This window comes from Ensifer sp. GW101-20A05 (genome assembly GCF_059424735.1).
This window is the reverse complement of sequence record NZ_JBWKZT010000005.1, coordinates 230,471-286,021: the sequence shown is the minus strand read 5'-3', so window position 1 is coordinate 286,021 and position 55,551 is coordinate 230,471. Positions and strand designations below refer to the sequence as shown.

Genomic DNA, 55,551 nt, shown 5'->3' with positions numbered 1-55,551 from the left:
CCTGCCTAACGCCGGCAAGTCGACCTTCCTCGCCGCCTGCACCCGTGCGCGTCCGAAGATCGCCAACTACCCGTTCACGACGCTCCATCCCAATCTCGGCGTCGCGACCATCGACGGCAACGAGTTCATCATCGCCGATATCCCGGGTCTGATCGAAGGCGCGCATGAGGGTGTGGGCATCGGCGACCGCTTCCTCGGCCATGTCGAGCGCACCCGCGTTCTGCTGCATCTGGTTTCCGCCCAGGAAGAAGATGTCGCCAAGGCCTATAAGACGGTGAAGTACGAGCTCGAAGCCTATGGCGGCGGCCTCGAGGATAAGCCGCAGATCGTCGCGCTGTCGCAGATCGACGTGCTCGACGAGGACGAATTGAAGGTGAAGGCCAAGGCGCTGGCAAAGGCCTGTGGCGAACAGCCCCTTCTGCTTTCCGCCGCAGTCGGCAAGGGCATGACCGAGGCGCTGAGGGCGCTGCGCAGCGTCATCGTCGCCGCCAAGGCCGGCGAAGGCTTCGGCGAGGAGAACCTCTAAGATGACCAAGACCCGCAAGCCGCTTTTGAAGTATCGCCGGGTCGTCATCAAGATCGGGTCGGCATTGCTGGTCGACCGCGCCACCGGGTTGAAAAAAGCCTGGCTCGACGCGATGTGCACCGATGTCGCCAATCTCAAGGCTAACGGCGTCGAAGTGCTGGTCGTCTCATCGGGCGCGATCGCGCTTGGCCGCACGGTGCTCAACGTGCCGGCGGGCGCGCTCAAACTGGAAGAAAGCCAGGCGGCCGCCGCCGTCGGCCAGATCGCGCTGGCGCGCGCCTGGTCGGAGAGCCTCTCGACCGATGCGATCGTCGCTGGCCAGGTCCTGCTGACGCTCGGCGACACCGAGGAGCGCCGCCGTTATCTCAATGCCCGCGCCACCATCAACCAGCTGCTGAAGCTCGGTGCCGTGCCGATCATCAACGAGAACGACACGGTCGCAACGACCGAAATCCGCTATGGCGACAATGATCGCCTCGCCGCCCGCGTCGCCACCATGGTCGGCGCCGACCTCCTGGTGCTGCTCTCCGATATCGACGGGCTCTATACCGCCCCGCCGCATCTCGACCCGAATGCCCGCTTCCTCGAAACGATTGCCGAGATCACGCCGGAAATCGAGGCCATGGCCGGTGGTGCCGCGTCCGAGCTTTCGCGCGGCGGCATGCGCACCAAGATCGATGCCGGCAAGATCGCGACGACCGCCGGCTGCGCCATGATCATCGCCTCCGGCAAGCCCAACCATCCCCTTGCAGCAATCGAAGAAGGCGCCCGCTCCTCCTGGTTTGCCCCCTCGGGTTCACCGGTGACCGCGCGCAAGACCTGGATTGCCGGGCAATTGCTGCCCGCCGGAACACTCAGTGTCGACGCCGGTGCCGAAGAGGCGTTGCGCTCTGGCAAGAGCCTGCTGCCGGCCGGCGTTCGCGACGTCACCGGCAGCTTCAGCCGCGGCGATACCATCGCTATTCTCGGCACATCGGGCCGCGAGATCGCCCGAGGGCTTGCCGGCTACGACGCCGACGAGGCGCGCCAGATCGCCGGCAAAAAATCGGCCGAGATCGCCGCGATCCTCGGCTATGCCGGCCGCGCCGCCATGGTGCATCGCGACGATATGGTGATGACCGGAAAACGCGCCCAAGAAGGGGGCAGCCGGAAGGATGAGGTCCATGCTTGACGAGGTGAAGAACAAGGACGACGTCGAGAGCGTCATGCTGGAAATCGGCCGCAGGGCCAAGGCCGCCAGCCGACCGCTTGCTGTCGCCAGCGCCGAACGCAAGCACGCCGCCCTCATCGCCATGGCTGATGCGATCGTCGCGCGCATGGACGAGATTCTCGCCGCGAACGCGATCGACCTGGAAAACGCCCGCGAGACCGGCGTCGCCAGCGCCTTCATCGACCGCCTGACGCTCACCGAAGGCCGCATCCGCGACATGGCGAACGGCATCCGCGCCATCGCCGAGTTCAAGGACCCGGTCGGCGACGTGATTGCCGAATGGGACCGGCCGAACGGCCTACACATCGAGCGCGTGCGCACCCCGCTCGGCGTCATCGGCGTCATCTATGAAAGCCGGCCCAACGTGACGGCAGACGCCGGCGCGCTCTGCCTCAAGGCCGGCAATGCCGTGATCCTGCGCGGCGGCTCCGACAGTTTCCATTCCTCGGGCGCCATCCACGCCTGCCTCGTCGAGGGCCTCAGGGCCGCGGGCCTGCCCGAGCACGCGATCCAGATGGTGCCGGTCGCCGACCGCGCCGCCGTCGGCGCCATGCTTGCTGGTCTTGGCGGCGCAATCGACGTCATCGTGCCACGCGGCGGAAAGAGCCTGGTTGCCCGCGTCCAGAATGAAGCGCGCGTGCCGGTCTTTGCTCATCTCGAAGGTCTCTGCCACATCTATGTCGACGCTTCGGCCGACCTTGCCATGGCGGAAAAGATCGTCGTCAACGCCAAGATGCGCCGCACCGGCATCTGTGGCGCGGCCGAAACGCTGCTGATCGACCGCAACGACGCCGAGCGGCTGGTCAAGCCACTGTTGAGCGCCCTACTTGCGACCGGCTGCGAAGTGCGTGTGTCGGATGAGCTCGCAGGCACTATCGACGGCCTAAAGGCCGCGACCGACGAAGACTGGGCAACGGAATACCTCGACGCCATCATCTCGGTGAAGCTGGTCGACGGCATCTCGGGCGCCATCGAGCACATCGCCACCTGGTCGTCGGCCCATACGGAGGCCGTCATCGCCGAGGATGCTGCGGTGGTCGAGCGTTTCTTCTCGGAGATCGATTCCGCGATCCTCTTGCACAACGCCTCGACCCAGTTTGCCGATGGGGGCGAGTTCGGCATGGGCGGCGAGATCGGCATCGCGACGGGCAAGATGCACGCGCGCGGACCAGTCGGTGTCGAGCAACTGACCTCCTTCAAGTATCGGGTGCGTGGTGCTGGACAGGTCAGGCCCTGAAGTGACCGCGGGCAAGGTCAACGCCCGCTACCTGCGCATGCCCCATGTCGAGAGCGGCATGGTGGTCGGCCTCTTCGGTGGATCGTTCAATCCGCCGCACGAGGGCCATGTGCTCGTTGCCGATACGGCGATCCAGCGGTTGGGGCTCGACCAGCTCTGGTGGATGGTGACCCCCGGCAATCCGCTGAAAGACCACAACAACCTGGCGCCGCTCGCCGACCGCATCGCCTTGAGCGAGAAGATCGCACCCAACCCGCGCATCAAGGTGACCGCCTTCGAACAGGCACTAGGCCAAAGCTACACCGCCCGCACGCTGGAGACGGTGCGCGCCCGCAACCGCGATATCCGCTTCGTCTGGATCATGGGCGCCGACAACCTGAAGAGCATTCACCGCTGGCAGAACTGGCAGAAGATCGCCCGCACCTTCCCGATCGCCGTCATCGACCGGCCGGGCTCGACGCTCGCCTATCTCTCCTCGCGCATGGCCAGGACCTTCGACTATGCCCGCATCGACGAGGACGACGCCCGCCGTCTGGCCTATCACGCAGCCCCCGCCTGGACCTTCATCCATGGGCCGCGCTCATCGATGAGCTCGACCGCGCTTCGGGCGGCGAAGCCTACGTGAATTCCCATGATTCACTTCTCCTGTCTTGAAACCGCTACGGTTTGATGCCTACATTCACTAACGGTTCGATCTTTGTTCGAATCGATAGTGCCTGTTCTGTTCATGTGGAAAGGAAAGACCCTGACAACAGCACACGCCAAGGGATATGCGGTCTCCGCGTTCCCGCGCAGCACGGGATCTAGCGACGAAGCCGCTGTCCGTGCGCTTCAACTGGTCCTCGAAAGCCTAGAGGACTCGAAGGCAGAAGATATCGTCAGCATCAACATTGCCGGAAAATCGGCGCTGGGAGACTTCATGGTCGTTGTCTCCGGGCGATCGACGAGGCATGTGATGGCCATTGCCGATCACCTGACGACCGACCTGAAAGACGGGGGCTTTGGCAATGCCCGTGTCGAAGGTCTGGAAGGCGGTGACTGGGTGCTGATCGACACCGGCGATGTGATCGTTCACATCTTCCGGCCGGAGATCCGGGAGTTCTACAACATCGAGAGGATGTGGGCGGCTCCTGAGATCGAGGACGGCACCTTGCATTGAGACCGACCGGGTCGCCGCGCAGCTGAGTGCCGGACGAGCCGAGATGCGGTCATGCATGAATTTGAAGGGCTGGCGCCGCTCGCGGCGTTGTCAGCCGGAAGTTTGTTGCGACTGATCGTAACCTTTTGGGCTCGTTATCCGGACCAGGCGCGAACGACGCTGCAAGGCTCCATGGACGCGGCATAAGATTCTCCTTGAATCGATCCGATTTCAGGAACTATGCAGTGTGCGTTGCAGCGCAAGCGAGGACGGGTAAGGTCATGCGTATCGGACTTTTCGCAGTCGGCCGCCTCAAGGCGGGGCCGGAAAAGGATCTCGCGGCCCGTTATCTCGATCGCTTTTCCAAGGCCGGTCCGGCGATCGGTCTGGAACTTTCCCGCGTCGTCGAAGTCAACGAAAGCCGTGCGTCGAATGCCGACACGCGCAAGCGGGAAGAAGCCTCCCAGCTTGAGAAGGCGCTTGCCGAAGGCAGCCTGCTCGTGCTTCTCGACGAACGTGGCAAGGCGCTCGATTCCGAAGGCTTTGCATCGCTCCTCGGTACGTTCCGCGACAGCGGCAAGCGCGACCTGATGATTGCGATCGGCGGCGCCGACGGCCTCGACCCGAGCCTTCACGCCCGCGCCGATGCGGTGCTCAACCTTGGAAAGATGACCTGGCCGCACCAGCTCGTGCGTATTCTGATCGCCGAGCAGCTTTACCGCGCCGTCACCATTCTCTCCGGCCACCCCTATCATCGGGTCTAGGCGACGTGGGCCGTTTTCCGCGGGATCCTTCACCCGGCAACACGCACCGATAACGAGAATATGCTTGGTCGTGCGCGACAAATCAGATTAGGTTTTTTCTTCATATTTTTCGGATGGACGCACGCAAACCGATGACGCGCCGAGGCAGGACCAGCGCTTTCAGCATGGGAAGAGACGACGCAGGACGGCTTGCCCGTAAAGCGGCGGCCTTTGCGCTCGCGCTGGCGATCGGCCTGCCGGCCGGCGCCCAGGAGGTCACGCCGCCCGGCGCCTCGATGGCCGGCCAGGAACAGGGGCCACCCGATCCTGCCGCCGACCTCACCCTTCGCCGCAACAGCACGCGCAGCGAACTCGACGCGCTTTCGAAGACCATCACGCTGTCGCAGGAACGCGCCAACGCGCTGACCGAGACCATCGCCGAGATCGACAAGACCAACGAGACGCTGCGCGCTGCGATCGTCGATTCCGCCAAAAAACGCCAGGGCCTTGAGCAACAGATCGTCGACGGCGAAAAGAAACTGAGCGATCTGCGAACCAAGGAGGACGCCGTCCGAAAGTCCCTGCATTCGCGCCGCGGGGTACTTGCCGAAGTTCTCGCCGCGCTGCAGCGGATGGGACGCAACCCGCCGCCAGCGATCCTGGTGACGCCGGAGGATGCGCTGTCCTCGGTGCGAAGCGCCATTCTGCTCGGCGCCGTCGTACCCGGTCTTCGCAAGGAAACCGAAAACCTGGTGGCCGACCTCAAGGCATTGGCCGACATTCGCGCCGGCATCGACCGGCAGCGTGAAGAGCTGACCGCGACGATGACGGCCAATGTCGAAGAAGAGCGCCGCATGTCGATGCTGGTCGCCGAAAAGGAGAAGCTGCGCCAGTCGCGCGCCAGCGAGCTCGCCGCCGAGCAGCGCAAGGCGCAGGAACTTGCCAGCCAGGCCACCAATCTCCAGGGCCTGATCGGCTCGCTCGAAAGCCAGATCGCCTCTGTTCGAGAGGCCGCAGAAGCAGCCCGCGCCCAGGAGCAAGAGCGCCTGCGCATGAGCGAGGCCGAGCGCGAAGCGGCACGCGAGTTGGCCCGCAATGCCGTGCCCGACAAAAACCGCATTGCGCCAGCATACGTGTTTTCGGAGCTGAGGAATAAGCTTGCCTATCCGGCCGCGGGATCGCTTTTGCGAAAGTTTGGTGATGCCGATGGCACGGGGCACTCCCTGCAAGGGATCATGCTGGAAACCAATCCCGGCGCGCTGGTGACTGCGCCGTCAGATGGCTGGATCGTCTATGCAGGCAATTTCCGCAGTTATGGGCAGATGATCATTCTCAATCCTGGTGACGGCTACCATGTGGTGCTGTCCGGCATGGAGACGGTGAGCGTGCAGACCGGACAATTCGTCGTGGCGGGTGAACCGCTGGCGACGATGGGCGCAAAAAGAGTCGCAAGTGCTGCGGCCTTGGCGCTGGAAACGGACCGGCCGACGCTTTACATTGAATTCCGAAAAGACGGAAAACCGGTTGATTCCCGACCGTGGTGGACCGCAGCAGAGGTTGGAAAGGCGCGAAATGATACGTAGGGCTTCACTTGTTCTGGTCGGAGCGCTCATGGGCGCGACCGCGATGGGCGTGGTTTATTCGGCTGTCGTTCCGGCCGTCGCTGCCAACACCTCGACCTATCGCGAACTGGCAATTTTCGGCGACGTATTCGAACGCGTGCGCGCGCAATATGTGACGCCGCCGCAGGACGACAAGCTGATCGAGAACGCCATCAATGGCATGCTCTCCTCGCTTGATCCGCATTCGAGCTACATGAACTCGGCCGACGCCGAGGACATGCGCACCCAGACCCGCGGTGAGTTCGGCGGTCTCGGCATCGAAGTCACGATGGAAGACGACCTCGTCAAGGTGACGAGCCCGATCGACGACACGCCTGCGGCACGCGCCGGCGTGCTTGCCGGCGACTTCATTTCGAAGATTGACGGTGCGGACGTTCGTGGCCTGAAGCTCGAAGACGCCGTTGAAAAGATGCGCGGCGCCGTCGGCACCCCGATCAAGCTGACGATCCTGCGCAAGGGCGCGGACAAGCCGATCGAACTGACGATCGTTCGCGACGTCATCGCCGTTCGCGCCGTCAAGGTTCGCACCGAAGGCGACGTCGGCTACCTGCGCGTCATCTCCTTCACCGAGAAGACCTATGACGACCTGAAGAAGGGCATCGAGAAGATCAAGGCGGAAGTGCCGGCCGACAAGCTCAAGGGCTATGTGCTCGACCTGCGCCTCAATCCGGGTGGCCTGCTCGACCAGGCGATCAACGTCTCCGACGCCTTCCTGGAGCGTGGCGAGGTCGTTTCGACCCGCGGCCGCAACCCGGACGAAACCCGCCGCTTCAACGCGACGCCGGGCGACCTGACCGATGGCAAGCCGGTGATCGTGCTCGTCAACGGCGGCTCGGCTTCCGCTTCGGAAATCGTCGCCGGCGCCCTGCAGGATCTGAAGCGCGCAACCGTTCTCGGCACGCGCTCCTTCGGCAAGGGTTCGGTCCAGACGATCATCCCGCTCGGAGAAGCCGGTGCACTGCGTCTGACGACGGCGCTCTACTACACGCCGTCGGGCAAATCGATCCAGGGCACGGGTATCTCGCCCGACATCAAGGTCGAACAGCCACTACCGCCGGAACTGCTCGGCAAGGTCGAGGCTCAGGGCGAATCCGACCTGCGCGGTCACATCCAGGGTCAGAGCGAGACCGACGAAGGTTCGGGCTCGGTCGCCTATGTGCCGCCGGAAACGAAGGACGACCTGCAGCTCAACTACGCACTCGACCTGTTGCGTGGCAAGAAGACGGATCCGACCTTCCCGGCCAACCCGGAACAGGCGCAGCTCAAGAAGTAAGCCTGCAGGGTATGCAATTGAGAGCGCCGCGTGTTCGAAAGAACACGCGGCGCTCTGCATTTCAGTAAGGCGCATCCTCCGCCCAAGGCAGATGCACTGGTCAACGCGACACCGCTAAATTATAGGGGTACAGGCGCTGTCGCGGCCACTGATTCTCAGGCCACCGGCGCGCTAAGGGAAGAACAGGCGAAGCGTCTCAGCGCCGCCTCGCACTGCAGCGCCGCGCGTCCTGCTCGATGCGCAAAGGTCGCTGCAGCACTTTGAATTGCTGCGTGTTTTGTCCTGTGATCGACTATGATCTTAGGCGGGCGTGCAGAAGCGGCAACATCGCACAGATCGACCGAGGCTCCGTTTGGGAACTGATCTCAATGCCCCCCTGGGCCAGAACCGGCGGGTAAAGCCAGCGGCGAAGCGCAATCCCCGACGCATGCTCGGGTTCTCTTTACTCGGCCTCTGTATTGCGACGGTTGTCGGACTGTCGCTGTGGGGCACCCTTGCGCCTGATGGACTGAAGCGCGGTCAGACCGAAACAGCGGCGAACGAGAGCGCCAAGGGCACCGACGAGAAACCAGCGAAGGCAGAAAATGGCCAATCGGGCGCGGGCGGAACGATGAAGCCGGGGACCGCCTATTCCGGCGCCGACGTCGAACATACGCTCACCGATGACGGTTCCACCGTTACCACGTTTTCGCCGCGCGGCCGCGACGGCAAGGGCCCTGCCCTCATCAATGTCGGTCCGATCCGCGGCCAGGATCCGCGCATGGCGGCCATGCCCAATGACGATCTCCTGGAAGAGAGCCCCGCCGGGCGCCTGCCGATCACCGGTCCGGACGGGCTGCGCCCGATGGATCAATATGCGCGGCCCTGGTCCGGCGCGCGCGGCACCCGCATCGCGCTGGTCGTCGGCGGTCTCGGCCTCAGCCAGACCGGAACGCAGAGGGCGATCCGCGACCTGCCGGGCGAAGTGACGCTGGGCTTTGCTACCGCCGGAAACAGCCTGCAGCGCTGGATGCAGGAGGCACGCCGAAGCGGCCATGAGATCCTGCTGCAGGTGCCGATGGAGCCGTTCGACTATCCGGCCAATGATCCCGGTCCCAACGCCTTGCGCATCGGTCTCGGCGCCAAGAAGAACCTGACCGAACTGCACCGCAACCTCGCCGAGATCACCAATTATACCGGCATCATGAATTATCTCGGCGGCCGCTTCCTGTCGGATGCCGATGCGCTGGAGCCGGTCATGCGCGATCTCGGCAAGCGCGGCCTGCTGTTCCTCGACGACGGTACCTCGGCGCAATCGCTCTCGGGCAAGCTCGCCGATGCCTTCGATGTGCCGCATGGCTTTGCCGACCTGACACTCGACACGGAGCTCAGCCGCAGCGCGATCCTGAAGAAGCTCGACGAGCTCGAGCGCATTGCGCGCCGCAATGGCACCGCCATCGGCGTCGCCTCCGCCTTCGACGAAAGCGTCGGCGCGATTGCCTCCTGGATCGGCGAGGCACAGGGGCGCGGCATCGAGATCGTCGGCGTTTCCGCGCTCGTCAAGGATCCGCAACAGAACTAGGTTACAGCCATCCCGACAGGATGATTTGACGATTGTAAAGAAGAGGCAGCCGATGAGCAAAGACAAGGACAAACAACTCAGAGCGGAGGACCTTCCCTATCGTCCTTGCGTAGGGGTCATGGTGCTGAACCGCGCGGGTCTCGTCTGGGCTGGACATCGCATCGCCGTCGGCAATTCCGAATATGATGGCTCGCCGCAGCAATGGCAGATGCCGCAGGGCGGCATCGACAAGGGTGAGGATCCGCTGAAGGCCGCCTATCGCGAACTCTACGAAGAAACCGGCATGAGCACAGTGTCGCTGCTCGCCGAAGCGCCCGGCTGGATCAACTACGATCTGCCCGAGCACCTGATCGGCATCGGTCTCAAGGGCAAGTATCGCGGCCAGACACAACGCTGGTATGCCTTCCGCTTCGAGGGCGAGGAGAACGAAATCGCCATCAACCCGCCGCCGGGCGGGCATGAGCCGGAGTTCGACGCCTGGGAGTGGAAACCGATGCGCGAACTGCCGGAACTGATCGTGCCGTTCAAGCGCAAGGTCTACGAGGAGGTCGTCACGGCCTTCGCGCATCTCGCGCCGTAAGGCGTGTGGCGCAAAAGTGCGCAGCAGTTCTCACTGACAAAAAAGCCGGCGAGATCGCCGGCCTTTCTTTCAAATATTGCGCCGAACTCAGTCGGCTTCGGCCTCGTTGGCCGGGGCAGCGTTGAGCTGGCCGTATTTCTCTTCGCCGATCTTGTCGAGCAGCTCGAGCTGGGTTTCCAGGAAGTCGATGTGGCCCTCTTCGTCGGCGAGCAGTTCTTCGAAGAGCTTCATGGAGACATAGTCTCCAGCGGCGTGACAGATGTCGCGTGATTTCTTGTAGGCGGTGCGGGCGTCGTATTCGCCGGCGAGGTCGGCCTTCAGCACTTCCTTGACGTTCTGGCCGATGCGCAACGGCGCAACCGTCTGCAGGTTGGGGTGGCCTTCAAGGAAGATGATGCGCGCAACGAGCTTGTCGGCATGCTGCATCTCCTCGATGGATTCTGCGCGCTCCTTCTTGGCGAGAAGCGTGTAACCCCAGTCTTCGAGGAGGCGGTAATGCAGCCAATACTGGTTGACGGCACCGAGTTCGAGATAGAGCGCTTCGTTAAGCTGCTCGATGACTTTTGTGTCGCCTTTCAAGATCCGCCCTCCGATTATCCTCATGGAATTGTTTGAGGCGGGTCATGAAATCAAATATCTCGGCGTCCGTCGAGTCGCGGTGCGCGTGATATTGCTCGGTGGTGCGGATGATGATGTCGACGACATTGGGGAAGCAACCGCAGCAACGGCCGCGCTTTTCCATCGCGTGATAGACTTTCGCCGGCACGATCAGCTGCCAACAGTCCTCGTCGAGGAGGCCGATGATCGTATCCTCGATCTCTTTTTCCGTGATGAAATTGCAGCTGCAAACCAGCATGTCGTCTCGCCTGTCGTACGCAACGCCCTGTATCAGCGCATAAAGCAAAACAGGACATTTAGTGTCAACTAAAAACTCCGCGAGCGGAAGTTGCAGGTCGATTAGAACGACTCTAAACTTGACAAAAAACTTCGTCTTTTCAGAATTTTAGAGAAACGTGAACGACTATTCTTGTAAACCAGAGGTCGATCATGCCGCGCGTTTCCTGCGACATTTTTACACACCGCAGGCGCTACCCTACTATGAAGAGCCCGACTGTGGCCTCACACATGATGATCCGGACCGTTCCGGACCTAGGTAAGTTGATCTGCTTTTTCCTCGAAAGGCCCACCCGGCTGCCCGTTGAAGCAGCGAGGGTCGGACCCTCCCTTCAATGGAAATTGCGCCCCTTCGGCATCACGTCTGCCACCTCGGCCGTCGTCTGTTCCGGGCTGCCACCGGAACGCCGCACCGTGGCCAGGCGCAGATCGCCCTGCGCCTTCTTCTCGCGCGCGTCGCCGGTGGGCCTCAGCGCTTCATCGGCACGGTCGCTTGCGCCGAACCGCCGCGCCTCCGTGCGCAACAGTCCCAGCATCGGCGTGATGTCCTCGATGTGTTCGGCGACCACGTGGATGACGCTGCTTTCGCGCTGCAGCCGGCCGCGGATCTTGACCAACCGCGCGCCCATGACCACCGGGCGATAGGTCGCAAACACCTTCGGCCAGACGATCGCATTGGCAACGCCGGTTTCGTCCTCGATCGTCATGAAGATGACGCCCTTGGCGGAGCCCGGACGCTGGCGAACGAGCACCAACCCGGCGACGGTTATCCGCCGCCCGACCGGGGCGGTCGCAAGCGTGCGGCTGGTGACGATGCCCTGTTCGGAAAGCGTCTCTCGCAGGAAGGAGACCGGATGCGCCTTGAGCGAGAAGGAGAGATAACGATAATCGTTGATCACCTGCTCGCCCGGCAACATCTCCGGCAGGATCATGGCTGGCTCCGGCCGCAATTCCGCCCTCGCCGCGCCTTCGAAGAGCGGTAGCCTTTCGGCAGCACTCTTTTCGTCCAGCGCCTTCACCGCCCAGAGCGCCTTGCGGCGATCGAGCCCGATCGAACGGAAAGCGTCCGCATCGGCGAGCCTTTCGAGCGCGGAACGGGAGAGACCCGAGCGCAGCCAGAGGTCACGGACCGTCCCGTAACCGGTACCCCGGTTGGCGACGAGTTTCTTCTCGATCTCTTCTTGGTTCAGCCCCTTGATCGAATTGAAGCCGAGGCGCATCGCCTTGTCAGTCTTGATCACGTCCTCCATTTCGCGATGACGCGGCTCGATGGCACCCTTATCGAGGCCACCCTCTTCGAGATCGGCATCCCAGACCGAATGATTGATGTCGACGGGACGCACCCGGACCCCATGCTCGCGCGCGTCGCGCACCAGTTGCCCGGGCGCGTAAAAGCCCATCGGCTGCGAGTTCAGAAGGGCGGCACAGAAGACATCCGGATAATAGGTCTTCAGCCAGGACGAGACATAGACCAAGAGCGCGAAGGACGCGGCATGACTTTCGGGAAAGCCATATTCGCCGAAACCTTCGATCTGCTTGAAGCAGCGCTCGGCGAAATCGCGCGGATATTTGTTCTTGACCATGCCTTCGATCATCTTCTCGTGGAAGGTATGGATGGTGCCGGTGCGCTTGAAGGTCGCCATGGCGCGACGCAGCCGATCGGCCTCACTGGGTGAGAAACCGGCGGCGGTGATGGCGATCTGCATCGCCTGCTCCTGGAACAGCGGCACGCCGAGCGTCCGCTCCAGCACGACCTTCAGCTCAGGGCTTGGATATTCGATGGGGATATTGCGTGCGCGCTGCTCGCGCCGCTTCAGATAGGGATGCACCATGTTGCCCTGGATCGGCCCGGGCCGGACGATCGCCACCTCGATGACGAGATCATAGAAGATGCGCGGCTTCAGCCGTGGCAGCATGCTCATCTGCGCCCGGCTTTCGATCTGGAAGACGCCGATCGTATCGGCGCGGCATATCATGTCGTAGACGGCTTTCTGCTCATCCTTGAAGAGCTGGTGCAGGTTTTTCCGCTCGCCGTAATGCCGGTCGAGAAGCTCGAAGGCGCGGGCGATGCAGGTGAGCATGCCGAGCGCCAACACGTCGATCTTCAGGATCTTCAGCGTGTCGAGATCGTCCTTGTCCCACTCGATCATGTAGCGGTCGGGCATTGCCGTGTTCATGATCGGCACGACCTCGTCGAGCCGGTCGCGGGTAATAACGAAGCCCCCGACATGCTGCGAAAGATGGCGCGGGAAGCTCATCAGTTCGGTGGCATAGTCGAGCACCTTCACCGTCGTCGGATCCTTCGTATCGAGCCCGGCAGCCTGCGCCTCACGCTCCGAGAGATCGGCGACCGACCAGCCCCAGACCGAACCGGCAAGCGCCGATTGCACGTCTTCTGAGAACCCGAAAGCCTTGGCAGTCTCGCGGCCGGCCGAGCGCGCCCGATAGCTGATGACGGCGGCCGTCAGCCCCGCATGCTCCTTGCCGTAGGTGCGGTAGATATGCTGGATCACCTCTTCCCGCTTCTCGTGCTCGAAATCGACGTCGATATCCGGCGGCTCGTCGCGCTCGGTCGAGAGGAAGCGGTCGAAGAGCAGGGTGGTCGAAAGCGGATCGACTTCGGTGATCCTCAGACAGTAACAGACGGTGGAATTCGCCGCCGAGCCGCGGCCCTGGCAGAGGATTTCGGCCTTGCGCGCAAACTGCATGATATTGCGCACCGTCAGGAAATAGGGCTCGTAACGCTTGCTGGCGATCAGCTCGAGCTCGTACTCGATCTGCGTCGAAACCTTCTGCGAAATGCCCTCGGGATAGCGCTCGTGTGCGCCTTGCATCGTCAGCCGCCTAAGGGTCTGCGTCGGCGTCTCGCCCGGAATGCTTTCATCCGGATACTGATATTCGAGATCCGACAGCGAGAACTTCAGCCTCCCGAAGAAATGCCCGGTATTGGCGATCGCTTCCGGATAGTCGCGGAAGATGCGCGCCATTTCGGCGGGCGTCTTCAGATGCCGCTCGGCATTGGCATGCAACCGGTAGCCTGCGGTGGCGATCGTCACATGCTCGCGGATGGCGGTGACGACATCGGCAAGCGGCCGTCGCGCGGCGACATGAAACAGCGGACTGTTGGTGGCGACGAGCTTGATCGCGGCATGGCGGGCAATGGTCGCAAGTCCGGCGAAGGCAAGCTGGTCGAAGCCGTCATAGCGCGGCACCAGCGCCAGATAGAGCCGGTCGGCAAAATGCGGCTTCAGGCGCTTGAGAAAGTCGGCAAGCAAGGTTGCTTCCGGCGCGCCGATGACAGGATCCGGCAGCACGACGAGCAACAGGTCCTCGCCCCACTCGACGAGATCGGCTTCATAGAGCGTGCAGGTGCCCTTCTTGGCGCGCAGGTTTCCAGCACTCAGCATCCGGCAGAGATTGCCCCAGCCGTGGCGATTGCAGGGATAGGCGAGCACGTCGGGCAGGTCCTCCGCAAAGGAGAGCCGCGCGCCGGGCTGGAAGGCGTATTTTTCCACCTTGGCCTGCGCATGGGCGCGCACCACACCGGCAACCGTGTTGCGGTCGGCAATACCAAGGCCGCCAATGTTAAGACGGCTCGCCGCAACCACCATCTCGCCCGGATGGGACGCGCCTTCGAGGAAGGAGAAATTCGACCAGGCGCCGATCTCGAAATAGGGGACAGCGTCGCTCATGCGAAGACTCCATGCATGAACCAGCGCGGCGGGGCGCTCGCACCATAATGACCCTCGCGAAACAGCCAGAACCGCCGGCCGCGCTCGTCTTCCACCCGGAAATAATCGCGCTCCATCGCCGGCTCGCCGTCGAGCCACCATTCGCCGGCGATCCGCTCCGGCCCTTCGGCCCGTGCGATGCGGTGCAGCGTGCGCCGCCAGCGGAAGCTTCTCGGCGGCCCCTCCGGCACCTCGGCCACCGCCTCTACCGGTTCGGGGCTTGGAAAGAGCCGCTGCGGCCGAGCCGCCGCGGCAAGCAGGGTCGCGGGAATGTTTTGCGCAGGCGCCTCGGCCTTGCCCATGAGCCCCAGATCCGTGAGTGGGCGGAAGCTTGCCGCCCGCTCCGGCACGTGGCTTTCCGAAAGAGCCGGCACCAGCAGGCTCTCCGCCCCGAACCTTGCCATCACCCGGTCGGCGAAAGCCGCAAGCGGGCGCTCGCGGTCCGGCGTGCCGGAGAAATCCTCCTGCATCACCTCGTATTTTTCGCTCTTCGGCACCGAGAGCCTGAGGATTTCGAAGCCGAAGCCGGCATCGAGATCCTCGTGCACCGCCTGCAGCCGTTCGCGGAAGAGACCGGCGACGCGCCGCGGCTCGTTGAGCGGCGAGGACGTGCCGGCGGCGATGCGGAAGACCGCGCCATCGACGCGGAAAAGCAGAAGCTCGAACAGACGCCCGCCCTGCCCACGCTTTTCCAGTTCCGGTTTCAGCCGCATCGCCAGCTCTTCCGTCAAGCCGAGAATATCGTCTTCGCCCTGGACCGGTTCGCCGAGACGGCGCTCCACTGAGAGGGCAGCAACGGGCAGCCGCGGCGACAGTGGCTCATCCTCCCGCCCGAGCGCCTGATCGAGGCGCAGAAGCAGGGTCGCGCCGAACCGGCGGGCAAGCGGCGCGCGCGGCGCCTCGATGATGTCGCCGATCTGCTTGAGCCCGACCCGGCCAAGCGTTTCGATCGTTTCCCGCGGCAGCCGGAGCGCCGCCATCGGCAACGGCGCCAGCACCCGCGCCGCCTCGTCCGGGGCGAGAATGCCGTCGGAGCCGAAGCGCGCCACCGCCCAGGAGAGCCCGGCGGACGAGGAGATCGCCGCCCGGGCCTCGACCCCCAGATGGAAGAGGCGGGCAAGCAGATCGTCGAGCAGCGCCTTTTCCCCACCGAGAAGATGGGCGCAGCCGGTGATGTCGAGAAAGAGGCCGCTGTCGCCATCAAGCGCGACGAGCGGCGTATAGCGGCAACACCAATCCGCAAGCCCTTCGAGCAGGGCCCGATCGGCGGCGGGATCGGCCGGCAGCACGTCGATCTCGGGACACATGGCCCGGGCTTCGGCAACACCCTGGCCGATGTGAAAACCCGCTTTTTCGGCGTAACCGTCGAGCGCGACGAGGCGCATCGCACTCTTCACCTTGTCGGCAAAGACGAGGGGCGGATGCTCAGGACGCCCGCGGGAAAGCCACGAGTTCCCCCAGCGCTTGCGCGCGACCCGATCGGCCGGGAGATGCGGAAAGGCGAGCGACAGAATGCGCTGGTTCTGGATCTGCCGCAGCAGCGGCTGGTAGGGGCTCGATGGGGTAAAGGCGGCGGTCATGGGGGTTCCACTCCAGCAGGAAGCCGAGCGGCGCAGGAGCCCTGCTCTTCTCGGCGATGACATGAAAGACGGGATGGCCGATGCTGCCGCGAAGCATCGATCCATCCGGTAGGGGACGCTCGCGCGCCGGCGCCGGCTCGACAAGGAAGCGGAAGAAGGCGCTGCTGGCCTCCTCGTGTCCGGACTGGCGCAGGAGCAGAAGGGGAACATGGCCCGCGCGTGAGCGAACATGCAGGCGCCGGCTCTCGCTGAGCGCAAGAGCTGCGGGATTGCCGCGAATTTCCAGGATGACGGCACAGAAGCTTGGAACGGAAAGCGCCGCCTCGGCGATCCAGAGCGCGTCCTTCACCGTGCGCGGCAGGCTGAAGACGAGGCCGCGGATATCGAGCCCATAGGCCTTGAGACCCAACCCATAGGGCAGGCCCGCCTCGTTGGAAGCCATCGACTGGCTGATCCAGAGAACGGGGGCTGCCGGCTCGCCTTTTTCCAGGCGCGCCTGCTGGCAGAGCACACTGAGCGCTGCGGCAAAACCGGCGGCAGCGCCGGCATCGCGCGTCTCGGCATTGCGGATTTCCGTCATGCCTTCGAGCGGTAGGCCGCCTTCGAGAAGCGTGTCCAGATCCGTAACGCCAAGCGCAAGCGCCCGACGGCCAGGCTCATCTTCCTCGCGCTGACGGAAGCCGCCGGGATCGGCCGCCTTGGCGGCGCGCACGACGCCCGGAAGCCGACGGTTTTCGATCCTGGCTATGGTCTCTCGGAGCGAAAGTACCGTCTCCCGCTCCACGGCTTTGTCGGCCATGACGGTCAACTCCCATCATAAATGTTCATGTTATGTTCTATTAGATTCCAGAGCTTCCTAAATGAGTCAACAGCCAATTCTAAGAATTTATTCCTGTCCCCATGCCCGCGGAATTCAACACTCGAAAAACACTGGCAAAATCGCTATATGGAGGGCAACAAGGAGTGCCTATGGCCCGCATTGACCAGACCGATGATTGGCGGGAACGCCACGCACCGACGCTTACCACTTTTGAACAGCTCGCACTGGAAGCCTACGGCCACCTGCCGCAGGAATTCCGCCAGCTGACGACCGACCTCATCATCGAAGTTGCCGACTTCCCGAGCGACGACATTTTCGAGGACATGGCACTGGAAACGCCTTTCGATCTGCTGGGCCTTTTCGAGGGCCGTGGCATCAGCGAGCGCTTCACCATGGAAACCGGCCAGTTTCCAAACCGCATCACCCTCTATCGCCGCCCGATCATCGACTATTGGGCTGAGAACGAGGAGACGCTGGGTGACATCATCACCCATGTCCTGATCCATGAGATCGGCCATCACTTCGGCCTTTCCGACGACGACATGGAGCGGATCGAAGCCAGCGTCGAGCACGTCGGCGGCTAACCCGTTTTATCTGCCCCTCATCCGCCTGCCGGCACCTTCTCCCCGCAAGCGGGGCGAAGGAGACTCGCGGTACCGTTCGCATCCCAATCGGAGCACGGGTTAACCGATACCAGAAAACAGGCCTCACACGCCGATTGCGAGCATCAACCGCGTCCCCTCGCCCCGCCTGCGGGGAGAGGGTTAGGGTGAGGGGCAAACTTGCACGACGGCAAACAGCCTCGACTACTGTTCCGACAGCTTGATATCCGGGGTGTAATCCTTGCCCTCGACCTCCTTGAACACCGCCTGGCCGCACTGCATGTGCTGCGTATCGGCATTGAAGGCATAGGTGGGCGAGCCGTGCAGGCTCCAGCCCTGGTTCAGCGCTGCCGTCACCTTGTGACAGAAGGAAGCGTCGTCGGGACCGGTCAGGAAGCGATAGAGTTTCAAGATCTTGTCTTTCGTTTTTCGATGAGATCCGCCTTGGCGGCGAGCATCACGGCCTGATCGAGGTGCAGCCGCTCGACCATCCGTCCGTTGAGATTGATGACGCCCTTGCCGGCGTTTTCCGAGAGCGCAAAGGCAGCGATGATCGCGCGCGCCTCGTCGACGGCGATCTGCTCGACGCCGAAACGTTCGTTTGCCGGGCCGATCTGGGCCGGGTGGATCAGCATCTTGCCGTCATAGCCCATGTCGCGGCCCTGCCGGCATTCCTCGTCGAATCCATCAGCGTCGCGAAAATCGTTGAACACGGCGTCGATGACGTCGAGCCCGCCGCCGCGGGCGGCAAGCAGGATCTGCATCAGCCAGGGAACGAGATAGGGGCGACCGGGGCGATCCGGAACGCCGGTGTCCTTGCGCAGGTCGTTGAGACCAACGACGAAACAATCGAGCCGGCCGCCGAAGGTGCGGCCGGTCTCGGCGATAAGAGGCGCGTTGATGACACCGCGCGGCGTCTCGATCATCGCCCAGAGACGCAGCGTCTCCGGCGCATCGTTTTCGGCCAGCCAGTCGGCCGCCGCCTGGATATCCGCCGGGCTTTCGACCTTCGGCAGAAGAATGGCGTCGGGCTTCGCCGCAAGCACCGCGGCGAGATCGTCCTGGCCAAAGCCGGAACCGAGCGCATTGATGCGGATGACGATCTCACAATCCGGCCGGTTCGTCGTCAGATGCCGAACCAGCGCCTCGCGTGCTTCCATCTTGCGCTCAGGCGCAACCGCATCCTCGAGATCGAAGATCGCGGCATCGGTCGCGAGTTCAGCGACCTTGGCAAGCGCGCGGGCATTGTCGGCCGGCACCGATAGCACCGAGCGACGCAGGCGCACCGGGTGATGTTCGATCGATTTGCTCATGTTTCAGTTGTGCCCGCCTTTGCCTCGTTCCGCAAGACGAGGCGAACCGCCGCACCCCTTTCGCAAAGCCGCCTCTTGCAAGTGCGGGGAGGAGCCCCCACATCGCCATCAGAAAGGTGACGATTATGCAAAGCATTCGCTCTGTTCTCTTCACGGCCGCAGCCCTGACCATCACGTTTGCGGCCTTCGTTCTGACCGCCTCGCTGGCGCTGGCACTGGCCGGCATCGCCGCCGTCGTCGTGATCGGCAGCGCGATTGCCGCCCGGCTGAACCTCAGGCCGGCCCGCGCCACCGCCCGTCCGGCCGCCGCCGCTGCCGCCCACAGCCAGCGCGAGATGCGCATCTGGAACGACGGTCGCGGCACGATCATCGACCTCTGATCCCGGCGATCGTAGTGATCCGCAATCGGGCCGATCCGTAATCGGCTCGAAGCCTTTTGCTGTTTCTCGAGAGCTGCCATTCAGCCGGCTGCGAAATTTTTCCATCCCCGTGTCGGATCCATCGCTCCATGTCCGTCCTTGAGGCAGGCCAGCACGGTCCTGGCTCTTCGAACAGGATGGAGAACGACATGGACACTGAGACGCAGCAAACCGAAACGAAGCAGCCGGCACCGGTCCTGAACGGGCTTCTGCCCTATCTTCAGGTCGATGGCGCCGCCAAGGCATCCGAATTCTACCAGCGCGCCTTCGGCGCCAAGGAGGTCAACCGGCATCCGCTCGACGAGCAGGGCCGGACGATGCACATCCATCTCTACGTCAACGGCAGCTCGCTGATGCTGGCGGATGCCTATCCGGAATATGGCCATCCGCTGGAAAAGCCGCAGGCCTTTACCTTGACGCTCACCGTCGAGGACATCGATGCCTGGTGGGACCGCGCCGTTGCCGCCGGCGCCGAGGTGGTGATGCCGATCGAGGTGATGTTCTGGGGCGACCGCTACGGCCAGCTCCGCGATCCCTTCGGCGTTCTCTGGGCCATGAACAGCCCGGTGAAGGCAGGCTGAGGCTTCCCGACAATCGAAATCCGGGCGAAGCTTTCACCGGGCGGGCATTTTCACCCGCCCGGCGAAGCGTGTTTGGATAGATTTTCCTTCATTTCGGCGCAAAACTCATCTAAACGCTAGCGCAACATTCTTCTGAAATCGAAGGCCTGAAGTTATGGAAAAATTCGTCAAGCTCACCGGTGTCGCCGCCCCCCTCCCCGTCGTCAACATCGACACGGACATGATCATTCCGAAGGATTACCTGAAGACGATCAAGCGCACCGGCCTAGGCAAGGGCCTTTTCGCCGAAGCCCGCTACAATGAGGATGGCTCGGTCAACCCGGACTTCGTGCTCAACAAACCCGCCTACCAGAACGCCAAGATCCTGGTTGCCGGCGACAACTTCGGCTGCGGCTCCTCGCGCGAGCATGCCCCCTGGGCGCTGCTCGACTTCGGCATCCGCTGCGTGATCTCCACGTCCTTTGCCGACATCTTCTACAACAACTGTTTTAAGAACGGCATTCTGCCGATCGTCGTCAGCCAGGCCGACCTCGACAAGCTGATGGACGACGCTTCGCGCGGCTCCAACGCCATCCTCTCGGTCGACCTGGAATCCCAGGAAATCACCGGCCCGGACGGCGGCTCGGTCAAGTTCGAGGTCGATGCCTTCAAGCGCCACTGCCTGCTGAACGGCCTCGACGATATCGGCCTGACGCTGGAAAAGGCAACCGCGATCGACAGCTTCGAGAAGACGGTCGGCGCCTCGCGCCCCTGGGCTTAAAGCGAGACATGGCGCGCAAGCTCATCTCTTCGGGTTCGCCCTTCGAAAAGACGGCAGGCTATTCGCGTGCCGTCGCGATGGGCGACTGGTGCTTCGTCTCCGGCACGACCGGCTACGACTATGCCACCATGACCATGCCCGAAACGGTGGAAGAGCAGGCGCGCAATTGCCTGAAGACGATCGAGGGCGCACTGAAGGAAGCGGGCTTCTCGCTTAAAGACGTGGTGCGCAATCACTACTACGTCACCGATGCCAGCTTCGCCGACCGGGTGTTCCCGATCTTCGGCGAAGTCTTCGGCGAGATCCGTCCGGCCGCAACCATGATCGTCTGCGATCTGATCCGCCCGGAAATGCTGATCGAGATCGAAGTCACCGCCCTCCGCGGCTGAGACCGAGCTTTTCTGCTCACGCCATCTCTTCTCAAATCGATTCCGATTTTGGCCAATATGCGATAGTCCATGGACACCGCCTGCTAGACCTATGCTGAACCGGAAGACGATTATGCAATTCGAAGGCACCGCAGATTACATCGCCGACAAGGACCTGATGATCGCCGTCAATGCTGCGATCCGGCTGGAGCGGCCGCTGCTCGTCAAGGGTGAACCCGGCACCGGCAAGACCGAGCTTGCCCGCCAGATTGCCGCTGCCCTTGGCCTCGATCTGATCGAATGGAGCGTCAAGTCGACGACCAAGGCGCAGCAGGGCCTTTACGAGTATGATGCCGTGTCGCGCCTGCGCGACAGCCAGCTCGGCGACGAGCGCGTCAACGAGGTCAGGAACTATATCCGCAAGGGCAAGCTCTGGCAGGCCTTCGAGGCCGACCGTCGCGTGGTGCTTCTGATCGACGAGATCGACAAGGCCGACATCGAGTTTCCGAACGACCTCTTGCAGGAACTCGACCGCATGGAATTCCATGTCTACGAGACCGGCGAGATGATCGGCGCCCGTCACCGGCCGATCGTCATCATCACCTCCAACAACGAGAAGGAATTGCCGGACGCATTTCTGCGCCGCTGCTTCTTCCACTATATCCGCTTTCCCGACGCCGAAACGCTCGCCCGCATCGTCGAGGTGCACTATCCCGGGATCCGCAAGACGTTGCTTTCGGCAGCCCTTGCCGCCTTCTACGACATCCGCCAGGTGCCGGGCCTCAAAAAGAAGCCTTCCACCTCCGAAGCGCTCGACTGGATCCGCCTGCTGGTTGCCGACGAGGTCGATCCGGCCGACCTCCGCGCCGACGCCAAGACCATGCTGCCGAAGCTGCACGGCGCGCTGCTGAAGAACGAGCAGGACGTGCATCTCTTCGAACGCCTGGCCTTCATGGCACGCCGCGACGGATGAGCCCGGACGCCCACAAGGTCCTGATCTACGCCACCTGGCAAGATCAGTTGCTGGTCTTCGACGAGCCGGACTTTCCCGAGATCGAGCTGCAGGTGCCCGGCGGCACGATGGAGCCGGGCGAGAGCCCGGAAACATCGGCCTTGCGGGAATTCGTGGAAGAGACCGGGCTGACGCCATCGCGGGGCCTCACCCATCTCGTCACGAAGGACTACTCCTTCCGGAAGGAAGGCCAGACCATCTGCCATCGCCGGCACTATTTTCATGTCGCCCTTGCCGGCGAGCAACAGAAAACCTGGCTGCACCATGAAATGACGCCCTTTGGCGGTGGTGCGCCGATCCGCTTTCGCTTCTTCTGGCTCGGCTTAGACGAGGCTAGCCGTCGGCTCGGATACGGCATGCAGGACGGCCTAGATTATCTTCACACGCACGGAAGTTGCCCCTCACCCTAGCCCTCTCCCCGCAGCCGGGGAGAGGGGACGGAAATGGCGACGGTCGCCGCGAGACAATGATGTCCGGGCTTCTTTCTGGAACGGAAATGATCGGTCCCTGGGAGGCGCGAGCGGGTGCCACAAGCTCCCTTCTCCCCGCCTGCGGGGAGAAGGTCGCGGAAGCGGGATGAGGGGCCGCCCGACCGCCCGAATCGTTTTTCTTGACCCCCGCGCCCCAGTCGCGCTATCAAATTCCTCGTGGTGATTTGGCCGGCCGGCTTGCAGCCACGTTAAACAAGTCGCTAAAGGGCCGAGGAAAGTTGGATTTCCGAGGACCGGTCGCGATCAATCGCCGCCGGTTTTTTTGTATTGATCGAGTGGAAGCCCATGCCCATCAAGATTCCCGATACGCTGCCCGCTTTCGAAACCCTCGTGCATGAGGGTGTGCGGGTGATGACCGAGACCGTGGCGATCCGTCAGGATATCCGCCCGCTCCAGATCGGGCTCCTGAACCTCATGCCGAACAAGATCAAGACCGAGATCCAGATGGCGCGCCTGATCGGCGCCTCGCCGCTGCAGGTGGAATTGTCGCTGGTACGCATCGGCGCCCACCGGGCGAAGAACACCTCGGAAGATCACCTGCTTTCTTTCTACGAGACCTGGGACGAGGTGAAGGGCCGCAAGTTCGACGGCTTCATCATCACCGGCGCGCCGGTCGAGACGCTCGAATACGAGGACGTCACCTATTGGGACGAATTGAAGCGCATCCTCGATTGGACGGAGACCAACGTGCATTCGACGCTCAATGTCTGCTGGGGGGCGATGGCGGCGATCTACCATTTCCACGACGTGCCGAAGTATCCGCTGAACGAGAAGGCCTTTGGCGTCTACCGCCACCAGAACCTCAATCGCTCGTCGGTCTATCTCAACGGCTTCTCCGACGACTTCGCCGTCCCCGTCTCGCGTTGGACCGAGGTCAGGCGTGCCGACATCGACAAGGTGCCCAGCCTCGAAATCCTGATGGAATCGAAGGAGATGGGCGTCTGCCTCGTGCACGAGAAAAAGGGCAACCGGCTCTACATGTTCAACCACGTGGAGTATGATTCGACCTCGCTGTCGGACGAATATTTTCGCGACGTGGACGCAGGCGTGCCGATCAAGATGCCGCACGACTATTTCCCGCACAACGATTCGACCCTGCCGCCGCAGAACCGCTGGCGCAGCCATGCGCACCTCTTCTTCGGCAACTGGATCAACGAGATGTACCAGACGACGCCCTATGATCTCGCAGAGATCGGCACCGGAGAAAGCCAGGACTGACCGATGTTCATCCCCTTCTTCCTCGAACTCAAAGCGGCGAAAGTTCCGGTGACGCTCCGGGAATTCCTGTCGCTGATCGAGGGGATGGAGGCGGGCATCGCCACATTCGATGTCGAAGCCTTCTACTTCCTGGCGCGCACGGCGCTGGTGAAGGACGAGCGCCATATCGACCGCTTCGACCGGGTGTTCCAGCACTGCTTCTCCGGGCTCGAGGCGGTCAATCCCATGGAGACGGGCGAAGAGGCCGTCATCCCCGAGGACTGGCTGCGCAAGCTCGCCGAAAAACACCTGACCGAGGAAGAAAAGCGCCTGATCGAATCCCTCGGGGGCTTCGACAAGCTGATGGAGACCCTGCGCCAACGGCTTCGGGAGCAGCAAGGCCGGCATCAGGGCGGCTCGAAATGGATCGGCACCGCCGGCACCTCCCCCTTCGGCGCCTATGGCTACAATCCCGAAGGGGTCAGGATCGGCCAGGACCAGTCGCGCCACCGCCGCGCCGTCAAGGTCTGGGACCGGCGCGAGTTCAGGGATTATGACGACACGGTCGAACTCGGCACCCGCAACATCAAGGTGGCGCTGAAAAGGCTCAGGCGCTGGGTGCGCCAGGGGGCGGCTGACGAACTCGACCTTTCCGGCACGATCCGTGCCACCGCCGAGCACGGCTATCTCGACGTGGTGACGCGGCCCGAACGCCGCAATGCGGTCAAGCTGCTGATGTTCTTCGATATCGGCGGCTCGATGGACGATCACATCCGCATCGTCGAGGAACTGTTTTCAGCCGCCCGCGGCGAGTTCCGCCATATGGAGCATTTCTACTTCCACAACTGTGTCTATGAGGGTCTGTGGAAGGACAATCGTCGCCGCCGCGTCGACATCACCCGCACCACCGAAGTGCTGCGCACCTATGGCGGCGACTATCGCGCCATCTTCGTCGGCGACGCGTCGATGAGCCCCTATGAGATCAGCCATCCCGGCGGCTCGGTCGAACATTGGAACGACGAGGCGGGCGCACTCTGGCTTTCGCGCATGACAGCGCATTTTCCGCGTTCGATCTGGATCAATCCCGTGCCCGAACAGCACTGGGGCTACACCCAGTCGATCGGCATGGTGAAGAGCCTGTTCGAGGGGCGGATGTTCCCTTTGACACTCGCCGGCCTGCAGGATGCCACCAAGCAGCTATCGCGCTGACATGACCGCAGAGAGGTCGCTGTAGCACCTTGAATAGCTAGACGTTTTTGCCCTCAGGCCAGAGACGAAGCAAGGCCCCATTTAGTATGATTTTCCGGTTGCCGTGCCTTTGGAAATGACGCAGGTTGCTGCGGTCGCGAAGAGGGAGCCAGCGGTGAACATGCATCAGAACACGGAAATCTTCGGCCATCTGCCGTCCGGCGAGCCGGTCCATCGTATGGTGCTCTCCGGTGGCGGCCTCACCGCCCATGTCTTGACCTGGGGCTCGGTGATTCAGGACCTGCGCCTGGAAGGCCATGAGCCGCCATTGGTGCTCGGTTTCGCCGATCTCGAAAGCTATCTCGCCCATTCGCCCTATCTCGGCGCGACACCGGGGCGCTGCGCCAACCGGATCGCCGACGGGCGCTTCACGCTCGACGGTGAGACCTACCAGCTCGAACTGAACGAGAAGGGTGTCACCCACCTGCACGGCGGCAGCGACAATATCGGCAAGCGCAACTGGACGATCGGCCGCCAGACGCCTGATAGCGTGACGCTCACCATTACCGATCCGGATGGACGCGCCGGCTATCCCGGCAACTGCAAGGTCACTTGCACCTACGCGCTGAAGCCCGGCGGCGTCTTGAGCGTCGTCTACGAGAGCGAGACCGACCGGCCGACGCTCGCCAATGTCTGCCAGCACAGCTACTTCAATCTCGACGGCACTGTCGACGCGCTCGGACACGACATCATGATCGCCGCCGACCACTACCTGCCGACCAACGAACGCCAGGTGCCGACGGGCGAGATCCGTGCGGTCGAGGGCACCGCCTTCGATCTCCGCGAAATGACGTCGATGCGTCGCCAGACCGAGGGCGAGCGCATCAGCTACGACCACAATTTCTGCCTTTCGAACGAGCGCATGACGAAACATTCGGTGGCGCTTGCCCGTAGCATCAATTCCGGCGTCACGATGGAAGTGCTGACGACCGAGCCTGGTGTACAGCTTTATACCGGCGCAAAGCTCGACATCACCGTCCCCGGCCTCGAGGGACGCCGCTATGGCCCATTTGCCGGTTTCTGCCTGGAAACCCAGATCTGGCCGGACGCCATCAACCATGCCGGCTTCCCGAACGCGGTACTGCGCACCGGTGAGATCCGCCGGCAGGAGACGGACTACGTCTTCATGAAGAGCTGAGTGGCGCGCGGGCGTCGACGATCTCTAGCGACAAGGGAAGGGACGGCGAACGTTCCAAAGGACCGTCGTGCTGTCCGATCGCCGACAGGTGTTCGCATGGCGAAGCATCCGGTTGCGAAGCGCAATGCGCCTGACGGCGGATGCCGTTCATTTCCAAAATAACAGTGAAATGAAGTGGTTGGGAGAAATTGGAGCGGGTGAGGCGATTCGAACGCCCGACCCCAACCTTGGCAAGGTTGTGCTCTACCCCTGAGCTACACCCGCTCATAAACCGCGGTCCGGGGGTAGTCGGTGGACCGTGGCGTCGCTGTCTTGCGGCGACGGGCGGTATATGGCCTAAGCGATTTTGGAATGCAACAGGGAAATGACGAGAAATCGAATATTTTTTTGGAGACCCCTCGCGAAGCCCGGAAATGCCGCGTTTTCGGCCGCTGCCGCCGCCTGTGAGATTGCGCGGCCACCGGCTTCTCCCCTAAAGCAGAGGCGAAACGAATGCCCAAGGGATGAGAATCATGAGTGAATCACAGCCGAAGACCGCCGAAGACCTCTTTCATTTTCTCGACGGACTTGGGATCGAGCATAAAACCAAGAGCCACGAGCCGGTGTTCACCGTCGCCGAATCGGTGGCGCTGCGTGACGAGATCCCTGGCGGCCACACGAAAAACCTTTTCGTGAAGGACAAGAAGGACAACTATTTCCTGCTCACCGTCGAGGAACACGCGACGGTGGACCTGAAGACCGTTCACCAGGTGATCGGTGCGGCAAGCAAGGTGTCCTTCGGCAAGCCGGAGAAGCTGATGGAATATCTGGGCGTCATTCCAGGTGCCGTGACCGCCTTCGGCGCGATCAATGACATCGAGGGCAACGTCAAGATGATCCTCGACGAGGAGCTGATGAAGTTCGACATCGTCAACTGCCATCCGCTCTCCAATGACGCGACGACCTCGATCGCATCCAGCGATCTGCTGCGCTTCATGGAAGCGACCGGACACGAACCGCTTGTCTTGAAAGTCACGGCCTGACATACGATCTTTGGCGCGAATGCAGTAAGCTGGCAGACGAGCCGGCGAGGAGAGAAGAATGACGGGCAGCGACAATCCCTATGCAGGGTCTTTCGGCACTCAGATGACGGCTTCGGCCTCTTTCGGTCAGCCGGCGCCGGCGGCCGCGTCGGACGGTGACCTGATCAAGGAAACCACCACTGCCAACTTCACCAAGGACGTGCTCGACGCCTCCAGGCAGCAGCCGGTTCTCGTCGATTTCTGGGCGCCCTGGTGCGGCCCCTGCAAGCAGCTGACCCCCGTCATCGAAAAGGTGGTCACGGAAGCCGCAGGCCGCGTCAAACTCGTGAAGATGAACATCGACGATCATCCCTCGATCGCCGGACAGCTCGGCATCCAGTCGATCCCCGCCGTCATCGCCTTCGTCGGCGGGCGTCCGGTCGATGGCTTCATGGGCGCGGTGCCGGAAAGCCAGATCAAGCAATTCATCGAAAAGATCGCCGGTCCGGCCGTCGACGACAGCAAGGCCGAGATCGAAGCGGTTCTCGCCGATGCCAAGGCGCTGCTCGACGCCGGTGACGCCCAGAACGCCGCCGGCCTCTACGGCGCCGTGCTTCAGGCCGACCCCGAAAACGTCGTGGCGATCGCCGGCATGGTCGATTGCATGATCGCGCTCGGCCAGGTCGCCGAAGCCCGCGAAGCGCTCTCCGGGCTGCCGGAAGACCTTGCCAAGGACGCAGGCATTGCGGCCATCGGCAAGAAGCTCGACCAGATCGAGGAAGCCCGCAAGCTCGGCGATCCCAATGAGTTCGAGCGGCGCCTTGCCGCAAATCCCGATGATCATGAGGCGCGCGTGCTGCTCGCCAAGATCCGCAATGTCGAAGGCGACCGGACGGCTGCGGCCGATCACCTGCTGACGGTCATGAAGCGCGATCGAACTTTCGACGACGACGGCGCGCGGCGCGAGTTGCTCTCCTTCTTCGAGGTCTGGGGACCGAAGGATCCGGCAACGATCGCCGCACGGCGCAAGCTCTCGTCGATCCTGTTCTCCTGAACCGTCAGGCATTTTTTTCGAGGAGGGGCGCTGTTTGCACCCCTTTTTCGTAAGTACGTCTGATCACGATCCACATTCACCCATGAAGATCGGTGTGCTCGTCCCTTGAGATTTTCAAGGAATGCACCATCTTTTGGTCTGGTTGACCACGCTTCCTTGGCGGGGCAAGAGCGGACATCTGCAAGGTCTATCGGAAAATGCACGTCGGAAATGCACGCTATCTCGGTCCGAAGGACTTGCCGGAGATCATTCCGGTGTTTCCGCTGACCGGTGCCCTGCTGCTTCCCGGCGCCCAGCTTCCGCTCAACATCTTCGAACCGCGCTACCTTGCCATGCTCGATGACGCGCTCTCCGGCAACCGCCTGATCGGCATCGTGCAACCCTCCTTCTGCGAAGGCCGCAGCGAGACTGCCACCGGCCCGATGCAGGCGCTCTGCGAGGTCGGCTGCATCGGCCGCATCACCTCCTTCGCCGAGACCGGCGATGGCCGCTACATCACCTCGCTCACCGGCGTCTGCCGCTACCGGCTGTTTTCGGAAGTCTCAGCGACGCGCGGTTACCGCCGTTTCCGCATCGGCCCCTTTGCCGCCGATCTCGAAAACCGTGACGATGAAACTCTCGTCGACCGGGCAGCTCTGCTTGCCGCCTTCAAGGCCTATCTCGAAGCCAACAAGCTCAAGGCCGATTGGGAAAGCGTCGAACGGGCGAGCAACCGCACCCTGGTCAATTCCATGGCGATGATGTCGCCCTACGGCCCGGCAGAAAAACAGGCGCTGCTCGAAGCGCCCGATCTCAAGACACGCGCGGAAACCCTGATCGCCATCACCGAGATCGTGCTCGCGCGCGACTTCGGCGATATGGACAGCATCCTGCAGTGAGCGACGGATAATGGATATCAACGCCAGCAAGGTCGATCCGAAACTGCTTGAACTGCTCGTCTGCCCGCTGACCAAGGGGCGCCTCAGCTACCACGCCGAAGCCAACGAACTCATCTCGGAAAAGGCCCGCCTCGCCTATCCGATACGCGACGGCGTGCCGATCATGCTGGTCTCGGAAGCCCGCAAGATCGAGGATTGAGGGCGCGGCCTTCTTTGATGCGGAGTTTTTAGCCCCTCATCCGGCCTGCCGGCCACCTTCTCCCCGCAGGCGGGGAGAAGGAACCTCGTGGCGCACTCGGCGCCAACCTCTTCTCTTCGACATCAAGACAGTGCCACGCATTCGACCGAGTCCCCTCGCCCCGCTTGCGGGGAGAGGGCTAGGGTGAGGGGCAATCCTCAGGTCGATGTTCAGATCGGCTCGCCCGACAAGAGCCGCGGATCCGCCTCGCCGGCAATCCCGGCCGCCTGGCGAATGAAGAAATTCTTGAGAGACGGCAGCCGGTCGACCAGACCGAGGCCGAAGTCGCGGGCGATGCGAACCGGAGTGATATCGTTGGAAAACAGCCGGTTGAGCACGTCGGTCGTCACCCCCATGCGGAAGGTGTCGAACCGCCGCCAGCTCTGGTAGCGCTCGAGCACGGCGAGCGAGCCGATGTCGAGCCCGAGGCGATCCGCCTCGACGATCGTTTCCGCGAGCGCCGCCACATCCTTGAAGCCGAGATTGAGCCCCTGCCCCGAGATCGGATGAATGCCGTGGGCCGCGTCCCCGGCAAGCGCGAAACGCGGTTTGACGAAATCGCGCGCAAGCGTCAGGCCCAGCGGAAAGGCCCGCCGCCCGCCAACCACCTTCAGGTGCCCGAGCTTGTGGCCGAAGCGGCGCTCCAACTCTTCCTCGAACAGGAAATCGTCGCCGGCGACCAGGCGTTCGGCGTCCTCGGTGCGCTCGGTCCAGACCAGCGACGAGCGGTTGTTCTTGAGCGGCAGGGTCGCAAACGGACCGGCCGGCAGGAAATGCTCCTCCGCCGTGCCCTCGTGCGGCCGCTCGTGCTCGACCGTCGTGACGATGCCGGACTGGCCGTAGTCGAATTCGACCGTCTTGATGCCGGCGGCATCGCGCAGCTTGGAGCGTACGCCGTCACAGGCGACGAGCAGGCGCGCTTCCAGTTGTTCGCCGCCGGCGAGCGTGACGGCGACCGCATGGTCCCCGCTTTTAAAGGTTTCGACCATCGTCGACTGACGATTGACGACGCCAAGGTCCTCGCACGCCCCGCGCAGCGCACCGACCATTGCCGTGTTCGGCACCATATGGGCGAAGGGCCGGCCATCGCCGCTGTCGCCATCGAACGTCAGAAACACAGGGCGCACCGGATCGGCCGCCTTCGAATCGGTAATCACCATGCGGCGGATCGGCTCCGCCTCCGGCACGATCTGATCCCAGACGCCAAGCACGTCGAGCATGCGTTCGGCAGCCGACGCAACCGCCGAGGCGCGCTGGTCCTTCTTCCAGGCGCCTTCCGGCGCGCCGTCGATCACCATGACGCTGAGATGCGGCGCCGCCTTTTTCAGGGATAAGGCGAGCGAAAGGCCGACATAGCCGCCACCGGCAATCAAGACATCGAGCATCGGCTTTCTCCGTCGCACTTGAGCATCGTTTTATGTCTATATAGATCAATGCCATCGACGTTCCTACCATCGGAGACAGCCGAAATGTCGCGCCCCACCGAGACCACCACGCCCATGGATGCGCTGCTCGCCATTCTCGATCTCGAGAAGCTGGAGGAAAACCTGTTCCGCGGCTTGAGCCCGCAGGTCGGCTGGCAACGCGTCTTCGGCGGCCAGGTCATCGGCCAAGCACTGGTGGCGGCCCAGCGCACCGTCGACGCGGGCCGCTTCGTCCATTCGCTGCATGCCTATTTCATGCGGCCGGGCGATCCATCCGTGCCGATCATCTACGAGGTCGACCGTATCCGCGACGGTTCGAGCTTCGCCACAAGGCGCGTCGTCGCCATCCAGCACGGCAAGGCGATCTTCTCGATGTCCGCCTCGTTCCAGTATGACGAGGACGGTTTCGACCACCAGATCGAAATGCCGAAACTCCCCATGCCGGAAACCTTGCCGGGCGAACAGGAACTGAAGGAGAAATTCCTCGTGCATGCGCCGGAGGCGATCCGGCGTTACTGGGAGCGGCCGCGACCGATCGAGATCCGCCCGGCCTCGCTGCAGCATTATTTCACCCGCAACGACGGCAAGCCGATCCAGGATGTCTGGGTCAAGGCGGTGGGCACGGTTCCGGACGAACGCCATATCCAGGCGGCCATCCTTGCCTATCTCTCCGACATGACCCTGCTCGACACCTCGCTCTATGCGCACGGCACCTCGGTCTTCGATCGGAACCTGCAGGTTGCGAGCCTCGATCATGCCATGTGGTTCCACCGCCCCTGCAAGATGGACGACTGGCTGCTCTATACCCAGGACAGTCCGAGTGCACATGGTGCCCGCGGGATGACCAGAGGCAGCCTTTTTACGCGTTCCGGCGTGCTGATCGCCTCCGTCGCCCAGGAAGGGCTGATCCGGAAAAAGGCAACTGAATAGAAAACGGGCAGTTTTTTCAATCTGCCTATTTTTTAATCTTCTAAATTGACGATTTTTTGATGCGCCGCAGCATTGTCGCTGCGGCGTCCGTTTTTCCCATTGTTTTTCATAGACTTAGAACAGTCATCCGAATCTGGCACGCCCCTTGAATGTCATAGTCCGGTTGCACGGCGCACTGGCGCTCCGCAGCAAGGAGAGATGGCCTCCTCCGGAGGCGAACAAGGATGAAACCAGATGAAAATTGTGATGGCCATTATCAAGCCGTTCAAGCTCGATGAGGTTCGCGAAGCCCTCACTGCTGTCGGCATCCAGGGCCTGACCGTGACCGAAGTCAAAGGCTACGGCCGCCAGAAGGGACACACCGAAATCTACCGCGGCACCGAATATGCCGTCAGCTTCCTGCCGAAACTGAAGATCGAAATCGCGGTTCCCTCGGAGCTCGTCGACATGGCGGTGGAAGCGATCGCCGCAGCCGCCAAGACCGGCCAGATCGGCGACGGCAAGATCTTCGTCTACGCCATTGACCATGCCGTGCGCATCCGCACCGGCGAAACCGATTCAGAAGCGTTGTAAATCACGCCGTTCAGGGAGCACTACTCGATGTCATCAACGAAACTTTCCACCTCTCTTGGACGCCTCGGCGCGCTGACGGCCGCCTTGCTTGCGCCGGTTGTCGCCTTCGCACAGGAAACAGCCCCGGCTGCAACGGAGGCTGTTGCCGCCGTCCCGGTTCCCGACAAGGGCGATACCACCTGGATGCTCTTGTCCACCATCCTCGTGCTCCTCATGACCGTTCCGGGCCTTGCGCTCTTCTACGGCGGCCTGGTGCGCGCCAAGAACATGCTGTCGGTTCTGATGCAGGTACTGATGATCACCGCGATCGTCATGATTATCTGGGTCACCTACGGCTACTCGCTGGCCTTCACTGACGGCGGCTCGCTCAACCCGTTCGTCGGCGGCTTTTCGAAGATGTTCCTTGCCGGCGTTGATACGACAACGCTCGCCGAGAGCTTCTCCAAGGGCGTGTTCATCCCCGAATACGTCTTCGTGGTGTTCCAGATGACCTTCGCCTGCATCACGCCGGCGCTGATCGTCGGTGCCTTTGCCGAGCGCATCCGGTTTTCGGCCGTCGTCCTGTTCGTCATTCTCTGGGTCACTTTCGTCTACTTCCCGATCGCCCACATGGTCTGGTTCTGGGGCGGCCCGAGCGCCTACACGGCTCCGACCGGCCTGATTTTCTCCTTCGGCGCGATCGACTTTGCCGGCGGCACCGTGGTCCACATCAATGCCGGTATTGCCGGCCTCGTCGGCGCCATCCTGCTCGGCAAGCGTACGGGCTATAAGAGGGAAATCATGGCTCCGCATTCGATGACGCTCACGATGGTCGGCGCATCGCTGCTCTGGGTCGGCTGGTTCGGCTTCAACGCCGGCTCCAACCTTGAAGCCAACGCCTATGCCGGCCTCGCGATGATCAATACATTCCTCGCAACTGCCGCTGCCATCATCTCCTGGGCGGTCGTCGAAACGCTCGTCCGCAGCAAGGCTTCGATGCTTGGTGCGGCCTCCGGTGCCGTCGCCGGTCTCGTCGCCATCACGCCGGCCGCTGGCTTTGCCGGCCCGATGGGCGCGATTGTGCTCGGTCTCATCGTCTCCCCCGTCTGCTACTTCTTCGTCGACGTCGTGAAGAACAAGTTCAACTACGACGACAGCCTTGACGTCTTCGGCGTTCATGGCGTCGGCGGCATCCTCGGCGCGATCGCCACGGGCATTCTTGTCAATCCGGCGCTCGGCGGTGCCGGCATCGTCGACTACTCGACCGCGGATTTCGCGGCGGGCTATCCCGGCGTGGCAACCCAGGTCCTGGCACAGCTCAAGGGCGTGCTCGTCACCGTCGTCTGGTCCGGCATCGGTTCGTTCATCATCTTCAAGATCGTGGACGCGATCGTCGGCCTGCGTGTCTCCGTCGAAGCCGAGCGCGAAGGCCTCGACCTCTCGTCCCACGGCGAAGCCGCCTACCACATCTAAGCGGATTGCAGCGTCGAATCTGGCGCCGCTCATAGTCCCGTCGCGATCCGTCTGATGCGGATCGCCCTTGGCCCGGATCGAAAGGTCCGGGCCTTTTTCATGCCGATCTTCAGGTCAACCACCGCTATTTTAGCGGCAACTACGCATGGTTAATGTCGCATTAACCGTACTCCGCTTAGGTTGATTCCATGGCGCGCAATGCGCCCTAGAGATCGAGACGGGCAGCAGGCAACATGAGCAGAAGCAATCCGGCAACGCTTGACAGCCGTTCCAACCGGTTCGTGCTAACCACCTTCGTTTGGCGACAGATCGCGTCGCTGGCGGGCTTTGCGCTGTTCGGCGCATTGGCGCTGGCCGTCGCGGCGCTATCGACATGGAACGTCGCCGACCCGAGCTTCTCCTACGCCACATCGGAAGCACCGACCAACGTGCTTGGTTATCCGGGTGCGGCCTTTGCCGATATCTTCATGCAGTTCTTCGGCCTTGCCAGCGTCGTCGCCCTGCTGCCGGCTGTCGCCTGGGCGCTGGTGCTGATCAGCGGCAAGCGCTTCGACAAGACCTTCAAGCGCCTTGGCGTCTGGTTCATCGGCTCCGTGCTTGCCGGCGCGGCGCTGAGCTGCGTCCCCGCCCCGATCACCTGGCCGCTGCCCAACGGCCTCGGCGGCGTCTTCGGCGATATGATTCTCCGCTTCCCGGCACTCTTCACCGGCGCATTCCCGACCGGCACGCTCGCGACCGTACTCGCCTGCATCTTCGCCGCACCGGCCGCCTGGTGCCTGATCTACAGCGCCGGCCTCATCGGCGTCAGCGATGAAGAAGAAGACGAAGAGGTTGTCGAGCCGACGCCGAGCAAGGCGCGCACCGTTCGCGACGAGCTGGACGAGGACGACAGCGAGGGCCCCTTCACCCTGCTGATGGGCTCCTTCGCCCATATGCGCTACACCATGCACGCACGCGTGCGCCGCATTTTCGGCATGAGCGGCACGCGCAGTTCGCCCAAGCGCCAGTATGACGAGCCTTACGATTTCAACAATGACGAGTTCGGCACGCTGAACGAGCCGGTCCGGCCGAAGCCGATGGCCGCCGGCGACCGCATCGAACCCTCGCTCGACCGCTCCGAACGCCGTGTCGTCACGCCGCCGCCGATCATGGCCGATGACGAGGACGACGACATGCCCTTCGATATCGACGAGCGTCGCCCCGCCGGCATCCTGCCCGACGACGAAGACGACGATCCGGCAGCCGACTGGGCGCCGCGAGCAGCGCCGCCGAAGCAGGGTCTGCCGAAGTCGGGCTCGCGCGTGGCAACGCCGGCTCCCCGTCCGAAGACTGGCCAGCGGATCGAGCGTGAAGCCCAACGCTCCTTCGTCGAAGACGATGGCGACTTCACGCTGCCGCCAATGCATTTCCTTGCGGAACCGAAGAACGTCGGCCGCGACGCATCGCTCTCACCGGACGCGCTTGAACAGAATGCCCGCATGCTCGAGGGTGTGCTTGAGGACTTTGGCGTCAAGGGCGAGATTATCCACGTCCGCCCCGGCCCGGTCGTAACCCTCTATGAACTGGAGCCGGCGCCCGGCATCAAGTCGTCCCGCGTCATCGGCCTTGCCGATGACATCGCCCGCTCGATGAGCGCGATCGCTGCCCGCGTCGCCGTCGTTCCCGGCCGCAACGCCATCGGCATCGAACTGCCGAACCAGCGGCGCGAGACCGTCTACCTGCGCGAGCTCATCGGCTCGCGCGACTTCGAGACCTCCAAGGCGCGCCTTGCCATGGCGCTCGGCAAGACGATCGGCGGCGAACCCGTGGTCGCCGATCTCGCCAAGATGCCGCATCTGCTCGTTGCCGGCACCACCGGTTCGGGTAAGTCGGTCGCGATCAACACCATGATCCTGTCGCTGCTCTATCGCCTGCGCCCGGATCAGTGCCGCCTGATCATGATCGACCCGAAGATGCTCGAACTCTCCGTCTATGACGGCATTCCGCACCTGCTTTCGCCCGTCGTCACCGACCCGAAGAAGGCGGTGGTCGCGCTGAAGTGGACGGTGCGCGAGATGGAAGAGCGCTACAAGAAGATGTCGAAAATCGGCGTGCGCAACATCGACGGCTTCAACAGCCGCGTCGAGCAGGCGCTTGCCAAGGGCGAGCAGATCACCCGCACAGTGCAGACCGGCTTCGACCGCCAGACGGGCGAAGCCATGTACGAGACCGAGGAATTCGACCTCACGCCGCTGCCCTACATCGTCGTCATCATCGACGAAATGGCCGACCTGATGATGGTCGCCGGCAAGGACATCGAAGGCGCGGTGCAGCGTCTCGCCCAGATGGCGCGTGCCGCCGGCATCCATGTCATCATGGCGACGCAGCGCCCCTCGGTCGACGTCATCACCGGTACGATCAAGGCCAACTTCCCGACCCGCATCTCGTTCCAGGTCACCTCGAAGATCGACAGTCGTACGATCCTTGGCGAACAGGGTGCCGAACAGCTGCTCGGCATGGGCGACATGCTCTACATGGCCGGTGGCGGCCGCATCCAGCGCGTCCACGGCCCCTTCGTCTCCGACACCGAGGTCGAGGAAGTGGTTGCCTATCTCAAGACTCAGGGCGTGCCACAATATCTCGACGCGATTACCGAGGATGATGACGAGGATGGCGAAGGCGGCGGCCCGGCCGGCACCTCCAATCTCGCCGATTCGGACGACCCTTACGACCAGGCGGTCGCCGTCGTCCTGCGTGACGGCAAGGCATCCACATCCTACGTTCAACGGCGCCTCGGGATCGGTTACAATCGTGCCGCCTCGCTGATCGAGCGCATGGAGCAGGAAGGCATCATCGGCCCGGCGAACCACGCCGGAAAACGCGAAATCCTGGTTCCGACCGAGGAATAAAGCAATTTCGGCAGGATCTCGGGGCATTTTTCGTCCGGAGTTACGCCGATAGATCAACACGGCGATCCCGCACCGGATTGCGGGGCCGAACTGGTAACGGTCATGTGAGAGCGCGAGCCTTGAAGCTCGAAAGTAGCGCCTTGAAGGCGCCGCACTTGCGCTCCAGATGATCCGTAAATGAAGGAGACTGAGATGACAGAGACCAAGAACGGCGAGCGCAACCACCCGGTAATTTCGCGCCGCCTCTTCGTGTGCGGGCTTGCGGCATTCGCCGGCATCGGCGGCACCGGTCTCGACATCGCTGAAGCCTTCGCCCGGGCGCCGAGAGCCGCCCAGAAGATCGCCGATCACTTCTCCTCGGTAAAGACGATGGCCGGCGAGTTCGTGCAGTTCGGCCCGCGCGGCGAGCAGACCGGCGGCAAGTTCTATATCCGCCGCCCCGGCCGCATCCGCTTCAACTACGAGGCCCCCTCGCCGATGCGTGTCATTGCCGACGGCAAGTCGGTGGTCATCGGCAATATGAAGCTCAAGACCTGGGACATCTATCCGCTGTCGAAGACGCCGCTCAATCTGCTGCTCAGCGAGAAGATCGACCTGACCGGCAAGATGGTGCGCGACGTCAAGGAAGAGTCCGACCTCATCACCATCGTGCTTGGCGACCGCTCGATTTTCGGCGATTCGACCATCACCATGATGTTCGACCCGAAGACCTATGACCTGCGCCAGTGGACGATCACCGACGCGCAGAAGAAGGACACATCGGTCATGATCTTCAATGTCCAGACCGGGATGGCGCTGGACGACAAGGTCTTCCAGATCCCCTACGACGAGGTCCGCAACAAGCGGGGCGGCTGAGCGACCTAACCGCCGGCATCTCGACCGCTGGTATTATGCACACAGGCCGCCGGATGGCGGCCTTTTTCATGCGCTCCCGTTCGCGCATTCCTTGTCCCGGCGCGCCGGACCTGCTTAAAGCTCGGGTCAACATCCATCCCGAGCCGGCCTTCCCTTCGCGAGCGTCCGGCCCCAGCCGATCAGGGAATGACGCATGGCCCTTTCCGTCGCCACTTGGAACATCAACTCCGTTCGCCTGCGCATGCCGCTCGTCGAACACCTGCTGAAGACCTGGCAGCCGGACATCCTCTGCCTGCAGGAAACCAAGTGCCCGAATGACCAGTTCCCGTCCAAGCCACTGAAGGCACTCGGCTACAATCATATCGAGATGCACGGCCAGAAGGGCTATCACGGCGTGGCGACGATCTCGCGCCTGCCCCTGCATGAGCTCAGCGACCGCCGCGACTATTGCGGCGTCGGCGATGCCCGCCACCTCTCGGTTGTTTTCGAGGCCGGCGGCAAGAAGATCCGCCTGCACAATTTCTATGTCCCGGCAGGCGGCGACGAGCCGGACCGCAGCATCAACCCGAAATTCGGCCACAAGCTCGATTTCGTCGAAGAGATGAAGCTGCTACATGCCGAAGCCGAGGCTGGCATTTCCTCGATCCTCGTCGGCGACCTCAACATCGCGCCTCTGGAAGACGACGTCTGGTCGCACAAGCAGCTCCTGAAGATCGTCAGCCACACGCCGATCGAAACCGAAGGGCTGACCACGGTCATGAACGGCGGCGGCTGGGTCGATCTGATGCGCCAGCACACACCGGCGCCGACCAAGCTCTACACCTGGTGGAGTTACCGGGCGAAGGACTGGGAAGCGGCCGACCGCGGCCGCCGGCTCGACCACATCTGGTCCTCCGCGGACCTGGCGCCGGCGCTCAAGAACGTCGACATCCTGCGCGAAGCGCGCGGCTGGGAACGCCCCTCCGACCACGTGCCCGTCATTGCGCATTTCGATATCTAACCGCTTTTCACCAAGCGGCGGCACGCGCCTTGCGCGCTTGACGTTTTCATCAAGAAAAACATGACTAAAAGAATCATATTTTTCTTGATGCCCATTTCCAAACGGACTATCCCTCTTTTCGGGCGGCGGGGACACCGCCTCCGACGGCAGATCAGCCGTCGTTTTCACTAGATCACGATGATTGTGGGTCGTTCGACCCACAATCATAAACGTGATCGATTCTCAGAAATGAGAGCGAGATGCGGGCGGAAAACCGCACGCACTTTTCCTCATCTCGCTCGGATATTGGGGCGCTTTGCTCTGGCCTTCGCCGGAGGGCTTTCGTGCGCCCGCAAGAGGGCCAGACATGCGAAAGACCTTGCCGATCCACGTCATGCGCGCGTCGCGCCGCGCGCTCTCCGCAACCACCGTCCTGGCTGCAAGCGCTGCCGCCGTATTCCTTTCGTCGACTGCGGCCTCTGCGCAATCGACCGAAAGCCAGAAGACGACACGGCTGGAAAAAATCGAGGTGACGGCCGGCAAGACAGCCGCGACGATCGCTGAGGATAACGACACAATCGTGCCGACGCGCAACGTTTCGGCGCTGAAGACCGATACGCCGCTGATCGAAACGCCCCGCTCCGTCTCGGTGGTCACGCGCAAGGAACTCGAAGAGCGCGGCGTGCAGGACATGATCCAGGCGACGCGTTACGCCGCCGGCGTCACGACCGGCGCCTTCGGCTTCGATCCGCGCTTCGACCAGATCTACATCCGCGGCTTCGAGACGACGACGACCGGCGACTTCCGCGATGGCCTGCGCCAGCCCTACATGAACTACGGAACCTTTCCGACGGAGGTCTACGGCCTCGAACGAATCGAGATCCTCAAGGGTCCGGTCTCGGTCATGTACGGCGCGGCCGGCGTCGGCGGCATCGTCAATCGCATATCGAAGATGCCTGAGGAGGAGACGCACCGCGAGGTCGAGCTGCAATATGGCACGATCGGACGCACCCAGGCCGCCTTCGACGTCGGCGGGCCGGCAACGGCCGACGGCGATTTTCTCTATCGCATCGTCGGGCTCCTGAGGAACGGCGAGACCAACTACGACGTCGCCGACGACCGCTACCTGCTGCAGCCTTCCTTTACCTGGAAGCCGGACGAGGGCACGTCGCTGACCGTCTATGGCCTCGGGCAGCAGGGCGAGAGCGATGCCAGCCCGCGGGTGCTCGAACATGATGGCCGGCTGCTGCGCTACAGCGACCCGGACCACGACTACCAGAAGGTTCGGCAGTATCAGGCCGGCTACAAGTTCGAGCACGACTTCGACAACGGCCTGACCTTCCGCCAGCACGGCCGCGTCAGCGATCTCGACCTGAAGGCCCGTTACCTGCAGTTCGGGACCGAGGTGGCACCCGACGTCTTCGATCGCTCGCCCGTCGCGATCAAGGACGACCAGCGTGCCTACCAGATCGACAATCAGCTCGAGGCCGCCTTCGACACCGGCGCAGTCTCGCACACGCTCCTGACCGGCCTCGACTATACCTGGATCACCTCCGATTTCGGTCTCGGCTTCGGTGCCGTCGATCCGGCCTATCGTTTCGATCTCAACAACCCCATCTTTGGGATCAGCGGCCCGACGCCTGCGCTCACCAGCTTCAGCGGTCGTGATCTCCGGCAGACCGGCATCTATGTCCAGGACCAGGCGGAGTTCGGCAACTGGCGCGCCGTCGGCGGCCTTCGCCATGACTGGGTCGACCAGACCAGCACCAACAAGAACACCGGCGTCGTCGACCGCAAGGATGATGGCGAACTCACCGGCCAGGCGGGCCTTCTCTATCTCTTCGACAACGGCATCGCGCCCTATGCCAGCTACAGCACCTCCTTCGTGCCGCGCACCGAACTTTCGGCCGACGGCACCGTGCTCGATCCGACGACCGGCGAGCAGATCGAGCTTGGCGTGAAATACCAGCCCGAGGGCGAGGCCTACTCGTTGAGTGCGGCCTACTACCGGATCGTCGAAACCGGCGCTCCGCAATATGTATCGGACGCGTCCCTTCCTGTCGGCTACTACTACAAATCGACAGGCGAAGTGACGACCAATGGCTTCGAGGTGGAAGGGCGCCGGGAGTTCGACAACGGCCTGAGCGTCATCGCCGCCTACACCTACAACGACGCCGAAATCACCGGGAATGTCGACCCGTCGCTGATCGGCAACGTGCCGTCGACGAAGCCGCGCCATGTCGCATCGCTGTGGGTCAACTATCTGCTGCCCGACGACATGCAGCTAGCAGGCTTGAGCCTCGGCGGCGGGGTGCGCCTGGCATCAAGCTCCTACACATCCGATGCCAATACCGCCAAGAACGGTGGTGCCGTCTATTTCGACGCCTCGATCGCCTACGACTTCGGCGTCAAGAACCCCGACCTCGACGGGCTGTCGCTCGCCGTCAGCGCCACCAATCTCGGCGATCGCCGCGAAGAGGTCTGCACCGATGGCTATTGCTATTTCGGGCAGGGCCGCACGGTGCTCGGTTCGCTGAAGTATCGGTGGTAGCGCCCGGAAGCCGTTACTTACTTCAAGCAAAGCGGCCGGCGAGCGCGCCGGCCCGGCGGATCATCGCCTGCAGATTCTCGCGGATGCGCGCTTCGACGAGCTCTGCCACTTCCGGGTACTCTTCCAGCATGCGGCGGAAGAGCGGCCGGTTGATGCGGATGACTTCGCTGTCTTCCTCGGCGGTCGCCGTGAACTTGCGTTCGACCATCGAGATCAGCGCCAGTTCCGACAGCAGCGCCCCGCGGCCGACCGTCGAGACCGTCGCCTCGGAACCATCGACGCCAACCTTCGACAAGAACAGGCTGCCACTCGCAATCGCATAGGCGCAATCCGCGGGCGCCCCTTCGCGAAACAGCTCTTGCCCCTTGAATATGCGGCGTCGTTCCGCGCCGAAGGCGATCAGCCTCAGCTTGTCCTCGCTGATATCGGCAAACAGCGGCACGTTGGACAGAAGCACGATATCGTCGTTGAGCGCCAAACGGCTAACCTCCCGAAATCACGGCACCCGACCCCAAGCGAGCCGGATCGCGCACGATCAGTCTAGATGACATGGAGCAGGATTCGGGCGGCAAACCGCTTCGCACCTTCCCCACCCCGGCTACGGTACGATCTTGTAGCCGCCGTTCTCTGTCACCAAAATCTCGGCATTGGAAGGGTCCCGCTCGATTTTCTGGCGCAGCCGGTAGACGTGGGTTTCGAGCGTGTGTGTCGTGACGCCGGAATTGTAGCCCCAGACCTCTTCGAGCAGCACGTCGCGCGTCACCACTTTCTGGTCGGCGCGGTAGAGGTAGCGGATGATCGCCGCTTCCTTCTCGGTGAGGCGGATCTTCTGGCCGTTTTCCAGCGTCAGCAGCTTCTGGCTGGGCTTGAACGTATAGGGCCCGACGCTGAAGGTCGCATCCTCGCTCTGTTCATGCTGGCGCAACTGCGCACGGATACGGGCAAGCAGCACGGCGAAGCGGAACGGCTTCGTGACATAGTCGTTGGCGCCGGCCTCGAGACCGAGGATCGTATCCGAATCGGTGTCGTGCCCGGTCAGCATGATGATCGGCGCCTTGAAGCCGCCCTTGCGCAGAAGCTTCACCGCCTCGCGGCCATCCATGTCGGGCAAGCCGACATCCATGATCAAGAGGTCCACCTGCTGCGCCCGCGCGGTCTGGATGCCCTTGCCGGCGGTCGCTTCCTGGATGAGATCGAACTCTTCGTAGAGCGAGAGTTGCTCGACCAATGTTTCGCGCAGGTCATTGTCGTCATCGACAAGAAGAATGGTACGGGTCGCCATGGGACAATTCCTGTTTGCTTCCGTTTTCAAACTAGCTCAAATGCCCGTGTTGGCAAGCGAGCCAGCGTCGGTAAGTCCTTATACCTGCAACCGTGCTTATGGTGCCGCCCAAATCACGGGCAAAGCAAAAATCCGTGAGAATGATGCGCAAGAAAACGTCGGGAAAAAGACCAGCCAAGTCCATCATCACAGTCCGCCCGGCGCCGCGCGATCGAAAGCGGGCCCTGGTGTGTTTCGATGGCCGCGTCGAGCAGGCGGCGATCGGACGAAGCGGCATTACCAGCCTGAAGCGTGAAGGCGACGGCGCGACGCCGCGTGCCGCCATGAAGGTGATCGGCGGCTATGTCAGGCGCGATCGTCTCTTTCTGCCGCCGACACCACTGCCGACGCGAGCGACGCGCAAGGACATGCTCTGGTGCGACGCCCCAGGTCACGCCCAATACAATCGTCCGGTCATGGCACCTTTCTCACCGAGCCACGAAGAGATGATGCGCGAAGACGGGCTCTACGACATCTGCCTGGTGATGGACTGGAACCTCCTCGCACGCCGTCGAAATGCCGGTTCGGCGATCTTCTTCCACCTGATCCGGCCGGGTTATGAACCGACGCAGGGCTGCGTCGCGGTCAGCCTGCCCGCCATGTCGCGGCTGATGCCTCATATGCGGCGCGGCACCGTCGTGCGGGTGCTTTGATCCAGGCCTGCAAACAACTCAGTCGAGCGAGCGCGGGGTCACAAAACGCGCGAGTTTGGCGCCGCCGGGCATAAGCTCACGCCAGCCCACAGCTTCGAACTCGAGCACCGCAAGGGCGGCCGTCGGAAACTTGTCCGCCATGCGTATGCGCAGATCCGCATCGCCGGAGCCGACGAGTTCGTGCGCCAGATCTTCCATGCCGGGATTATGGCCGACGATCAGCAAAGTCCTGACAGCCGGATCCGTCGCGCGCAGAACGCTCAGGATCTGCGAGGCGCCCACCTCGTAGATCGCACGGGTATTCTCGACCGCGACCTCGGACGACAGGGCGGACGCCACCAATTGCCAGGTCTCTTGCGCGCGCTTGGCGGTCGAAACCAGTGCAAGATCCGGCACGAGCTTATGCCGGGCTATGTACTTTCCCATCAGCGGCGCCGCCTTGCGGCCGCGCTCGCCGAGCGGACGATTGATGTCGGCAACACCATCCGGCCAGGCGGACTTGGCATGGCGCAACAGCATCAGGCAGTAGCTTTGTACAGGCAGATCGTCGCTCATCCGTCGTCCTCCCAAACGCCCTTCGGCCAACCGTTCCTACTGCATGTTTCCTTTAATCGTAGCCGATTTAAGGACAAAAACATGCAGCAATTCAAAGTGCTACAGCGACCTTTGCGCGTCTGATAAGACGCCCGGCGCTGTAGACTTGTGAGCAGGCAGCTTAGCGCAATTCGCCGATCCGCGCGGAGCGCTGACGTGCGGACAAACAAAAAAGGCCGCCCCGAAGGGCGGCCATTTGCGCCGGAAAAGCTCAAATCCGGCTTATTTCCATTCGCGGATGTCGACGAAGTGACCCGAAACCGCAGCGGCCGCCGCCATTGCCGGCGAGACCAGATGCGTGCGCCCCTTGAAGCCCTGACGTCCCTCGAAGTTGCGGTTCGACGTGGACGCGCAACGCTCGCCCGGCTTCAGCCGGTCGTCGTTCATCGCCAGGCACATGGAGCAGCCCGGCTCGCGCCAGTCGAAGCCGGCTTCCTTGAAGATCTTGTCGAGGCCTTCGGCTTCCGCCTGTTCCTTGACGAGGCCCGAGCCCGGAACGATCATTGCCGAAACCGTCGAAGCAACCTTGCGGCCTTCCACCACCTTGGCAACTTCACGCAGGTCCTCGATGCGGCCGTTGGTGCAGGAGCCGATGAAGACGCGGTCGATACCGATGTCGGTGATCTTGGTACCCGGCTTCAGGCCCATATAGTCGAGCGCACGCCACTTGGAGGCGCGCTTGGTTTCTTCCTGGATCTCGTCCGGGTTGGGAACGATACCCTGAACCGAAATCACGTCTTCCGGAGAGGAACCCCAGGAAACGATCGGCGGCAGGTTGGCAGCATCGAGCACGACGACGCGATCATAATGGGCGCCCTCGTCCGTGTGCAGCGTCTTCCAGTAGTCGAGCGCCATGTCCCAGGCCTTGCCCTTCGGCGCGCGCGGCTTGTCCTTGATATAGGCAAACGTCGTCTCGTCCGGCGCGATCAGGCCGGCGCGGGCGCCGCCTTCGATCGTCATGTTGCAGATGGTCATGCGACCTTCCATCGACAGCGAGCGGATCGCTTCGCCGGCAAATTCGATCACGTGGCCGGTACCGCCGGCCGTGCCGATCTCGCCGATGATGGCGAGGATGATGTCCTTGGCGGTGACGCCGGGCGGAAGCTGGCCGTCGACGCGCACCAGCATGTTCTTCGCCTTCTTCTGGATCAGCGTCTGGGTGGCGAGCACGTGCTCGACCTCGGACGTGCCGATGCCGTGCGCCAGCGAACCGAAGGCGCCGTGCGTCGAAGTGTGGCTGTCACCGCAGACGATGGTCATGCCCGGCAGGGTGAAGCCCTGCTCCGGGCCGACGATGTGCACGATGCCCTGGCGCTTGTCGTTCTCGGAGTAGTATTCGACGCCGAACTCGGCGGCGTTCTTGGCCAGCGCCTCGACCTGGATGCGGCTTTCCTCGTTCTTGATGCCGAGGTGGCGGTCAGGCGAGGTCGGAACGTTGTGGTCGACGACGGCAAGCGTCTTTTCCGGGGCGCGGACCTGGCGGCCGGCCATGCGCAGGCCTTCGAAGGCCTGCGGGCTCGTCACTTCGTGAACGAGGTGACGGTCGATGTAGAGAAGACAGGTGCCGTCTTCCTGTTCGTTGACCAGGTGGTCGTCCCAGATTTTGTCATAGAGGGTACGCGGTGCGCTCATGGCGGTATATCCATCGAGTTTTTCAAAAGGTAGGGAAAGCCGGCGGCAGGGCGGCCGGAAACACTGATCAGCAGATCAGGATAGGCGGCTTGTGAGCGCCCCGTGGACGCGCGCAAAGAAGCGTGCCGGCAGGCGCTTGTGATCCTGCAGCACGACGATTTTCTGTTCGCGACATCCGAATTTGGATTCCATGAGCGCGTTCATATCAATTTTTTGACAGGTCGGCAATTGGCGTGATCGCGCTCAGCGGGCCTCCGCGCGCCGCAGCCGCCGCTCCAGACCCCGCAATCCCAGCGACAGACCGATGGTCAGCACCAGATAGACATAGGCGACGATCGAATAGGTCTCGAAGAAGCGAAAGGAACCGGAAGCATAGACCTTGCCCATCTGCGTAATGTCGGCGACGCCGAGCACCGAGACGAGCGAGGAATCCTTGACCATGGCGATGAAGTCGTTGCCAAGAGGCGGCAGGATCACCCGGATTGCCTGCGGAAAGACGACCAGGCGAAAGCGCTGGTAGCGCGAGAGCCCGAGCGCCTTGGCCGCCTCGATCTGTCCCTTGTCGACCGAGAGGATGCCGGCCCGGAACACTTCGGCAATGAAGGCGGAATAGCCGATCATCAAGGCGATGATCGCCCGCCACATCAGCGATATGTCGCGCACGACGAAGGGTTCCATCCAGCCGGCGCCGATCAACGGCGCGCAGATGAAATTGGCGGCGACGACAAGCGCCGGCGCCCCGACGAAGGCGATATAGAAGAGAAGCACAAGGATCGGCACACCGCGGATGATCTCGGTGTAGAAGCGCGCGATCTGCCGGAGCGACGAGTGCTCGGACAGCGCCATCAGCGCAATACCGAGGCCGAGCGTCGTCGCCAGCACAAAGCCCATGAGCGTTACGAAGACGGTGACGCCAAGGCCTTTGAAGACGACGGTGAAGACCTCGGAGAAGATGTCATTGCTGACGATCACGGCGGCAAGCGCCACCGCGATCACAAGAAGGGCGACCAACCACCAGGGATAGTCGCCCTTGCCGGACATGTCAGGAGATTGCGGAGCGGCCATAGCCTCGGATCAGCCGCCCATTTTGTATTCGAGGAACCACTTCTTATCGAGGGCATCGAAGGTGCCGTCTTCCTTCAGCGCCTTGATCGCGGCGTTGACCGGAGCGACGAGGTCCGAGCCCTTCGGGAAGATGAAGCCGAAATCCTCGGTGCCGAGCGGACCGCCGACGACCTTGAGCTTGCCTTCGGAGGAATCGACATAACCCTTGGCGGCGACGCTGTCGGTCAGAACCACGTCGACGTCGCCGGCCTTCAGCGCCTGGACAGTCGCACCGAAGGTCTCGAACAGCTTGATGCGTGGGTTCTGCTCGTTGCCGTCGAGCATTTCGTAGACGGCGGTGTAGAACGGCGAGGTGCCCGGCTGTGCGCCGACGAGACCGTCGGCAAAGGCGCCGAAACTCTTGCCGTCGTTGAAACGGTTTTCATCGCTGCGCACCAGCATGAACTGCTGCGAGCGCATGTAGGGGTCCGAGAAGTCGACCTTCTCCTTGCGGTCGTCCTTGATGGTGATGCCGGTCATGCCGATCTGGTACTGGCCGTCATGCACTGCCTGGATCATCGCGTCCCAGCTGGTGTTCTGGTATTCGACCTTGAAATTCAACCGCTTGGCGATCTCGTTCATGGCGTCGTATTCCCAGCCTTTGGCCTCGCCGGTCTTGGGGTCGACGAACTGCAGCGGCGGGTAGGCGTTCTCCGTGACGACGACAACCGTCTTGCCGCCGAGATCGGGCAGATCGCTGGCAACAGCCGGTGCAGAAAATGCGAAAGGAACGGCAAGTGCAGCTGCGATGCCCGCAAGCACGTGGCGACGGATTGTCATTGGAGGGCTCCCGAAAAGTGTGGCAGCGGAAAATGTCACAAATTCCGTCGGAAAGACAAGCGCATAGTACCAAAAAAGAAAGGCGGCCTGACGCCGCCTTTCCAACAATCCGAATGGATTGAAATCTTATTCCGCTGCAGCTTCTGCTGCCTTGGCTTCGGCGGCTTCTGCAGCGGCCTTGGCTTCTGCTGCTTCGGCTGCTGCCTTTTCGGCGGCGAGAGCCTGAGCTGCTGCGATCTTTTCAGCTTCGATGCGTGCCTTTTCCTCGGCAACGGCCTGGCGCTCGGCGTCGTTCAGCTTGCGGGCGCGCGTACCGGTGTTCTCGACGATACGAGCCGACTTGCCGCGACGATCGCGCAGGTAGTAGAGCTTGGCGCGACGGACCTTACCGCGGCGAACAACTTCGACGCTTTCGACGAGCGGAGAGTAAACCGGGAATACGCGCTCGACGCCTTCGCCGTAGGAGATCTTGCGAACGGTGAAGCTTTCGTTGATGCCGCCGCCCGAACGAGCGATGCAGACGCCTTCATAGGCCTGAACGCGGGTACGGCTGCCTTCGACAACGCGGACGTTGACGCGCAGCGTGTCGCCGGCGGAGAATTCGGGGAGCGTGCGCTTGGCGGCAATCTTGGCGGCCTGTTCGGCTTCCAGCTGCTGGATGATGTTCATCGGTTTAACCTTTCAAGTTCTTCTGAAACAGCCAGAGCGCTCTCGATGAACCTGTCGGGCTTGCCTTCAGGTCTTGCCGGAAACCGGCAGGAGCGGATTCGCCATTCTTTGTTTTGGTCGACGGGCACAGAACCCGAACCGGGCCGGCACATACACCAATCGATCCGCCTTGTCATCCCCGGAAGCCATATTTTCTCGGCGATCCGCGGCAAGAAACGCCTTTCTATCAGAAAACCCGGATGGATGCATGCTCGATTGTCCGAGCGGACGGGCTTGCGGCCATCCCTGCCACCGGCTATCCCGAGCGTGGTGGGTCGGGGGAGACCATGCATATCTTTGAAGTGCTCATGCTGTTTGCGGCCGGCTTCCTGTCCGGCGTCGTCAATGCCATCGCCGGCGGCGGAACGTTCCTGACCTTCGGGGCGATGACGCTTGGCGGCCTCTCGCCGATCGTGGCCAACGCGACCTCCTCGATCATCCAGCTCCCGGGCTACATCACCTCGGCGCTCGCCTATGCCAAGGAGATCCGCGCCGACAAGCGCTATGCCATCCTGCTCGGCGTGATCTCGGCGCTCGGCGGCCTTGCCGGCGCACTGCTTCTCATCTCGCTTTCCAACGCCTCCTTCCGCGCGCTGGTGCCCTGGTTGCTGCTGGCGGCGACGGCGATCTTCGCCGCCGGGCCGCTCTTGAAGCCCAAGGCGCGCGTCGACGAGCATGCGATCAATCCGGCCGGCATCGGCGCCCAGTTCGTCACCTCCATCTATGGCGGCTTCTTCGGCGCCGGCATGGGCATCATGATGCTGGCGGTGCTGGGGCTGGCGACCGGTGGTGGCTATCACCGGCTGAACGCGCTCAAGAACTTCATCTCGATCGTGATTGCGGCAATCGCCATCGTCGTCTTCGCCGCCGGCGGCGTCGTCTCCTGGCTGCATGCGGCGATCATGGTGCCGGGGGCAGCACTTGGCGGCTACAGCGGCGTCTGGGCGGCCCGGAGGGTACCGCAGGCCGTCATTCGCGCGCTGGTGGTCGCCGTCGGCCTGCTGCTTGCCGCCTATTATTTCTTCACGGGCTGATCGAGAAGATCGGGCCTGCGCTCGGCCGTCAGACGCCGCGCCTCTGCCTCGCGCCACTTGGCAATGGCGCCGTGATTGCCCGAGGTCAGCACCGCCGGGATCTCGCGGCCCTCGAAGATCTGCGGGCGGGTGTAGTGCGGATGTTCGAGCAGGCCGCCTTCGAAGCTCTCATGCACGCCTGAAAGCTCATTGCCCATGACACCCGGCAGGATGCGCACCACGGCATCGAGCAGTGTCAGCGCCGCCGGCTCGCCGCCCGAAAGAATATAGTCGCCTATGGAAACCTCTTCGAGGCCGCGGGCATCGATCACCCGCTGGTCGACGCCTTCGAAGCGTCCGCAGACGATGACGACGCCAGGCCCGGCCGCGAGCTCACGCACCCGCTCTTGCGTCAGCGGCCGACCGCGCGGGCTCATCAACAGGCGTGGACGGTCGTCGCCCTCAGAGACATGGTCGATCGCGCGGGCGAGCACGTCCGGCTTCAGCACCATGCCGGCTCCGCCGCCGGCCGGCGTGTCGTCGACGGTGCGGTGCTTGTCCTCGGCGAAATCGCGGATCTGCACCGGCTCGATCGACCATTGGCCGCGCTCCAGCGCCTTACCCGAAAGGGACGCGCCGAGATGGCCCGGAAACATTTCGGGATAGAGCGTCAGGACAGTCGCGCGAAAAGTCATCGCCGCATCGCTCACTTGCGCTTGGCGGAAAACGGATTGCCCGAATCCTGGTCCTTGTCCTCGGAAAGGCCTGCCGCGACCGGATCGACCAGCAGCTTGCCCGCTTCCAGATCGATCTCCAGAACCGACCATTCGGTGAAGGGGATCAGCACCGGGCGCCGGCCCGGACCTTTCAGCTCCAGAAGATCGCCGGCGCCGAAATCGAAAACGCCGCTAACCTTGCCATAGCTGCTGCCATTGCCGTCGATCGCTTCCAGCCCTTCGAGATCGGCATAGAAGAACTCGTCCTCGTCGAGGTCGTCGTCGGGCAGGTTGTCCCGCTCGATGAACAGCTCAAGACCATTGAGCGCCTCGGCGGCGTTGCGATCGTTGACACCACGGAAGCGCACGATGACGACGTTCTTCGCCTCGCGGATTTCCAGCACCTCGAAAACACGTCCGTCGGCGCTGTGCAAATTGCCGTAGTCGCCGAGCGCCGTCGGGTCGTCGGTAAAGGATTTGACCCTGACCTCGCCGCGCAAGCCTTGCGCCGCGCCGATCGTCGCCATCAGAACCGGGTTTTCGAGTTTGCTCATCGTCCGCGTCCATTTCGGGAGTTCAGGGTGCACATAACGGAAAACGGGCGGCATGGAAATGCCACCCGTTTCCTTAAAGTCACGACAGGTTGGAAGTGGACGCGGACGGAAGCCCGTGCATCCTGCTTCAAACCATTTGCCGGCTATTATTCTGCGGCAGCTTCTGCAGCGGCAGCAGCGGCGTCTTCAGCCTTCTGCTTGGCTTCAGCAGCGCGCTCCTGAGCCTTCTTGCCCGGAACAGCCTTGGTCGGGTTGCTGCGAGCCGGACGCTTTGCGAGGCCAGCCTGGTCGAGGAAGCGCAGAACGCGGTCGGTCGGCTGGGCGCCCTGGGCGATCCAGTGAGCGATGCGCTCGGCGTCGAGCTCGACGCGCTTTTCGTCGTCCTTGCCGAGCATCGGGTTCCAGGAGCCGATCTTCTCGAGGAAGCGGCCGTCACGCGGGCTGCGGGCGTCAGCAACGACGATCTGGTAGTACGGACGCTTCTTGGAACCGCCACGGGCGAGACGAATTTTCAGTGCCATTTCAATTACTCCTTGCAGGCTTTCTTGACCGCTTCGTTCAAGCGGAATGGTTTGTGCCGGCGTTGCCCGCGTTGTGCGAGCGATCGGCGGCGATGGCTTCATGATGCCGGATGACTTCCTTGATGATGAAGTTCAGGAACTTCTCGGCGAAATCCGGATCCAGATTGGCATCCTTGGCCAGGCGGCGCAGGCGTTCGATCTGGTATTCTTCGCGCGCCGGGTCGGCCGGCGGCAGATCATGCTTGGCCTTGAGAACGCCGACTGCCTGGGTGCAGCGGAAGCGTTCGGCCAGCATGTGGACGAGTGCGGCATCGATGTTGTCGATCGACTGCCGGTAACCCGCCAATTCCTGTTTGATTTCGGGATCAATCATCTCTCACCGATCCTCACTTCTTCTTCGGCAGGCCGGGAAGGCCGGGGAAACCGCCACCGAGGCCCGGAAGCTTGGCGCCGCCGAGACCCGGCAGGCCACCGCCGCCAAGACCCGGCATGCCGCCCGGCTTGAGGCCGGCTGCTTCCGCCTGCTTCTGCAGCGCTTCGAGCTGCTTCGGGTCGAGCTTCGACAGGTCGGGCACACCGCCGCCGCCGAGGCCACCAAGCCCCATCTTGTTGGCAAGGCCGCCCATCATCTGCTTCATCATGCCGCCTTTGCCCTTGCCACCCATCATCTTCATCATGTCCGCCATCTGGCGGTGCATCTTCAGAAGCTTGTTGATGTCGGCGGCATCGGTGCCGGAACCGGCGGCAATGCGCTTCTTGCGCGAATGCTTGAGCAGGTCCGGATTGGCGCGCTCGGCCTTGGTCATCGAGGAGATGATGGCGATCTGGCGTCCGAACAGCTTATCGTCGAGACCGGCGGCGGCCATCTTGTCCTTCATGCCGGCCATGCCGGGCATCAGGCCCATGATACCGCCCATGCCGCCCATCTTCTGCATCTGGCCAAGCTGGTCGGCGAGGTCGTTGAGGTCGAACTTGCCCTTGGCCATCTTGGCGGCCATGGCGGCCGCTTTTTCGGCGTCGATGTTCTCGGCCGCCTTTTCGACCAGCGAGACAATGTCGCCCATGCCGAGAATGCGGTCGGCAACACGGCGCGGATGGAACTCTTCAAGTTCGCCCATCTTTTCGCCGACACCGATGAGCTTGATCGGCTTGCCGGTGACGGCACGCATCGACAGCGCTGCACCGCCTCGGCCGTCACCGTCCATACGGGTGAGCACCAGGCCGGTGATGCCGACGCGTTCGTCGAAGCTGCGGGCAAGATTGACGGCGTCCTGACCGGTCAGCGCATCGGCGACGAGCAGGATTTCATGCGGATTGGACTTCCGCTTGATCTCCGCCATCTCGATCATCAGCGGCTCGTCGATATGGGTACGGCCGGCGGTATCGAGGATGACGACGTCATGACCGCCGAGCTTGGCGGCCTGGACCGCGCGCGCGGCGATATCGGTCGGCGACTGGCCGGTAATAACGGGCAGCGTATCGACGCCGGTCTGCACGCCGAGCTGACGCAGCTGCTCCTGGGCAGCCGGGCGGCGCGTGTCGAGCGAAGCCATCAGGACCTTTTTCTTGTCCCGCGTCTTCATCCGGCTGGCGATCTTGCCGGTGGTGGTCGTCTTACCCGAGCCCTGCAGACCGACCATCATGATGACAACCGGCGCCGGCGCGTTGAGGTCGATGGTGACTCCCTCGGAGCCGAGCATCTCGATCAGCTGATCATGGACGATCTTGACGACCATCTGGCCAGGCTTGATCGATTTCAGGATTTCGGCGCCGACGGCCTTTTCGCGAACCTTTTCAGTGAAGGAGCGCACGACGTCGAGCGCGACGTCGGCTTCGAGCAGCGCACGGCGAACCTCGCGAAGCGCAGCGGAAACATCGGCTTCCGACAATGCGCCGCGGCCGGTCAGTCCATTCAATATGGAACCAAGGCGGTCCTGGAGGCTCTCGAACATTCTCACTTCCTTCTGGTTTCCGGTGGCGATCAACTCGCCGGAAACGTGGGTTCCTTCGCGCAGAAAACAAGGCGCAAAGCCAAAAACCACCCGAGGGCGCAACGCGCTGTCGGATGTTGACCTCCGGGTTCTCTTTACACCTTTACGGGACCCGGTCGGCGGCTTCGAAGACTTGAGCTTGCGAAGGAATTGCGGCGGATAAACAGGAAAGCGCGGCAAAAGTCAAGGACGGCAGGGCAATGACGGCGTTTTGGCTCAGACCGCCTCGCCCTCGACGGCTGCATCCAGTTCGCCCGCCAGCTGCTCAAAGGCCGTCGCCACCCGCGTCATCACCCGGAGCGTAGCCACCACTTCGGTCTGATTGATATCGCCGAGCAAGGCGTGCAGCATCTCGACTTCGCGGCGATGGATTTCCTCGAACAGATCGCGTCCGGCGGCAGTCGGGACGCAAAGATAGGCGCGTCGGTGCTCCGGATTCGGCTGCCGTTCCAGCAATTGCTTGTCCATCAGCCCGGTGACGATGCGCAGCACGAACTGCCGTTTCATCGACAGGCGTCGCGCCGCGTCCGGCACAGTCAGCTGCACTTCGTAAAAAAGTTCGAGAACCGCGCGCTCCGCCACGGATATACCTGCGCCATCGAGCATATGCTCCGACGCTCGTTGCATATTGAGATGGACGGAGCGGACCAGCCGAAGGGTCTTGTAGAGGCGTTCATGCGGGTCGAATCGAACGAGCATCAAAGCACGATAGCAATCCAGTTGCTGTTTTCAAGAATTTGTTAAAGCCCGATCTTCCATCGGATGCGCCGGCGCACCATCTCATGCAATCACAGACATGCCGAAAGGCTCGGGATGAAGAAATCGCAGAACCCATACTATCGAGGCCCCGTCTCCGACCATTTCGACGGGACGCGCTTCTTCAATCCCGGCGGCAGGCCGCCCAAGGGCATGGCTGATTTGCTGCGCTGGCAGTTCGCTGGTGGCAAGGCACGCTGGCCGGCGCACAATCCAAGTCCGTTCGAGCAAGTGAAACCCGAACTCAGCGTCGAAGGCGAACGCCTGCGCGTGACGATGGTCGGCCACGCGACGTTGCTCGTCCAGGTGCACGGCGTGAACATTCTCACCGACCCCGTCTGGGCGCGTCGCGCCAGCCCTTTCGCCTTTGCCGGACCGCAGCGCTACAACGCCCCCGGCATCGAGCTCGACGATCTGCCGCCGATCGACATCGTGCTCGTCACCCACAACCACTACGACCATCTCGATGTCGAAACGCTGGCCGCACTGCAGGAGGAGCACGCGCCCCGGATCATCACCCCGCTCGGTAACGACACGATCATCCGCCACGCCGTTCCCGATGCCGAGATAACCGTGGTCGACTGGAACGACCGGGTCGATTGCGGTGATGACATCGTGATCCATGCGGAGCCCTGCCATCACTGGTCGGCCCGCGGCTCGCGCGACCGCCGCATGGCGCTCTGGGCCGCCTTCGTTCTGGAGACTCCGGCAGGCAAGATCTACCATGTCGGCGACACCGGCTTTCACGACGGCATAAATTATCGGGCCGCCCGCGAAAAACACGGGCCGTTCCGCCTCGCCAACCTGCCGTTCGGTTCCTACGAACCGCGCTGGTTTATGCAGGACCAGCACCAGAATCCGGAAGAGGCAGTGCGCGGGATGATCGATTGCGCCGCCACCCATGTCGCCGGCCACCACTGGGGCACGTTCCGCCTGACCGACGAGGGCGTCGACGAGCCGCGGCTGGCGCTGGAACGGGCGCTTGATGCGGCCGGTATCGCCCGCGCCCGCTTCCGGCCGCTGCGCCCCGGCGAGGTCTTCGACGTGCCTGCCGCTGCATCCGCCGCGGAATGAAGGCGGCACTGGTAATTTCCGGGCTTTTCCGCCATATACAGCCCGAATGAAGGGTGCCCTGCTTGACGCGGGCCGGTTTGGACCATCGCTACATGACCGACAACGTGCAATTCGCCAGAATGAACGGGCTTGGAAACAAGATCCTCGTCGTCGACATGCGCGGTCGGAAAGATCGGGTGACGCCGGCAGCCGCGATCGCGCTCAATGCCGACGCAGCAACTGCCTTCGACCAGATCATGGCGATCCACGACCCGAAGGCCACCGGCACCGATGCCTGGATCGACATCGTCAATTCCGATGGCTCCATGGCCCAGGCCTGTGGCAACGGCACGCGCTGCGTCGTCCAGGCGCTCGCCGCCGAAACCGGCAAGAAGGCCTTCCTCTTTCATACGGTCGCCGGCCTGCTCGAAGCCAAGGAACACGACGACGGCACCATATCCGTCGACATGGGAACCCCGCGCTTTGCCTGGAACGAAATCCCGCTTTCCGAGGAATTCCACGACACGCGCCGCATCGAGCTGCAGATCGGCCCGATCGACAATCCCGTGCTGCATTCGCCGTCGGTCGCCTCGATGGGTAATCCGCACGCGATCTTTTGGGTCGACAACGACGTCTGGTCCTACGATCTCGAGCGCTTCGGCCCGTTGCTCGAAAACCATCCGATCTTCCCCGAGCGCGCCAACATCTCGATTGCCCGTGTCCTTTCGCGCGGCGAACTGGATCTTCGGACCTGGGAGCGCGGCGCCGGGCTGACGCTTGCCTGCGGCTCGGCCGCCTGCGCCGCCGCCGTCAGCGCCGCCCGTACCGAACGCACCGACCGCAATGTCATCGTCAACGTGCCCGGCGGGCCGCTGACGATCGAATGGCGCGAGCGCGACGATCACGTGATCATGACCGGCCCGGCCGAATGGGAATGGTCCGGCACGCTGAACCCGACCACCGGCACCTGGCAGCGCGACGAGGCGGAGAGCGCGGGCAGCGGAGCGCGGGCGCTTTGAGCGGCGTCGAGGTCATAACCTTCGGCTGCCGTCTCAATACCTACGAATCCGAAGTGATGCGGGCCGAAGCCGAGAAGGCGGGGCTGAACAACGCCATCCTCGTCAACACCTGCGCCGTCACCGGCGAGGCCGTGCGCCAGGCGCGCCAGGCGATCCGCCGTGCCCGCCGCGACAATCCGCATGCCCGTATCATCGTCACCGGCTGCGCCGCGCAGACGGAAAAGCAGACCTTTGCCGAAATGGCTGAGGTCGACGCCGTGCTCGGCAAC

Annotated in this window: 58 protein-coding genes, 1 tRNA gene and 1 riboswitch (2 of these 60 only partly in view); of the genes, 37 read left to right on the top strand and 22 right to left on the bottom strand. The window is 62.8% G+C overall.

Going from position 1 to position 55,551, the window contains the following annotated elements:
- The 10 genes from obgE to AC070A_RS15710 form a co-directional block, all read left to right on the top strand.
- Window positions 1–526, top strand: the 3' portion of a protein-coding gene (obgE, locus tag AC070A_RS15755; RefSeq protein ID WP_057254966.1) for a GTPase ObgE. 497 nt of this gene lie to the left of the window's left edge; the window shows 526 of its 1,023 coding nt (coding positions 498–1,023); the start codon falls outside the window, past its left edge; the stop codon is at window positions 524–526.
- A 1-nt stretch (window position 527) separates the two neighbouring features.
- The gene (gene proB / locus AC070A_RS15750; RefSeq protein ID WP_058325720.1) at window positions 528–1,697 is read left to right on the top strand and encodes a glutamate 5-kinase; all 1,170 of its coding nucleotides are present in this window, start codon (window positions 528–530) and stop codon (window positions 1,695–1,697) included.
- On the top strand, window positions 1,690–2,973 hold the full coding sequence (locus AC070A_RS15745) for a glutamate-5-semialdehyde dehydrogenase (RefSeq protein ID WP_112995676.1): 1,284 nt from the start codon (window positions 1,690–1,692) through the stop codon (window positions 2,971–2,973). Before proB ends, AC070A_RS15745 begins: the two co-directional genes overlap by 8 nt.
- A gap of 37 nt (window positions 2,974–3,010) precedes the next feature.
- The gene (locus AC070A_RS15740) at window positions 3,011–3,598 is read left to right on the top strand and encodes a nicotinate-nucleotide adenylyltransferase (protein ID WP_112995716.1); all 588 of its coding nucleotides are present in this window, start codon (window positions 3,011–3,013) and stop codon (window positions 3,596–3,598) included.
- Window positions 3,599–3,700: 102 nt separating this feature from the next.
- Window positions 3,701–4,132: a ribosome silencing factor gene (gene rsfS, locus AC070A_RS15735; RefSeq protein WP_057254963.1), complete on the top strand. Its 432-nt coding sequence runs from the start codon at window positions 3,701–3,703 to the stop codon at window positions 4,130–4,132.
- A 260-nt stretch (window positions 4,133–4,392) separates the two neighbouring features.
- A complete protein-coding gene (gene rlmH / locus AC070A_RS15730) occupies window positions 4,393–4,875 on the top strand; it encodes a 23S rRNA (pseudouridine(1915)-N(3))-methyltransferase RlmH (protein ID WP_057254962.1) in 483 nt (160 codons plus the stop codon).
- 164 nt (window positions 4,876–5,039) lie between these two features.
- Window positions 5,040–6,437, top strand: coding sequence for a murein hydrolase activator EnvC family protein (locus tag AC070A_RS15725; protein WP_112995675.1), 1,398 nt, complete (start codon window positions 5,040–5,042; stop codon window positions 6,435–6,437).
- Complete coding sequence (locus AC070A_RS15720) at window positions 6,427–7,749, top strand: S41 family peptidase (protein WP_057254961.1); 1,323 nt, start codon at window positions 6,427–6,429, stop codon at window positions 7,747–7,749. The genes AC070A_RS15725 and AC070A_RS15720 overlap by 11 nt, the downstream gene beginning before the upstream one ends.
- A 352-nt stretch (window positions 7,750–8,101) precedes the next feature.
- A complete protein-coding gene (locus tag AC070A_RS15715) occupies window positions 8,102–9,310 on the top strand; it encodes a divergent polysaccharide deacetylase family protein (RefSeq protein ID WP_113132354.1) in 1,209 nt (402 codons plus the stop codon).
- A 52-nt stretch (window positions 9,311–9,362) separates the two neighbouring features.
- The gene (locus AC070A_RS15710; protein WP_057254959.1) at window positions 9,363–9,890 is read left to right on the top strand and encodes an RNA pyrophosphohydrolase; all 528 of its coding nucleotides are present in this window, start codon (window positions 9,363–9,365) and stop codon (window positions 9,888–9,890) included.
- 87 nt (window positions 9,891–9,977) lie between these two features.
- Here AC070A_RS15710 and bfr read toward each other — a convergent pair whose 3' ends face one another.
- A complete protein-coding gene (bfr, locus tag AC070A_RS15705; protein WP_112995672.1) occupies window positions 9,978–10,469 on the bottom strand; it encodes a bacterioferritin in 492 nt (163 codons plus the stop codon).
- Window positions 10,435–10,692: a (2Fe-2S)-binding protein gene (locus AC070A_RS15700; RefSeq protein WP_375374132.1), complete on the bottom strand. Its 258-nt coding sequence runs from the start codon at window positions 10,690–10,692 to the stop codon at window positions 10,435–10,437. The genes bfr and AC070A_RS15700 overlap by 35 nt, the downstream gene beginning before the upstream one ends.
- On the opposite strand from AC070A_RS15700, the gene AC070A_RS15695 reads away from it, so the two are divergent.
- Window positions 10,594–10,818 (top strand): hypothetical protein, encoded by a 225-nt coding sequence (locus AC070A_RS15695; RefSeq protein WP_244495724.1) that lies wholly within the window; start codon window positions 10,594–10,596, stop codon window positions 10,816–10,818. The two genes, AC070A_RS15700 and AC070A_RS15695, sit on opposite strands and share 99 nt — an antisense overlap.
- A gap of 298 nt (window positions 10,819–11,116) precedes the next feature.
- Here AC070A_RS15695 and AC070A_RS15690 read toward each other — a convergent pair whose 3' ends face one another.
- Genes AC070A_RS15690 through AC070A_RS15680 form a run of 3 tightly spaced genes read right to left on the bottom strand, consistent with a single transcriptional unit; the run spans window position 11,117 to window position 16,894 of the window.
- Window positions 11,117–14,476 (bottom strand): error-prone DNA polymerase, encoded by a 3,360-nt coding sequence (locus AC070A_RS15690; protein WP_113132353.1) that lies wholly within the window; start codon window positions 14,474–14,476, stop codon window positions 11,117–11,119.
- Complete coding sequence (locus AC070A_RS15685) at window positions 14,473–16,026, bottom strand: DNA polymerase Y family protein (RefSeq protein WP_255571363.1); 1,554 nt, start codon at window positions 16,024–16,026, stop codon at window positions 14,473–14,475. The genes AC070A_RS15690 and AC070A_RS15685 overlap by 4 nt, the downstream gene beginning before the upstream one ends.
- Entirely contained in the window at window positions 15,941–16,894 is a 954-nt protein-coding gene (locus AC070A_RS15680) for an ImuA family protein (RefSeq protein ID WP_058321701.1), read from the bottom strand. The genes AC070A_RS15685 and AC070A_RS15680 overlap by 86 nt, the downstream gene beginning before the upstream one ends.
- 170 nt (window positions 16,895–17,064) lie before the next feature.
- Here AC070A_RS15680 and AC070A_RS15675 point away from each other — a divergent pair, with 170 nt between their 5' ends.
- Complete coding sequence (locus tag AC070A_RS15675; RefSeq protein WP_057254954.1) at window positions 17,065–17,499, top strand: metallopeptidase family protein; 435 nt, start codon at window positions 17,065–17,067, stop codon at window positions 17,497–17,499.
- Between the two features lie 222 nt (window positions 17,500–17,721).
- On the opposite strand, the gene AC070A_RS15670 is transcribed toward AC070A_RS15675, so the two are convergent.
- Window positions 17,722–17,928, bottom strand: a complete 207-nt coding sequence (locus AC070A_RS15670) for a DUF1737 domain-containing protein (protein ID WP_057254953.1) — start codon at window positions 17,926–17,928, stop codon at window positions 17,722–17,724.
- Entirely contained in the window at window positions 17,925–18,830 is a 906-nt protein-coding gene (locus AC070A_RS15665) for an HpcH/HpaI aldolase/citrate lyase family protein (RefSeq protein WP_112995668.1), read from the bottom strand. The genes AC070A_RS15670 and AC070A_RS15665 overlap by 4 nt, the downstream gene beginning before the upstream one ends.
- Window positions 18,831–18,955: 125 nt before the next feature.
- Between AC070A_RS15665 and AC070A_RS15660 the strand changes: the two genes are divergently transcribed.
- The 9 genes from AC070A_RS15660 (at window position 18,956) to AC070A_RS15620 (ending at window position 26,044) form a co-directional block, all read left to right on the top strand.
- Window positions 18,956–19,210: a hypothetical protein gene (locus tag AC070A_RS15660; RefSeq protein ID WP_058321700.1), complete on the top strand. Its 255-nt coding sequence runs from the start codon at window positions 18,956–18,958 to the stop codon at window positions 19,208–19,210.
- 188 nt (window positions 19,211–19,398) lie between these two features.
- Entirely contained in the window at window positions 19,399–19,830 is a 432-nt protein-coding gene (locus AC070A_RS15655; protein WP_057254950.1) for a VOC family protein, read from the top strand.
- A 154-nt stretch (window positions 19,831–19,984) separates the two neighbouring features.
- Entirely contained in the window at window positions 19,985–20,590 is a 606-nt protein-coding gene (leuD, locus tag AC070A_RS15650) for a 3-isopropylmalate dehydratase small subunit (protein ID WP_057254949.1), read from the top strand.
- 8 nt (window positions 20,591–20,598) lie between these two features.
- Window positions 20,599–20,979 carry a RidA family protein gene (locus AC070A_RS15645; protein ID WP_057254948.1) on the top strand — a complete coding sequence of 127 codons (381 nt, stop codon included), beginning with the start codon at window positions 20,599–20,601 and terminating at the stop codon, window positions 20,977–20,979.
- A 112-nt stretch (window positions 20,980–21,091) separates the two neighbouring features.
- Window positions 21,092–21,931 carry an AAA family ATPase gene (locus tag AC070A_RS15640; RefSeq protein WP_112995667.1) on the top strand — a complete coding sequence of 280 codons (840 nt, stop codon included), beginning with the start codon at window positions 21,092–21,094 and terminating at the stop codon, window positions 21,929–21,931.
- Window positions 21,928–22,380 (top strand): NUDIX hydrolase, encoded by a 453-nt coding sequence (locus tag AC070A_RS15635; protein WP_112995666.1) that lies wholly within the window; start codon window positions 21,928–21,930, stop codon window positions 22,378–22,380. The genes AC070A_RS15640 and AC070A_RS15635 overlap by 4 nt, the downstream gene beginning before the upstream one ends.
- A gap of 227 nt (window positions 22,381–22,607) precedes the next feature.
- A riboswitch (SAM riboswitch) is annotated at window positions 22,608–22,685 on the top strand.
- A 61-nt stretch (window positions 22,686–22,746) separates the two neighbouring features.
- Window positions 22,747–23,679 (top strand): homoserine O-acetyltransferase MetA, encoded by a 933-nt coding sequence (metA, locus tag AC070A_RS15630; protein ID WP_057254945.1) that lies wholly within the window; start codon window positions 22,747–22,749, stop codon window positions 23,677–23,679.
- Between the two features lie 3 nt (window positions 23,680–23,682).
- Window positions 23,683–24,867 carry a vWA domain-containing protein gene (locus tag AC070A_RS15625; protein WP_057254944.1) on the top strand — a complete coding sequence of 395 codons (1,185 nt, stop codon included), beginning with the start codon at window positions 23,683–23,685 and terminating at the stop codon, window positions 24,865–24,867.
- Window positions 24,868–25,027: 160 nt separating this feature from the next.
- Window positions 25,028–26,044 carry an aldose epimerase family protein gene (locus tag AC070A_RS15620; protein WP_112995664.1) on the top strand — a complete coding sequence of 339 codons (1,017 nt, stop codon included), beginning with the start codon at window positions 25,028–25,030 and terminating at the stop codon, window positions 26,042–26,044.
- 189 nt (window positions 26,045–26,233) lie between these two features.
- Here the strand turns inward: AC070A_RS15620 and AC070A_RS15615 are convergent.
- Window positions 26,234–26,308, bottom strand: a tRNA-Gly gene (locus tag AC070A_RS15615).
- 248 nt (window positions 26,309–26,556) lie between these two features.
- Here AC070A_RS15615 and AC070A_RS15610 point away from each other — a divergent pair.
- From AC070A_RS15610 to AC070A_RS15595, 4 genes are all read left to right on the top strand, one after another.
- Complete coding sequence (locus AC070A_RS15610; protein WP_113736952.1) at window positions 26,557–27,066, top strand: prolyl-tRNA synthetase associated domain-containing protein; 510 nt, start codon at window positions 26,557–26,559, stop codon at window positions 27,064–27,066.
- 58 nt (window positions 27,067–27,124) lie between these two features.
- A complete protein-coding gene (gene trxA / locus AC070A_RS15605; protein WP_057254941.1) occupies window positions 27,125–28,099 on the top strand; it encodes a thioredoxin in 975 nt (324 codons plus the stop codon).
- Between the two features lie 197 nt (window positions 28,100–28,296).
- A complete protein-coding gene (locus AC070A_RS15600) occupies window positions 28,297–28,977 on the top strand; it encodes an LON peptidase substrate-binding domain-containing protein (RefSeq protein WP_057254940.1) in 681 nt (226 codons plus the stop codon).
- A 10-nt stretch (window positions 28,978–28,987) separates the two neighbouring features.
- Entirely contained in the window at window positions 28,988–29,176 is a 189-nt protein-coding gene (locus tag AC070A_RS15595) for a Trm112 family protein (protein WP_057254939.1), read from the top strand.
- Window positions 29,177–29,385: 209 nt separating this feature from the next.
- Here AC070A_RS15595 and AC070A_RS15590 read toward each other — a convergent pair whose 3' ends face one another.
- Window positions 29,386–30,600, bottom strand: a complete 1,215-nt coding sequence (locus AC070A_RS15590; RefSeq protein ID WP_112995663.1) for a ubiquinone biosynthesis hydroxylase — start codon at window positions 30,598–30,600, stop codon at window positions 29,386–29,388.
- A gap of 84 nt (window positions 30,601–30,684) precedes the next feature.
- Between AC070A_RS15590 and tesB the strand changes: the two genes are divergently transcribed.
- The 7 genes from tesB to AC070A_RS15555 all read left to right on the top strand — a co-directional run bounded on the left by tesB (window position 30,685) and on the right by AC070A_RS15555 (window position 40,867).
- On the top strand, window positions 30,685–31,569 hold the full coding sequence (tesB, locus tag AC070A_RS15585) for an acyl-CoA thioesterase II (RefSeq protein ID WP_112995662.1): 885 nt from the start codon (window positions 30,685–30,687) through the stop codon (window positions 31,567–31,569).
- 234 nt (window positions 31,570–31,803) lie between these two features.
- Window positions 31,804–32,142: a P-II family nitrogen regulator gene (locus AC070A_RS15580; RefSeq protein ID WP_057254936.1), complete on the top strand. Its 339-nt coding sequence runs from the start codon at window positions 31,804–31,806 to the stop codon at window positions 32,140–32,142.
- A gap of 27 nt (window positions 32,143–32,169) precedes the next feature.
- Window positions 32,170–33,594 (top strand): ammonium transporter, encoded by a 1,425-nt coding sequence (locus tag AC070A_RS15575; RefSeq protein WP_112995661.1) that lies wholly within the window; start codon window positions 32,170–32,172, stop codon window positions 33,592–33,594.
- A gap of 233 nt (window positions 33,595–33,827) precedes the next feature.
- Window positions 33,828–36,482 carry an FtsK/SpoIIIE family DNA translocase gene (locus AC070A_RS15570; RefSeq protein WP_112995660.1) on the top strand — a complete coding sequence of 885 codons (2,655 nt, stop codon included), beginning with the start codon at window positions 33,828–33,830 and terminating at the stop codon, window positions 36,480–36,482.
- Window positions 36,483–36,674: 192 nt separating this feature from the next.
- Window positions 36,675–37,337 (top strand): outer membrane lipoprotein carrier protein LolA, encoded by a 663-nt coding sequence (locus AC070A_RS15565; protein ID WP_112995659.1) that lies wholly within the window; start codon window positions 36,675–36,677, stop codon window positions 37,335–37,337.
- A gap of 193 nt (window positions 37,338–37,530) precedes the next feature.
- A complete protein-coding gene (locus tag AC070A_RS15560; protein ID WP_057254932.1) occupies window positions 37,531–38,337 on the top strand; it encodes an exodeoxyribonuclease III in 807 nt (268 codons plus the stop codon).
- Between the two features lie 346 nt (window positions 38,338–38,683).
- Window positions 38,684–40,867 carry a TonB-dependent siderophore receptor gene (locus AC070A_RS15555; protein ID WP_113736953.1) on the top strand — a complete coding sequence of 728 codons (2,184 nt, stop codon included), beginning with the start codon at window positions 38,684–38,686 and terminating at the stop codon, window positions 40,865–40,867.
- 22 nt (window positions 40,868–40,889) lie between these two features.
- Here the strand turns inward: AC070A_RS15555 and AC070A_RS15550 are convergent, their stop codons facing one another.
- Together AC070A_RS15550 and AC070A_RS15545 are read right to left on the bottom strand one after the other, a co-directional pair.
- Entirely contained in the window at window positions 40,890–41,345 is a 456-nt protein-coding gene (locus AC070A_RS15550) for a cyclic nucleotide-binding domain-containing protein (protein ID WP_113736954.1), read from the bottom strand.
- A 120-nt stretch (window positions 41,346–41,465) separates the two neighbouring features.
- Window positions 41,466–42,149, bottom strand: a complete 684-nt coding sequence (locus tag AC070A_RS15545; protein ID WP_034802783.1) for a response regulator transcription factor — start codon at window positions 42,147–42,149, stop codon at window positions 41,466–41,468.
- 143 nt (window positions 42,150–42,292) lie between these two features.
- Between AC070A_RS15545 and AC070A_RS15540 the strand changes: the two genes are divergently transcribed.
- Window positions 42,293–42,841: a L,D-transpeptidase family protein gene (locus tag AC070A_RS15540; RefSeq protein ID WP_110878750.1), complete on the top strand. Its 549-nt coding sequence runs from the start codon at window positions 42,293–42,295 to the stop codon at window positions 42,839–42,841.
- A gap of 18 nt (window positions 42,842–42,859) precedes the next feature.
- On the opposite strand, the gene AC070A_RS15535 is transcribed toward AC070A_RS15540, so the two are convergent.
- The 5 genes from AC070A_RS15535 to rplS all read right to left on the bottom strand — a co-directional run bounded on the left by AC070A_RS15535 (window position 42,860) and on the right by rplS (window position 47,620).
- Window positions 42,860–43,396, bottom strand: a complete 537-nt coding sequence (locus AC070A_RS15535; protein ID WP_057254928.1) for a SixA phosphatase family protein — start codon at window positions 43,394–43,396, stop codon at window positions 42,860–42,862.
- Window positions 43,397–43,657: 261 nt separating this feature from the next.
- Entirely contained in the window at window positions 43,658–45,067 is a 1,410-nt protein-coding gene (gene leuC / locus AC070A_RS15530; RefSeq protein WP_057254927.1) for a 3-isopropylmalate dehydratase large subunit, read from the bottom strand.
- Window positions 45,068–45,310: 243 nt separating this feature from the next.
- Window positions 45,311–46,132 (bottom strand): amino acid ABC transporter permease, encoded by an 822-nt coding sequence (locus tag AC070A_RS15525; protein ID WP_110878749.1) that lies wholly within the window; start codon window positions 46,130–46,132, stop codon window positions 45,311–45,313.
- Between the two features lie 9 nt (window positions 46,133–46,141).
- On the bottom strand, window positions 46,142–46,951 hold the full coding sequence (locus AC070A_RS15520; protein ID WP_057254925.1) for a basic amino acid ABC transporter substrate-binding protein: 810 nt from the start codon (window positions 46,949–46,951) through the stop codon (window positions 46,142–46,144).
- A gap of 126 nt (window positions 46,952–47,077) precedes the next feature.
- Complete coding sequence (rplS, locus tag AC070A_RS15515) at window positions 47,078–47,620, bottom strand: 50S ribosomal protein L19 (protein WP_057254924.1); 543 nt, start codon at window positions 47,618–47,620, stop codon at window positions 47,078–47,080.
- 326 nt (window positions 47,621–47,946) lie between these two features.
- Here rplS and AC070A_RS15510 point away from each other — a divergent pair, with 326 nt between their 5' ends.
- Window positions 47,947–48,693, top strand: coding sequence for a sulfite exporter TauE/SafE family protein (locus tag AC070A_RS15510; protein ID WP_112995715.1), 747 nt, complete (start codon window positions 47,947–47,949; stop codon window positions 48,691–48,693).
- Here AC070A_RS15510 and trmD read toward each other — a convergent pair.
- From trmD to AC070A_RS15480, 6 genes are all read right to left on the bottom strand, one after another.
- Complete coding sequence (trmD, locus tag AC070A_RS15505) at window positions 48,675–49,367, bottom strand: tRNA (guanosine(37)-N1)-methyltransferase TrmD (protein WP_058321797.1); 693 nt, start codon at window positions 49,365–49,367, stop codon at window positions 48,675–48,677. The genes AC070A_RS15510 and trmD overlap by 19 nt on opposite strands.
- Window positions 49,368–49,378: 11 nt before the next feature.
- Window positions 49,379–49,942 (bottom strand): ribosome maturation factor RimM, encoded by a 564-nt coding sequence (rimM, locus tag AC070A_RS15500; RefSeq protein WP_113736958.1) that lies wholly within the window; start codon window positions 49,940–49,942, stop codon window positions 49,379–49,381.
- Window positions 49,943–50,088: 146 nt separating this feature from the next.
- Window positions 50,089–50,463, bottom strand: coding sequence for a 30S ribosomal protein S16 (gene rpsP / locus AC070A_RS15495; protein WP_057254922.1), 375 nt, complete (start codon window positions 50,461–50,463; stop codon window positions 50,089–50,091).
- Window positions 50,464–50,500: 37 nt separating this feature from the next.
- On the bottom strand, window positions 50,501–50,836 hold the full coding sequence (locus AC070A_RS15490) for a chorismate mutase (RefSeq protein WP_065374094.1): 336 nt from the start codon (window positions 50,834–50,836) through the stop codon (window positions 50,501–50,503).
- Between the two features lie 13 nt (window positions 50,837–50,849).
- On the bottom strand, window positions 50,850–52,415 hold the full coding sequence (gene ffh, locus AC070A_RS15485) for a signal recognition particle protein (RefSeq protein ID WP_093233080.1): 1,566 nt from the start codon (window positions 52,413–52,415) through the stop codon (window positions 50,850–50,852).
- A gap of 255 nt (window positions 52,416–52,670) precedes the next feature.
- Entirely contained in the window at window positions 52,671–53,060 is a 390-nt protein-coding gene (locus tag AC070A_RS15480; RefSeq protein ID WP_255571351.1) for a MarR family winged helix-turn-helix transcriptional regulator, read from the bottom strand.
- A gap of 207 nt (window positions 53,061–53,267) precedes the next feature.
- Here AC070A_RS15480 and AC070A_RS15475 point away from each other — a divergent pair, with 207 nt between their 5' ends.
- The 3 genes from AC070A_RS15475 to mtaB form a co-directional block, all read left to right on the top strand.
- Complete coding sequence (locus AC070A_RS15475) at window positions 53,268–54,284, top strand: MBL fold metallo-hydrolase (RefSeq protein ID WP_112995655.1); 1,017 nt, start codon at window positions 53,268–53,270, stop codon at window positions 54,282–54,284.
- Between the two features lie 92 nt (window positions 54,285–54,376).
- The gene (gene dapF, locus AC070A_RS15470; RefSeq protein WP_058321794.1) at window positions 54,377–55,282 is read left to right on the top strand and encodes a diaminopimelate epimerase; all 906 of its coding nucleotides are present in this window, start codon (window positions 54,377–54,379) and stop codon (window positions 55,280–55,282) included.
- Window positions 55,279–55,551, top strand: the beginning of a protein-coding gene (gene mtaB, locus AC070A_RS15465; protein ID WP_112995654.1) for a tRNA (N(6)-L-threonylcarbamoyladenosine(37)-C(2))-methylthiotransferase MtaB. The gene runs 1,002 nt beyond the window's last position; the window shows 273 of its 1,275 coding nt (coding positions 1–273); it begins with the start codon at window positions 55,279–55,281; the stop codon falls past the right edge of the window. The genes dapF and mtaB overlap by 4 nt, the downstream gene beginning before the upstream one ends.

Bases quoted from the DNA above. Each gene is read 5' to 3' on its own strand.
- proB (WP_058325720.1), top strand. From the start codon at position 528: ATGACCAAGACCCGCAAGCCGCTTTTGAAGTATCGCCGGGTCGTCATC.
- AC070A_RS15745 (WP_112995676.1), top strand. From the start codon at position 1,690: ATGCTTGACGAGGTGAAGAACAAGGACGACGTCGAGAGCGTCATGCTG.
- AC070A_RS15740 (WP_112995716.1), top strand. From the start codon at position 3,011: ATGCCCCATGTCGAGAGCGGCATGGTGGTCGGCCTCTTCGGTGGATCG.
- rsfS (WP_057254963.1), top strand. From the start codon at position 3,701: ATGTGGAAAGGAAAGACCCTGACAACAGCACACGCCAAGGGATATGCG.
- rlmH (WP_057254962.1), top strand. From the start codon at position 4,393: ATGCGTATCGGACTTTTCGCAGTCGGCCGCCTCAAGGCGGGGCCGGAA.
- AC070A_RS15725 (WP_112995675.1), top strand. From the start codon at position 5,040: ATGGGAAGAGACGACGCAGGACGGCTTGCCCGTAAAGCGGCGGCCTTT.
- AC070A_RS15720 (WP_057254961.1), top strand. From the start codon at position 6,427: ATGATACGTAGGGCTTCACTTGTTCTGGTCGGAGCGCTCATGGGCGCG.
- AC070A_RS15710 (WP_057254959.1), top strand. From the start codon at position 9,363: ATGAGCAAAGACAAGGACAAACAACTCAGAGCGGAGGACCTTCCCTAT.
- AC070A_RS15690 (WP_113132353.1), bottom strand. From the start codon at position 14,476: ATGAGCGACGCTGTCCCCTATTTCGAGATCGGCGCCTGGTCGAATTTC.
- AC070A_RS15680 (WP_058321701.1), bottom strand. From the start codon at position 16,894: ATGGCCGACAAAGCCGTGGAGCGGGAGACGGTACTTTCGCTCCGAGAG.
- AC070A_RS15675 (WP_057254954.1), top strand. From the start codon at position 17,065: ATGGCCCGCATTGACCAGACCGATGATTGGCGGGAACGCCACGCACCG.
- AC070A_RS15665 (WP_112995668.1), bottom strand. From the start codon at position 18,830: ATGAGCAAATCGATCGAACATCACCCGGTGCGCCTGCGTCGCTCGGTG.
- AC070A_RS15660 (WP_058321700.1), top strand. From the start codon at position 18,956: ATGCAAAGCATTCGCTCTGTTCTCTTCACGGCCGCAGCCCTGACCATC.
- AC070A_RS15655 (WP_057254950.1), top strand. From the start codon at position 19,399: ATGGACACTGAGACGCAGCAAACCGAAACGAAGCAGCCGGCACCGGTC.
- leuD (WP_057254949.1), top strand. From the start codon at position 19,985: ATGGAAAAATTCGTCAAGCTCACCGGTGTCGCCGCCCCCCTCCCCGTC.
- AC070A_RS15645 (WP_057254948.1), top strand. From the start codon at position 20,599: ATGGCGCGCAAGCTCATCTCTTCGGGTTCGCCCTTCGAAAAGACGGCA.
- AC070A_RS15640 (WP_112995667.1), top strand. From the start codon at position 21,092: ATGCAATTCGAAGGCACCGCAGATTACATCGCCGACAAGGACCTGATG.
- AC070A_RS15635 (WP_112995666.1), top strand. From the start codon at position 21,928: ATGAGCCCGGACGCCCACAAGGTCCTGATCTACGCCACCTGGCAAGAT.
- metA (WP_057254945.1), top strand. From the start codon at position 22,747: ATGCCCATCAAGATTCCCGATACGCTGCCCGCTTTCGAAACCCTCGTG.
- AC070A_RS15625 (WP_057254944.1), top strand. From the start codon at position 23,683: ATGTTCATCCCCTTCTTCCTCGAACTCAAAGCGGCGAAAGTTCCGGTG.
- AC070A_RS15620 (WP_112995664.1), top strand. From the start codon at position 25,028: ATGCATCAGAACACGGAAATCTTCGGCCATCTGCCGTCCGGCGAGCCG.
- AC070A_RS15610 (WP_113736952.1), top strand. From the start codon at position 26,557: ATGAGTGAATCACAGCCGAAGACCGCCGAAGACCTCTTTCATTTTCTC.
- trxA (WP_057254941.1), top strand. From the start codon at position 27,125: ATGACGGGCAGCGACAATCCCTATGCAGGGTCTTTCGGCACTCAGATG.
- AC070A_RS15600 (WP_057254940.1), top strand. From the start codon at position 28,297: ATGCACGTCGGAAATGCACGCTATCTCGGTCCGAAGGACTTGCCGGAG.
- AC070A_RS15595 (WP_057254939.1), top strand. From the start codon at position 28,988: ATGGATATCAACGCCAGCAAGGTCGATCCGAAACTGCTTGAACTGCTC.
- AC070A_RS15590 (WP_112995663.1), bottom strand. From the start codon at position 30,600: ATGCTCGATGTCTTGATTGCCGGTGGCGGCTATGTCGGCCTTTCGCTC.
- tesB (WP_112995662.1), top strand. From the start codon at position 30,685: ATGTCGCGCCCCACCGAGACCACCACGCCCATGGATGCGCTGCTCGCC.
- AC070A_RS15580 (WP_057254936.1), top strand. From the start codon at position 31,804: ATGAAAATTGTGATGGCCATTATCAAGCCGTTCAAGCTCGATGAGGTT.
- AC070A_RS15575 (WP_112995661.1), top strand. From the start codon at position 32,170: ATGTCATCAACGAAACTTTCCACCTCTCTTGGACGCCTCGGCGCGCTG.
- AC070A_RS15570 (WP_112995660.1), top strand. From the start codon at position 33,828: ATGAGCAGAAGCAATCCGGCAACGCTTGACAGCCGTTCCAACCGGTTC.
- AC070A_RS15565 (WP_112995659.1), top strand. From the start codon at position 36,675: ATGACAGAGACCAAGAACGGCGAGCGCAACCACCCGGTAATTTCGCGC.
- AC070A_RS15560 (WP_057254932.1), top strand. From the start codon at position 37,531: ATGGCCCTTTCCGTCGCCACTTGGAACATCAACTCCGTTCGCCTGCGC.
- AC070A_RS15555 (WP_113736953.1), top strand. From the start codon at position 38,684: ATGCGAAAGACCTTGCCGATCCACGTCATGCGCGCGTCGCGCCGCGCG.
- AC070A_RS15545 (WP_034802783.1), bottom strand. From the start codon at position 42,149: ATGGCGACCCGTACCATTCTTCTTGTCGATGACGACAATGACCTGCGC.
- AC070A_RS15540 (WP_110878750.1), top strand. From the start codon at position 42,293: ATGCGCAAGAAAACGTCGGGAAAAAGACCAGCCAAGTCCATCATCACA.
- AC070A_RS15535 (WP_057254928.1), bottom strand. From the start codon at position 43,396: ATGAGCGACGATCTGCCTGTACAAAGCTACTGCCTGATGCTGTTGCGC.
- leuC (WP_057254927.1), bottom strand. From the start codon at position 45,067: ATGAGCGCACCGCGTACCCTCTATGACAAAATCTGGGACGACCACCTG.
- AC070A_RS15525 (WP_110878749.1), bottom strand. From the start codon at position 46,132: ATGGCCGCTCCGCAATCTCCTGACATGTCCGGCAAGGGCGACTATCCC.
- AC070A_RS15520 (WP_057254925.1), bottom strand. From the start codon at position 46,951: ATGACAATCCGTCGCCACGTGCTTGCGGGCATCGCAGCTGCACTTGCC.
- rplS (WP_057254924.1), bottom strand. From the start codon at position 47,620: ATGAACATCATCCAGCAGCTGGAAGCCGAACAGGCCGCCAAGATTGCC.
- AC070A_RS15510 (WP_112995715.1), top strand. From the start codon at position 47,947: ATGCATATCTTTGAAGTGCTCATGCTGTTTGCGGCCGGCTTCCTGTCC.
- trmD (WP_058321797.1), bottom strand. From the start codon at position 49,367: ATGACTTTTCGCGCGACTGTCCTGACGCTCTATCCCGAAATGTTTCCG.
- rimM (WP_113736958.1), bottom strand. From the start codon at position 49,942: ATGAGCAAACTCGAAAACCCGGTTCTGATGGCGACGATCGGCGCGGCG.
- rpsP (WP_057254922.1), bottom strand. From the start codon at position 50,463: ATGGCACTGAAAATTCGTCTCGCCCGTGGCGGTTCCAAGAAGCGTCCG.
- AC070A_RS15490 (WP_065374094.1), bottom strand. From the start codon at position 50,836: ATGATTGATCCCGAAATCAAACAGGAATTGGCGGGTTACCGGCAGTCG.
- ffh (WP_093233080.1), bottom strand. From the start codon at position 52,415: ATGTTCGAGAGCCTCCAGGACCGCCTTGGTTCCATATTGAATGGACTG.
- AC070A_RS15480 (WP_255571351.1), bottom strand. From the start codon at position 53,060: ATGCTCGATGGCGCAGGTATATCCGTGGCGGAGCGCGCGGTTCTCGAA.
- AC070A_RS15475 (WP_112995655.1), top strand. From the start codon at position 53,268: ATGAAGAAATCGCAGAACCCATACTATCGAGGCCCCGTCTCCGACCAT.
- dapF (WP_058321794.1), top strand. From the start codon at position 54,377: ATGACCGACAACGTGCAATTCGCCAGAATGAACGGGCTTGGAAACAAG.